The organism is Tabrizicola flagellatus (genome assembly GCF_008271465.1).
GTDB classification, from domain to species: Bacteria; Pseudomonadota; Alphaproteobacteria; order Rhodobacterales; family Rhodobacteraceae; genus Tabrizicola; species Tabrizicola flagellata.
This window is the reverse complement of the sequence record NZ_VMDU01000004.1, coordinates 165,806-220,091: the sequence shown is the minus strand read 5'-3', so window position 1 is coordinate 220,091 and position 54,286 is coordinate 165,806. Positions and strand designations below refer to the sequence as shown.

Here is a 54,286-nt window from a genome sequence, read left to right as displayed (position 1 = left end):
GCGGCGCGGAACAGAGTCTCGAGGCGGCGGGGCGAAAGGCCCACGGCGCGGGCGGTTTGCACGGCCGGTTCGGGGGCGTCGATCCGCGCTTCCATCCGGGCGAGAGCGGCGGCGACGCGCGGGTCGAGGCTCGGGTCCTGGCCGCGCGCGATCTGGGGTTCGTGGCCGCTGCGGACGGTGGCGAGGAAGCTGGCGGCGACCTGACGCGCCAGCGCCGCCCCGTGCCGCGCGCGGATCAGGTGCAGCATGAAATCCTGCGCGGGCGCGGCCCCGCTGATCGTCACGCGGTTGCGATCGATCACGAAGCGGTCGGGCACGACGTCCACATGCGGATGGGCGGCGGCGAGATCCTCGAGGTCCTCCCAGTGGACCGTGGCGCGGTAACCGTCGAGGAGACCCGCGCGGGCGAGGACCCACGGGGCGGCGTCGATGCCTCCCACAAGCTGGAAGCGCGGGGCGATGCGGCGGAGATCGCGGATGAGCGGGCTTGTCGCGACTTCGGCGAGGCGATACCCGGCGATGACGATCAGCGCCTCGGCCTCTGCTGCATGCGCCAGCGGGCCGGATGAGGGCAGTTCGATCCCGCAGGTCAGGGGCACAGGGGCTCCGTCGGGCGAGACGACGCGCCAGCGGTAGGCCTCGTGACCGAGGTGGCGGTTGGCGCTGCGCAGGGGGTCCAGCGCGCTTGCCACCTCGAGGATGGAGGCCTGCGGCAGGACCAGGATCGCGATGGTCAGGGGGGCGCGAGTGGGCCGAAAGATCGCATTTTCCGTCATCGGGATTTCGTAGAATGCAAAGCGTGCGCTGGCAAGCGGGCTATGCTGGGGCGCACATCCGGGGAGGTCCGCAATGCCGTTGAACATGAACAAGGAAGTCTTCATCACCTGTGCCGTCACGGGGGCGGGCGGGACGCAGGACCGCAGCCCGCATGTGCCGCGCAGCCCCAGGCAGATCGCCGATGCCGCGATTGCTGCGGCGAAGGCCGGTGCGGCGGTGGTGCACTGCCATGTGCGGGACCCCGAGACGGGCAAGCCCTCCCGCAAGCTGGAATACTACCGCGAGGTGACCGACCGCATCCGCGACAGTGAAACCGACGTGGTGCTGAACCTGACCGCCGGCATGGGCGGCGACATGTATTTCGACGGCACCGAGAAGATGACCGAGATGGCAGCCATCTCGGACATGTGCGGGGCCGAGGAGCGGGTGGCGCATATCGTCGAGTGTCGGCCCGAGATCTGCACGCTCGACTGCGGCACGATGAACTTTGCCGAGGCCGACTATGTGATGGTCAACACGCCGGGCATGCTGCGCGACATGGCCCGGCGGATGACGGCGGCGGGCGCGCGCATCGAGATCGAGGCCTTCGACACGGGTCACCTCTGGCTGGCAAAGCAGCTGGTGTCGGAGGGCGTGATCCCCGAGCCGGTGCTGGTGCAGTTGTGCATGGGAGTGCCGTGGGGGGCGCCGGACGACCTCAACACCTTCATGGCGATGGTGAACAACGTGCCCCAGGGCTGGCATTTCAGCGCCTTCGGCCTTGGCCGCAACGAGATGGCCTATGTCGCCGCCGCGACCCTTGCGGGCGGGAACGTCCGGGTGGGGCTGGAGGACAACCTCTGGCTGGAGAAGGGGGTGCTGGCGACCAACGCCCAGCTGGTCGAACGCGCGGCGACGATCATCGAGAACATGGGCGCGCGGGTCATCACTCCGGCCGAGGTGCGGGCGAAACTCAAGCTGGAAAAGCGGGCGCCGGTGGCGAAGTAGGGTGGCCGGCGGCGCCCGGGGGAACCTGTGCCTCGGGCGGGGATAAATGGGCCAGTATGAAAGGGAAGCCCTCGAGGCGGGGGCCGGGAGAGGACTGACATGGTGCGCAAGGCGGCAATCATCGGGGGTGGGGTCATCGGCGGCGGCTGGGCCGCGCGGTTCCTGTTGAACGGCTGGGACGTGGGCGTCTTCGACCCCGACCCCGAGGCGGAACGCAAGATCGCCGCCGTGCTGGCGAACGCGCGGGCGGCGCTGCCGGCCCTGTCGGACGTGCCCATGCCGCCCGAAGGCAAGCTCACCTTCCACGGCACCATCGGCGAGGCGGTCGAGGGCGCGGAATATGTGCAGGAGTCGGTCAGCGAGCGGATCGAGCTGAAGCACAAGGTCTATGCCCAGTTGCAACAATCGAACCCTGGCGTGCTGATCGGCTCGTCCACGAGCGGATTCAAGGCCAGCGACTTGCAGAAATCGAGCGTTGCGCCGGAAAACATCATCGTCGCGCATCCGTTCAACCCGGTCTATCTGCTTCCCCTTTCCGAAATCTCCGGCTCTGCTGCCAACCCGCCCGAGGTGGTCGAGAAGACGGTGCAGATCATGAAGGACATCGGGATGTTCCCGCTGGTGATCCGGCACGAGATCGACGCCTTCATCGGCAACCGCTTTCTGGAGGCCGTCTGGCGCGAGGCCTTGTGGATGCTGAAGGACGGCATCGCCACGACCGAGGAGATCGACGAGGCGATCCGCATGGGCTTTGGCCTGCGCTGGGGGCAGATGGGCCTCTTCGAGACCTACCGCATCGCCGGGGGCGAGGCCGGGATGCGGCATTTCATGGCCCAGTTCGGCCCGGCGCTGAAATGGCCCTGGACGAAGCTCATGGACGTGCCCGAGTTCAACGACGAACTCGTGGACCTGGTGGCCAGCCAGTCCGACGCGCAGTCCGGCATGTATGGCATCCGGGAGCTTGAACGCATCCGCGACCGGAACCTGGTGGGCTTCCTGCGCGCGCTCAAGGAGCGGAACTGGGGCGCGGGCAAGGTTCTGAAAGAGCACGACGAACGCCGCGCGGCGGCCTTCCATGCCGAGATGCAGAAGGGCCTCGACACCGGCGCGAAACCCGCGCCGCTGGTCATGTGGCATGGCCAGGTGCTGCCCGGCTGGATCGACTACAACGGCCACATGACCGAAAGCCGCTATCTCTTCGCCTGCTCCGAGACGGTCGACAACTTCCTGCGGATGATCGGCGCGGGGATGGACTACGTGGCGGCAGGGCACAGCTACTATACCGCCGAAACCCATATCCGCCATCTGGGCGAAGCGAAGCTGGGCGACCAGCTGCGCGGCGAGCTGCAGATCATTTCGGCCGACGAAAAGCGGTTCCGCAGCTTTGTCTGGATCAAGCGCGGTGAAACCTGCGTGGCGACGGTCGAACAGCTGTGCCTGCACGTCGACATTAAGGCGGGCAAGACCGTGCCGGCGGCGCCCGAAGTCTGGCGGAACCTCAAGGCCATCGCCGACGCCCATGCCGGCCTGCCACTGCCCGAGGGCGCCGGCCGCGCCGTGGGCCAGAAGAAGGAGTAGCGCGATGGATTTCGGCCTGACCGAAGAACAGCGGATGATCGTGGACACCACGCGCGCCTTCGTGGAGACCGAGCTTTACCCGCACGAGCAGATGGTCGAACGCACCGGCCACCTGCCCCTGGAGCTGATCCGCGAGATCCAGCAGAAGGCCATGGCGGCGGGGCTTTACGCGGCGAACATGCCGGTCGAGGTCGGGGGGGCGGGGCTCGATACGCTGTCCTGGCTTCTCTACGAAAAGGAGCTGGGCCGCGCGAACTATGCGCTGCACTGGACCTGCGTGGCGCGGCCCTCGAACATCCTTCTTGCCGGCAATGCCGACCAGCGCGAGCGCTACCTGATGCCCTGCATCCGGGGCGAGACCTGGGATTGTCTCGCCATGACCGAACCCGGCGCGGGGTCGGACCTGCGGGGGATGAAGGCCTCGGCGCGGCAGGAGGGCGGCGACTGGGTGCTGAACGGGACGAAGCATTTCATCAGCCATGCCGATCTGGCCGGTTTCGCCATCGTGTTCATGGCATCGGGGGAGGAACAGACCCCGCGCGGGCCGAAGAAGCTGATCACCGCCTTCTTCGTGGACAAGGGCACGCCCGGCTTCACCGTGCGCGAGGGGTATCGCAACGTCAGCCATCGCGGCTACACCAATTCGGTGCTGGAGTTCGACGATTGCCGGGTGCCGGCGGCCAACGTGCTGGGCGAGGTGCACAAGGGCTTCGAGGTCGCGAACTCCTGGCTGGGCGCGACGCGCCTGCAGGTGGCCTCGACCTGCCTGGGGCGGGCGGAACGGGCGCTGGGCCATGCGATTTCCTATGCGGCGGAACGGAAGCAGTTCGGCCAGCAGATCGGCAAGTTCCAGGGGATCAGCTTCAAGCTTGCGGACATGGCGATGGAGCTGAAGGCGGCGGAACTGCTCACGCGCGAGGCGGCCTGGAAATACGACCAGGGCACGGTGACCGAGGCGGACATGTCGATGGCCAAGCTGAAGGCGACCGAGGTCCTGGCCCATGTCGCCGACGAGGCCATCCAGATCCACGGCGGCATGGGGCTGATGGACGAGCTGCCGCTGGAACGGATCTGGCGCGACAGCCGCGTGGAGCGGATCTGGGAAGGTACGTCCGAGATCCAGCGGCACATCATCAGCCGCGAATTGCTGCGGGCGGTCGGGGGCTGATGCGTCGGACCGGGGGTTTCACACCCCCGGACCCCCGTGGGATATTTGTGGACAGATGAAAGGGTTTCTTAACCTTGGCCTGCAAGAGTGATCGGGCGGTACAGGCGGGGACGCCGATGACCGCGACAGGTGAAACCCTGCCTCGGCATGCCGGGGCAGGGCGCCTCTCTTCCCATTTCATCTGTCCAGAAATATCCCGGGGGTCCGGGGGCTGGCCCCCGGCGCTTGATGCCGCAAGGCGAGGCCGGACATGAGCCGCCTCGACCGCCTGCTCCGCCCGCGACACATCGCCGTCCTGGGTGCCGGCTGGGCGCTGAACGTCATCGAACAATGCCGCAAGATGGGGTTCCGGGGGCCGGTCTGGCCGGTGCATCCGACCAAGGCGGAAATCGGGGGTCTCAAGGCTTATCCGAGCCTTGCCGACCTGCCCGAGGCCCCCGATGCCACCTTCATCGGCGTCAACCGCTTTGCCACCCTCGACGTGGTGGCAGAGCTTGCCGCGATGGGGGCGGGGGGCGCGATCTGTTTCGCCTCGGGCTGGACCGAGGCGGGCGAGCCCGGGTTGCAGGACCGGCTGGTCGCCGCAGCGGGGGATATGCCGATCCTCGGCCCGAACTGTTATGGCGTCATCAACTACCTGGACGGCGCGCTTCTCTGGCCCGACCAGCACGGCGGCATCCGCGTGGACAAGGGCGTGGCGCTGGTCAGCCAGTCGTCGAACATCGTCATCAATATGGGCATGCAGCAGCGCGGGCTGCCGGTGGCCTATGTTGCCTGTCTGGGCAATGCCGCCGTGGTGGGCCTGGCCGAGCTGACCGGGGCGCTTCTGGACGATCCGCGCGTCACCGCCGTCGGGCTGTATATCGAGGGGATCGACGATGCCCCGGCCTTTGCCGCGCTGGCCGAGAAGGCCCGCGCGATGGGCAAGGGTGTGGTGGCGATCAAGTCGGGGAAGACCGAATTGTCGCGGACGGCTGCGGCTTCGCATACGGCTTCGCTTGCGGGCGGAGGGGCGGCGTCCTCGGCCTTCCTGCGGCAGATCGGGGTGGCGGAGGTCAATACGCCCAGCGAGCTGATCGAGACGCTGAAGATCTTCCACGTCCACGGGCCGCAGATCGGGACGCGGATCTGTTCGCTGTCCTGTTCGGGGGGCGAGGCGGGGCTGGTGGCGGACCTGGCGGCACCGTTCGGGCTCGACTTTCCCCCTGTGCCGCAGGCCACGCACGACCGGCTGTTCGCCGTGCTGGGCGAGATCCCGACGATCAGCAACCCGTTGGATTATCACACCTTCATCTGGGGAGACGGTCCGAAGACGACCGAGGTCTTCAGCGCCATGCTCGAGGCCTATGACGCGGGGCTCTACATCATCGACAGCCCGCGCGCCGACCGCTGCGATCCTTCCGGCTATGATCCGGCCTTCCGGGCGATCATCGCGGCGCAGAAGGCCACCGGCAAACCTGCCTTCCCTGTCGCCTCGATGGCCGAGAACTTCGGCGAGGGGCGCGTGCTGGCGATGATGGCGGAGGGCGTCTGCGCGCTTCTCGGGCTGGAGACGGCGCTGGCGGCGGTCAGGGCGGCGCAGACGCCGCCGGGCCTGGCGGGGTGGCGGCCGGCGGTCGCGCTGCCGCCGCGCGAGACGCGGCTTCTGAGCGAGGCCGAGGGAAAGGCGCTTCTGGCCGCCGCAGGGGTTGCGGTGCCGAAGTCGGCGACGGCCGCGCGGCTGGAGGCGCTGGACCTGTCCGGGCTGACCCCGCCCTTTGCGCTGAAGGGCCTGGGCTTCGCCCACAAGACCGAGGCCGGAGCGGTGCGGCTGGGCCTGTCCAGCCTCGCGGGGCAGGCCGCCATGCCGGGCGCGACGGGCTATCTGGTCGAGGAGATGGTGACCGGCGCGGTGGCCGAAGTCCTGCTCGGCCTGCGCCGCGATCCGGTCTATGGCGTGACGCTGACCCTTGGAATGGGCGGCGTGACGGCGGAGGTCCTGGCGGATAAGGTGACCCTCGTCCTGCCGGTGACCGAGGCGCAGGTGCTGGAGGCGGCGAAGGGGTTGCGGCTCTGGCCGCTGCTCGCCGGCTATCGCGGGAGGCCCAGGGCGGACATGGCGGCGGTTGCCGAAATGGCGGTGCGGCTGGGTGCCTTGATGCTGGCGGACGAGAGCCTTGAGGAAATCGAGATCAATCCGGTCATGGTGCGCGAACAGGGCGCCGTGGCGGTGGACGCTTTGGTCAGGAGGGTGTGATGGCCGAGATGCAGATGCGAACCGAGGGTCCGATCCTGACCCGGCGCGAGGGCGCCATCCTGGAGGTCACGCTCGACCGGCCCAAGGCCAACGCGATCGACCTCAAGACCAGCCGGATCATGGGGCTGGTGTTCCGCGACTTCCGCGACGATGACAGCTTGCGCGTCTGCATCCTGCGCGCGGCGGGCGAGAAGTTCTTCTGCCCCGGCTGGGACCTCAAGGCCGCCGCCGATGGCGATGCCGTGGACGGCGACTATGGCGTCGGCGGCTTCGGCGGGCTGCAGGAACTGCCGAACCTGAACAAACCGGTGATCGCGGCCGTTCAGGGCATCTGCTGCGGCGGGGGGCTGGAACTGGCGCTGTCGGCCGACCTGATCCTGTGTTCGACGACCGCCACCTTCGCCCTTCCCGAAATCCGGTCGGGCACCGTGGCGGACGCGGCCAGTATCAAGCTCCCGAAGCGCATCCCCTATCACGTCGCCATGGACCTTCTGCTGACGGGGCGCTGGTTCGATGCCGAGGAGGCGCATCGCTGGGGTCTCATCAAGGAAATCTGCGCGCCCGAGGATCTTCTGGCGAAAACCTGGGACCTTGCCCGCCTGCTGGAATCCGGCCCGCCGCTGGTCTATGCGGCGATCAAGGAGATCGTGCGCGAGGCCGAGGACATGCGGTTTCAGGACGCGCTGAACCGGATCACCAAGCGCCAGTTCGCCACGGTGGACCGGCTGTATTCCAGCGAGGACCAGCTGGAGGGCGCCCGCGCCTTTGCCGAAAAGCGCGATCCGGTCTGGAAGGGGCGGTAGGGGCGTCAGAACACGCCCGTCACCTCGTACATCACCGGCTCGAAGCCGCGGCAGAGCTCGTTGATCCGGCGGTTCCTCTCGCGCATCTCGGGGGTGCGCAGCATGGCCTGGTAATCCTCGCGCGAGCGCCACTGGGAATAGTTGCAGATGCGCGTCCGGGCGTCGTTCATGTGCAGGCCTGCCGCGATGAAGCCGGGCTGGCGGCTGATGCAGTCGCGGTAGGCGGCTTCCAGCGCCTCGGCCAGGTCGAAGGCCATGGCCGGGGTGGTCTCGAAGGTGGTGATGACGGTTTGTCCTTGGAAATCCTTGACAATCTGGGGCATGTCGTCCTCCCTTGACCTACTCAGGATGCCATGAACGGGGGGCCAAGGGCCATGAAATTTCTTGATCCGAACGACCCGTTCTTCCGCCACGCCTGGGTGCGCTGGCTGGTGGTGATCCTGCCGCTGGCCTGGGGCGTGGTCGAGTTCGTCTGGATGCAGGCGCCGTTCTGGGGCGTGATGTTCCTGGCCGCCGGGGCCTATGCGGGCTACATGCTGTTCTTCCAGCGCGACAAGGAGTGACGGTCAGTTCATCCAGTCCGGTTCCGGCAGCCCGAAGGCCTGCGGGTCCGACAGATAGACCGCCCCCAGCGCCAGCACTGCCACCAGCAGCACCGCGAAGGCGATCTTCCAGACCGACCAGGGGCGTTCGCCCTGCACCTCGCCGGTCTGGCCGTTGACGAGGAAGCGGTAGCTTTTCCCGTTGTACTTGTAGGCAGCCATCCAGACCGGCAGGAGGATGTGCTTGAAGGTCTCGTCCGACCAGCGGGTCTCGATCTGGTGGATGCGCTGTTCGTCGCCGCCGATGTCGCGGCGCACGTCGCTGCGGATCACGTTCTCCATCCTGCCGCGCGCCTCGCTGTGGCCCTCGGCCAGGGGCACGGTGTAGCCCTCGGCCTGGAAGCCCGCGAGATAGTCCGGCGCATAGGGCACCAGCGCGCCGAGGTCCCAGGGGGTCAGCTCGTCGCCCAGCCTCTTCGGCAGGCTGCGCGAGGCCATGACCAGCATGTCGTCGAAATCCCGCGCCACGCGGCCCGAGGCGGGATACCAGCGCGTGCGGCGGACCTGTTCTTGCCGCGTCTCCATCCGGCCGTTGACGCGCACCTGCACGGTCCGCGTCTCGTAATAGTATTCGCCGCGTTCGCCGGTGTAGCGGCTGGCGGTCGCAGCGTCGAAGGTCCAGAAGGGCACATAGATCCCGGTCAGCGCGCGGCCCTTGCGCGCATATTCCAGAAGCGTGCCGGGCGCGAACCAGAGGCTGCCCATCCAGGCGATCATCCGTTGCCGCGCCTCGGATTCGCTGAGAACGAAAGGCACCAGCGCCTGCGGCTTGATGTGGCGTTCGGTCCCGGTATCCAGCACGACCGGCGTGTCGCAGAACGGGCAGGAGGTGGCGTGGGTCGCGCCCGTGACCTCGACCTTGGCGCCGCAGCTGGGGCAGGAGGTTGTGCGCACCTCGACCATGTCGGCGCTGGACAGATCGTCCCGCAGGCCCCGGGCGAGGTCCAGTTCCTGCAACGCGCGCGCGCGACTGCGGGGCGGCTCGGCCGGGATGTCCTGTTCATGGCCGCAGTGGGCGCAGACCAGATGCGTCTGGCCCGGCGCATAGCGCAACTGGGCGCCGCACTGCGAGCAGGGCCAGCGGTATTCGTCCTGCGGCATGGGAAATCAGGGTTTCGGCGGCGGGGGCGGCACCTGGTCCAGAAGGCGGGCAAGCTCGGTCTCGGCGGCCATCTTCCAGCCGTCCTGGCCGGGGGTCCAGACCATGGTCGCGCGGCCAAGCCGACCCTCGGAAGCCATGCGCGCGAGGTCGCCTTCGCCGAAGGGGCCTGAGGTCGCGCCATCGACCGCCAGATGCCATTGCTTGCCCGCGGGCGGCGGCGGGGGCGGAGGCGGCGGTGCGGCGGCCGCGCCGGGCTGGGCGCCCCAGGGCCCCATGTTCCTGGCCATTTCGGCGCCCATGCCCATGCCCATCCCGGCGCCCATGGCCGAGCCCATGGCGCTGCCCGGCTGCGACATGCTTTCGGCCGCGTTGAACTGCATGTAGCGGTTCAGGTCGCCCACCACGCCCATCGAGGTGCGCTTGTCCAGCGCCTTTTCCACCTCTTCCGGCAGGCTGATGTTCTCGATGTAGAATTCCGGGATCGACAACCCGTATTCGCCGACCTGCGGGGCGATCGCATTGGCGATGATCTTGCCGAGGTCCTTCAGGTTCGCCGCCATGTCGAGGACCGGGATGCCGGACTTGGCCAGCACCTGCGACGCCTCCTGCACGATCACGTTGCGGATCTGGAAGCTGATCTCGTCGGCGGTGAACTCGCCGTCCGTGCCCACGATCTCGGTCATGAATTTGCCGGGGTCGGTCACGCGCATCGAATAGGTGCCGAAGGCGCGGAGCCGCACCGGGCCGAATTCGGGGTCGCGCGCCATGATCGGGTTCTTGGTGCCCCATTTCAGGTCGTAGAAGCGCGTGGTGTTGACGAAATAGATCTCGGACTTGAAGGGCGACTGGAAGCCGTGGTCCCAGTGCTGGAGCGTGGTCAGGATCGGCAGGTTGTTGGTTTCCAGCATGTAGAGGCCGGGGCCGAACACGTCGGCCAGCTGGCCTTCGTGGATGAAGACCGCCGCCTGGCCTTCGCGCACCGTGAGCTTGGCGCCATACTTGATCGCCTGGCCGCGCCGGTCGAACCGCCAGACCATCGTGTCGCGCGTGTCATCCAGCCAGGAGATGACGTCGATGAATTCGCCCTTGAGGAAATCGAAGACCATGGGACCCTCCGTTTCTGGATCAACTGTCGCCGCCGGTCAGCCGGCGCGCAAGGGAATTGACGATGGGGCGGGCCTCGGCCGCTGACATGCCGGGGCGAAGCTCGGGGCTGTAGAGGATGCGCAGGAGAAGCTCGTCGTGATCGGTCAAGAGCGCGAATTCCTCGTCGTCGTTGAAGATCGAGGGCCGCGCGCGGGGGGAATCGTTCGGCAGTCCAAGGCCTTGCGTCAGTTCCTCGTGCAGGCAGGAGAGGCGCAACAGGTCGGGATGTTCGGCGCGGATCACCGCGAAGGCGCGGGTATAGGCGCCCGTCCGGCTGTCGGCCAGCGCATAGACGAGGCAGTAGGTGGAGCGCGGCATGGCGGTGATTCCGGCGACCTCGGCCGGGCCGAGCCCCGGGAGGGCGGCGCGGATCACGGGCCCCAGCGCCTCGCGTTCGTCTTCCGAGACGAAGTGGATCAGGAAGTTCGGCGCGCGGTCGTCGATCGAGATCGGATGGCCGGTGATCCGCGACAGGCGCGCGGCGAAACTGGCGACGCGCGCCCGGTCGGTGGCCTGTCGTTCGGGCGGAACCGTAGCGCCGAAGCGCAGGCCGATCCGGATCGGGATTTCCCAGCGGCGCAGGCTGCTTTCGGTTTCCGCCCGCACGAAGCCGCCCGCGTCACGGCGGTATTCGTCGAAGAGCGCGATGCGCATGAAGTTCTCGGCCAGCAACCGGTCGGTGAAGGGGATGTCGGTGCCGGGATCGGTCCGCATCATGCCCTGGGACAGGAGCGATTGCTGCACCTGGGCGAAATAGGCGATGGCGGCGGCACTTTTCGGCGTGGGGGGAAGCGGTTGCGCCGGGGGTTCCGGCACCGGCGGCGCGGTGCCGGTGCCGGGCGCCGAGGCAATGCAGCCCGACAGGGCAAGGCACGCAGCGCCGGTCAAGAGCGATCTGGCTGTCCTTCCGCGTGCCATGCCGTCGCGCCGGGCCTCAGGCCGAAGCCTGCGGGGCGGACTGACGCGCCTTCGCCGCCGCCAGGGTGTCGCGCAGTTCCGCCTCCATCCTCACCAGTTCGGCCTCGGCCGCCGCGCGCCGCGCCTTGCCTTCGTCGGCAATGGCCAGGCTTTCGTTGATCGTGGCGATCAGCGTCGCATTGGCCTCGCGGACCGTCTCGATGTCGAAGACACCACGCTCCATCTCCTCGCGCACGACCTTGTTGGCCTGTTGCAGGTTCTCGGCGTTCGACTTCAGGAGTTCGTTGGTCAGGTCGTTGGCGTCGCGCACCGCCTCGGCTGCCTCCTTGGAGCGCTGGATCGTCACCGCCTGGGCCAGCTGGGTTTCCCACAGGGGCACCGTGTTCACCAGCGTCGAGTTGATCTTGGTGACCAGCGACTTGTCATTTTCCTGCACCAGCCGGATCGAGGGCAAGGACTGCATCGTCACCTGCCGCGTCAGCCGCAGGTCATGCACCCGCCGTTCCAGATCGTCGCGCGCGGCGCGCAGGTCGCGCAGTTCCTGCGCCTTCATCACCTTGTCGGCCTCGGGCGCGGCGGCGACCTCGGCCTCTTTCGCCGGGATCGTGACCGTGTCGGTCTCGGCCAGCTTGGCCTCGCCGGCCGCGATGTAAAGCGCAAGCTCGTTGTAGAAGCCCAGCGTCTTTTCATACAGCAAATCCAGGCTCTTGATATCCTTGAGCAGGGTATGCTCGTGGGTCAGGAGCTCGCTGGTGATCCGGTCGATCTGGCCCTGGACTTCCTCGTACTTCGCGACGAATTCGGCGAAGGGCGCGGCGCGGCCCAGCAGGCGTTCCCACCAGCTGGCCTCGCGGCGCAGGTCCAGCTCCTCGGCGGCGAAGCCGCGGATCGTGGTCACGATCTTGCGCAGGGAGTCGCCCGCAGGGCCCACATCCTTGTTCTTTACATCCTGCAACATCGCCTGGCTGATGACCTGAAGCTCGGCCTGGGCCGAGGAGCCGAAGGAGATGATCGACTGCGTGCTGGTCAGGTCCACCTCGGCCATGCGCTTGCGGATCGCTTCGGCCTGGGGCGCGGGGGCCTCTTCCAGCGGCACGACCTCGGCCATGGGTTCGGGCAGGATGACGGCGCTGACCTTCTCGACCTCGGTCAGAAGGGCCTGGGCATTGGCTTGGACGGATTCGGACATCGGATTTTTCCCTTCAGGTCAATGGTCAAGCTTGAGTCGGTCGCGCAGGACGGCGATCTCGACGTCCAGGTCGCTGCGACTGTTCGTAAGGAAGGTCTTCGACTTTTCTGCGAAGGTCGTTTCGAGATCGGACAAGAGCGTCTCGTAATCCGTGCGAGCTGCGGCATCGCGGCTGCGCGCGTAATGGTCGGCGAACTTCACCGTCGCGTCCCGCGCGCCCATCAGATAGACCGACAGGTACTTGCGTGCGGCCGTCAGGTCGCCCGGGTCGGATTCGATGGTGCGGAACAGGCCGCGTGCGGTCGCGGCGAACTGGTCCACCCGCCGCTCCAGAGCCCGGTCGCCGGCGCGCAGGATGGCGTCGCGCATGGCGGCGAGATGGGCCTCGCCCTCCTCCACCGCCTTTGCAACCCGCCCGGTCTGGAAGGCGTCGATCCCTTCCATCCCCTTGTCGGCCATCGGGTCCAGCCCGAAGGCCCCCAGATGCAGGCCGGCGCCCACAAGCGCGAAGAGCAGCGGATAGACGACCCCGTGGTCCGCGATCAGCCCGCCGACAAGCAAAGCCGCCCCGGTCAGCACCGCTCCGACCAGCTTGCGCGGCAAGGCCGGACGGCGGGCGATCCTGCGGGCGTCGTAGGCAGCCTCGGCCCTTTGCCCCTCGCGCGTGAGCCAGGCGGAAAGGATCAGGAGGCCGCCGGCGGCAAGGCCCATCAGCATCTCGCGCGGGCCGTCGCCGAAGGCGGGAAACAGGAACAGGAAGGCGGTCAGGAACAGGACGGAGGTACGCCAGCCGCCCCTGGGCCGGATGTCGGCGGGGGCAGGGGGCTGAACCGGAGGACGGTTGGACTGGGGCGAATACTTGCCGCCGTAGCGTTCGGCCATCACGCGCCCCCGGACCAGGCGACGTAGGCCACAAGCAACACCAGAAGGACCAGCGAGAGGTTCCGGAGCCCGGTTCCCGACATTGCGTGACCTCCTGCCATTGCGACCGCTTCGACATTAGCCGAGGAGTCGATGCCTTGCCAGCATTGCCGGGGGGAATTCGGCAGGATTTCTCCCCCGGCACGGAGCGTCCAGGCCGGGCCTGTGGAGCCGCCTGCTCAGCCCTTCCGAGGCCCGCCCGGGCGCTGGGCACCGGGCCGAGGGGGGCGCCCGCCTTCTGCGCGGTCGCTGTTCTTGCGGGCCGACGGTCGGGTCGCCTCGGCCCAGGCGTCGGACAACTGGCGCAAGCCCTCGCCCGGCTTGAGCCGGGGCTTGGCCGGCTTTGCCGAGACGGTCGAACCGGCGGGTTTCGCGACCGGGCGCGCGGCCGGCTTCGGAGCCGGCTTGGCCGCGGGTCCGCCCGCCGTCTTTCGCGCGGGCCTTGCCGGAGCACTGCTTTCGCCCAGCCCGAGCTGGTCGCGCAGGATGCGGGGCTTGACCTCCTCGACCTCGCCCGGCTTCAGCTCGTTCAGGCGGAAGGGGCCGTAGGAGATGCGGATCAGCCGGTTCACCGTCAGGCCGATATGGGCCATCGCGCGGCGGATCTCGCGGTTCTTGCCCTCGCGCAGGCCCACCGTCAGCCAGGCATTGGCGCCCTGGTGGCGGTCGAGCCTGACCTCCATCGGCTGGAATTTCTCGCCGTCGATGGTCACGCCCTTGCGCAGCGGTTCGAGGTCGGGGTCGGTGGGGTTGCCCTTGACCCGCACCCGGTATTTCCGCAGCCAGCCGGTCGAGGGGAGTTCGAGGCGCCGCTTGAGTTCGCCGTCGTTCGTCAGGAGCAGGAGGCCCTCGGAATTGAGGTCGAGCCGGCCGATCGACATGACGCGGGGCATGTTCTCGGGCAGGTGGTCGAAGACGGTGTCGCGGCCCTTTTCGTCGGCGGCCGAGGTCACGAGGCCCTCGGGCTTGTAATAGAGCCAGAGGCGGGGCGGTTCGGGCTGGCCGACCGGTTCCCCGCGGACGGTGATGCGGTCCTTCGCGGTGACGTTCAGGGCGGGCGAGGTGATGACCTTGCCGTTGACCTTGACCTCGCCCAGTTCGATCAGCCGCTCGGCCTCGCGGCGCGAGGCGATGCCGGCGCGGGACAGGACCTTGGCGATGCGCTCGCCCTCGGGGGAGTCCTTCGCGGGGGGCAGCTTGTCTTTCGGCGCCATCACGGTGATCCTTGGGCGCGGGGTGGCCAGCCCCGGGGGTTTTCCACCCCCGGACCCCCGAGGATATTTGAGGACAGATGAAAGAGCAACGCGAAGGGTTCCGGTCGTTCATGGACCTGGCACTGGAGGAGGCGCGGGCGGCTGCGGCCAGGGGCGAGGTGCCGGTGGGTGCGGTTGTGGTGCGGGACGGGGCGGTGGTGGCGCGGGCGGGAAACCGGACGCGGGAACTGGCCGATCCCACCGCCCATGCGGAGATGCTGGCGATCCGCGCGGCCTGCGGGGTGCTGGGCTCGGAAAGGCTGGTCGGCTGCGATCTCTATGTCTCGTTGGAACCCTGTCCGATGTGTGCCGCCGCGATCAGTGCGGCCCGGGTGGGGCGGCTGTACTACGGGGCGGCGGACCCGAAGTCTGGGGGCGTGGCGGTAGGGGCGCGGGTGTTCAGCCATCCCCAGTGCCACCACGTCCCCGAAGTCTATGACGGGATCGGGGCGGCGGAGGCCGAGGCGCTGCTGAAGGGGTTCTTTGCCGGACGGCGCGGTCAGTGACCACGCTGGACACTCCGGCAAACCGAAATGATTGCAAAGACATGGGTGCGTACGTCAGGCATCCGTAAACCATGTCGGGACCGCCGGCTCAGAATGCGATCGGGTCCAGCACATCGTGTTCGATCACCTCGATCCCCGGGGGCAGCCCCGCCCGCAGCGCAGAGGCATCCTGGGCGAGGATCGGGAAGGTCTTGTAGTGGCAGGGGATCACCCAGCGGAAGTTGAAATACTTGCGCGCGGCCCAGGCGGCGCGCTCCATGTCCATCGTGTAGTGCCCGCCGCAGGACAGGATGCCGATGTCGGGCTGGTGGTATTCGGCCATCCAGGCCATGTCGGCCATGATGTCGGTATCGCCCGAGACATAGATCGTGTGGCCTTCGCCTGCGATCATGAACCCGGCGGCCGAGCCCGCGGGCAGAAGGCCCTTGCCGGCAAAGTCGATCGAGGCGGAGTGGACGGCGTGGACCATCGTCACCTTCGCGCCGTTCAGCATCAGCGTGCCGCCTTTGCCGAAGCCCACGGTTTCGACGCCGCCCTGGGCGTTCAGCCATTCCGAGACCTCGTGGATGCAATGGACCTTGACCCCCAGCTTGCGCGCCAGCCGTGCGGCGTCGGAGGCGTGGTCGCCATGGGCGTGGGTCAAGAGGATATGGGTGGTCCCGGCGACGGCCTCGTCCTCCTTTCCGGCGGGGAAAACCGGGTTGCCGGTAAGCCAGGGGTCGATCAGCAGGACGGCCTCTTCGATCTCGATGCGGAAGCCTGAATGGCCGAGCCAGGTGATCTGCATGGGTCTCTCCTTCTGGTCTTTCGGGATGACGATCCCGACCGGCGCTACCATCTAGGGCTGACGGAGAGATGACAACCATGTTCCAGCCCATCGACGCCTACTGCGAGCGGACCTCGGCCGCCTACTGGGCCGAGCCGGTGAACGCGCTGACGAACGTGGCCTTCCTGGTCGCGGCCCTGATCATGTGGCGGCGGACGGCGGGGTTGCCGCTGGCGCGGGCGATGTGCGGGGTGCTGGGGGTGATCGGGCTGGGGTCGTGGCTGTTCCACACCCATGCCAACCGCCTGACCGCGCTGATGGACGTGCTGCCGATTCTGGGCTTCATCCTGCTTTACCTGTATGCGGCGACCCGCGACCTCTTGGGCCGGCGCGGCTGGTGGCCCTGGATCGCGGTGGCCGGGTTCCTGCCCTATGCCGCGGGCGCCGGGGCGGTGCTCGGGGCGCTGTTGCCGCTGGGATCGTCCGCCGCCTATGCGCCGATCCCGCCCCTGATCCTGGCCTATGCCTGGGCCGTGGGTCGGGTGGCGCCCGGGACGGGGAGAAGGACGGGGCGGGGGCTGGCGCTGGGGGCGGCGATCCTGGTCGCCAGCCTGACCTTCCGCACGCTGGACGGGCCGGTCTGCGCGGCCCTGCCGCTGGGCACGCATTTCCTGTGGCATCTTCTGAACGCGCTGATGCTGGGCTGGATGATCGAGGTCTATCGGCGTCACATGCTTGCGAAGGGCCAGCCCCCCGGCTAAACGGGGCCAAACCGTTGGAGGGGCCCCATGGCCATTGATATCGACACCGCGCGCAAGGTGGCCAAGCTGGCGCGCATCCGGGTGGAGGAAGGCGATCTGCCCGCGCTGGCGGAGAAGCTGTCCGGCATCCTGGGCTTCATGGAGCAGCTGAACGAGGTGGACGTGACCGGGGTCGAGCCGATGGTCAGCGTGACGCCGATGCGGCTGAAGCGGCGGCCGGACGTGGTGACGGACGGCAATATCCAGGCGCAGGTGCTGAAGAACGCGCCGGACGCGCGCGAGGGGTTCTTTGCGGTGCCGAAGGTGGTGGAATGAGCGCGAACAGCTGGACCATCGCGGCGGCGCGGGATGCGCTGCGCAAGGGCGAGATCTCGGCGGTCGATCTGACCATGGCCTGCCTGACGGCGATCGACGCGGGCGACGGGCTGAACGCCTTCGTCCACAAGACGCCCGAGATCGCGCTGGAACAGGCGCGGGCGGCGGATGCGCGGCTGAAGGCGGGAGATGCGCCCTCGATGTGCGGGATTCCGCTGGGGATCAAGGACCTGTTCTGCACGAAGGGCGTGCCGAGCCAGGCGGCGTCCAACATCCTGAAGGGGTTCCGGCCCGAGTATGAATCCACGGTCACGTCGAAGCTGTTCGAGGCCGGCGCGGTGATGCTGGGCAAGCTGAACATGGACGAATTCGCCATGGGCTCCAGCAACGAGACGAGCTGCTATGGCAATGCGGTGAACCCGTGGAAGGTGGATGATCGGCTGCTGACGCCGGGCGGATCCTCGGGCGGCTCGGCGGCGGCGGTGGCGGCGGACCTGTGTCTGGGCGCCACGGGGACCGACACGGGCGGGTCGATCCGGCAGCCTGCGGCCTTCACCGGGATCGTCGGGATCAAGCCGACCTACGGGCGGGTCAGCCGCTGGGGGATCGTGGCCTTTGCCTCGTCGCTGGATCAGGCCGGGCCGATGACGAAATCGGTGCGCGATGCGGCGATCATGTTGCAGGCGATGGCGGGGCACGACCCGAAGGATTCGACCAGCGCCGACATTCCGGTGCCGGATTTCGAGGCGGCGCTGACCGGGGACATCCGCGGCAAGGTCATCGGGATCCCGAAGGAATACCGGATGGACGGCATGCCGGCGGAGATCGAGGCGCTGTGGGCGCGCGGCATCGAGATGATGCGGGACGCGGGCGCCGAGGTGCGCGACATCAGCCTGCCGCACACGAAATACGCGCTGCCCGCTTACTATGTGATCGCGCCGGCCGAGGCGTCATCGAACCTCGCCCGCTATGACGGGGTGCGCTATGGCCACCGGGCGAAGCTGGCGGCCGGCGACGGCGTCACAGAGATGTACGAAAAGACCCGGGCCGAGGGCTTCGGCCCCGAGGTGCAGCGCCGGGTGATGGTTGGCACCTATGTGCTGTCGGCCGGGTTCTACGACGCCTATTACAACCGCGCGCGCAAGGTCCGCGCCCTCATCAAGCGCGATTTCGAGACGGTGTTTGCCGAGGGGGTGGACGCGATCCTGACCCCGGCCACGCCATCCGCGGCCTTCGGTCTGGGCGAGATGGCGGATGCCGATCCGGTGCAGATGTATCTGAACGATGTCTTTACCGTCACGGTGAACCTTGCGGGGCTTCCAGGCGTGGCGGTGCCGGTCGGTCTGGACACGCAGGGCCTGCCGCTGGGCTTGCAGCTGATCGGCCGCCCCTGGGAGGAAGCGCAGTTGCTGAATTACGCACATGTGTTGGAATCGCGGGCGGGCTTTGTGGCCAAGCCGGAAAAATGGTGGTAATGGGCGCCGAAATGCACCCGTCGAGGCAGTAATGAGCCGAACCTTTCTTTCCGCCGCTGGCGTAACTTCTGCTGCGCTGATGCTGGCCGCCTGCACCCCGACGACGACCGACAGCGGGTCGGGTGTCGGATTCCAGGACTACAACAGCTATGTTCGCGGTGCCGCCCCGGGCCCGGTCGGCGCCCCCGTCACCGTGCCGCCGCCGGGCGGAGGCTTCGACCCGGCCGCCGCCGCAGCGGCGATCGACCGCGCGCAGGGTGTCGCCCCCGTCGCATCGGCGCCGCTTGCCGCAGCGCCGGTGGCCCCGGCGGCAGCGCCCGCCGCCGCGCCCACCCTGGCGGACAGCTCGTCCCGTCCGCGCGGCGGGCCGCCGGCCGGAATCAAGGTGGAATCGGGCGAGGTCGCGAGCCACGCCGGCATCTCGGACGAACAGGATTTCAGCGCGGTCTCGGCGCGCGAGACCATCGAGAGCGACGCCGAGCGGATCGCACGGAACCGCGCCGAATACGTCGTGGTGCAGCCCAGGGACCTGCCGACGCGTCCGGGCGATACCGGTCCGAACATCGTGGAGTTCGCGCTGGCGACCAAGCATGCGCCGGGCGTGCAGATGTACAAGCGGTCCGGCCTCGGGGTCCGCGACGTGAACGCGGCCTGCGCCAAGTATCCCTCGTCCGACAAGGCGCAACAGGATTTCCTGGCCAAGGGCGGGCCGGAGCGCGACCGGTTGGGCGTTGATCCCGACGGTGACGGCTTTGCCTGCGCCTGGGATCCGCGCCCGTTCCGCACCGCCCTGCAGTGAGCCTGACGCGCCTGTCGCCGAATTTCGGGGACCGGCGGGGCAGGCGGGTCGAGCTGGTGGTGCTGCATTACACCGCCATGGCCAGCTGTGCCGAGGCGCTGGAGCGGCTGTGCGACCCTGCGGCCGAGGTCTCGGCGCATTACCTGATCGACGAGGACGGCACTCTGCACGCGCTGGTGGACGAGGCCCTTCGCGCCTGGCATGCCGGTGCGGGGGCCTGGGCGGGAGAGGGGGACGTGAACTCGCGGTCGATCGGGATCGAACTGGCCAACCCGGGCAATCGGCCCTTCGCCGAGCCGCAGATGCGGGCACTGGAGGGTCTGCTGGCCGCTGTGCTGAAGCGCCACGGACTGCCGCCGCAGGCGGTGATCGGCCACAGCGACATGGCGCCCGAGCGCAAGGGCGACCCCGGACCACGCTTCGACTGGCGGCGGCTGGCCCTGCAGGGGCTGGCGGTCTGGCCCGAGTCCCCGGCCTCGGAAGCCCCCCCACCCCATCCCCCCCCCACGGGGGGAGAGGGAGGTTCTGCGCCGGACATGGCGGGCTTTCTGGCCGATCTTCGCGCCTTCGGCTACCCGGAGGCCGCGCCGGACGTCTTGCTTGCGGCCTTCCGGCTGCGCTTTCGCCCCTGGGCGACCGGCCCGCTGGACGCAAAAGACCGCGCGCTTGCGGCGGGTCTGCGGCGGATAGCGGTTGACGGGGCGGCGGTCAGCGCCTAACTGAGCCGCGCGCGGAGGGCTGGATGGCCGCGGGTGGCGACACTCGAGGAAAGTCCGGACTCCCGTTGGCAAGGGTGCCGGGTAATGCCCGGCGGGGGCAACCCCAGGGAAAGCGCCACAGAGAACAGACTGCCCTGCATGCAGGGCGATGGTGAAACGGTGGGGCAAGAGCCCACCGCGGGACGGGCAACCGGACCGGCACGGCAAGCCCCACCCGGAGCAATGCCAAATAGGGGCCTCGCGCGGGGGCTGGTCCCGGATCTTGGTCCGGGATACCGCCCGCAGGGATGCCAACGCCCGAGAGGCCCGGGTTGGCAGCTTGACCGCCGTGGCGACACGGTCGGCAGAGGAATGGTCATCCAGGGGAACCGCCGCAAGGTGTGGCCCCGGACAGAATCCGGCTTACAGGCTCTCCGCGCAGTTCTGCCTTCCTCTCCGGTCAGGGGGCGGTCACGATGCCGTGTGCTTGACCTGCGTCAACGCGGGTGGCGCATGAGCGTTGTTGTCTGACCGCGCGGTGTCAATCCGACGCCAGAGACAGGAGAGCGCGCGATGTTCAGGACTTTTGCAGTGGTTGCCGTACTGGGACTGTCCGGCGCCGTGCCGGCGTTGGCGCAGGGCCAGCCCGGATGGGGCTGGTGGGGCAATGGTCCCGGCTGGAACATGGGTCAGGGCTGGGCCGGCGGTCCGGGATATGGGCAGGGTCCCGGATACGGGCAGATGCCGGGGCAGGGCATGGGGCCGGGCATGGGTCCCGGAATGGGGCCGGGCATGTCGCCCGGCATGGGGCAGGGCTGGGGCGGTGGTCCCGGCTATGGTCAGGCTCCGGGCTTTGGCATGGGACCGGGCGGAATGGGACCGGGCGGAATGGGGCCGGGCGGCGGCATGATGGCGGCCATCGATACCGATCAGAGCGGCGATGTCTCGGCCGAAGAGGCTTCGGCCCATGCCGAGGCGATGTTCGCCGCGATGGATGCCGACGGTGACGGCGCGCTGACGCCGGACGAGATGGGCGCGGGCCGAATGGGGATGATGAACCCCCGAGCCATGTCGCAGGCCATGCAGGAGCGCCATGCCGCGCGCTTTGCCGCGAAGGATGCGGACGGCGACGGCAAGGTCACGGCGGCGGAATTCCTGGCCGCCGAGAAGGCGCAGTACGATGCCGCCGACAGCGACGGCGACGGGAAGGTCACGCCCTGGGAACTGCGCGCCGCGATGTGGCAATAAGCGCGCCGATACCGGTTGACTCTGCCGTCCGCTTGGCTAAAAGGCGGGCTTCAAGGATTTTACCGGGGCCCATGGGGATTCCCCGATGCAGGAGATACGACCATGGCGAAGCCCGCCACCATCAAGATCCGCCTGAACTCGACCGCGGGCACGGGCCACTTCTACGTGACCAAGAAGAACGCCAAGACGATGACCGAGAAGATGGTCGTCAAGAAATACGATCCCGTGAAGCGGGAGCACGTCGAGTACAAGGAAGGCAAGATCAAGTAGGATCTGCCGTTCTGTCGTTTCAGGGGCCGTGCCTTCCGGGGCGCGGCCTTTTGAGTTTTTGGTCCTGTTAAGCCCGCGCTTGCGTTGTCCTGACCTATGTCATTGACCCGGCGGCCGTTTGCCGTCCTTTCTGGCTGAAGTCAGAGGAGAGGCGCCATGGAACGCAATCACCGGGAAGAGCATTACGTCGCACGTGTCGGCTGGCTGCGCGCGGCGGTCCTGGGCGCGAATGACGGCATCGTCTCGACCGCCGCGCTGATCGTCGGCGTCGCGGCAGCCTCGGGTCGGGCCGAGGTGCTGGTCGCGGGTGCGGCCGGGCTGGCGGCCGGGGCGCTGTCGATGGCGGCAGGGGAATATGTCAGCGTCTCGTCCCAATCGGACACTGAAGCCGCCGACATCGCGCGCGAAAGGGCCGAGATCGCAGCCGACCCGGAGGAGGAGCTGCGCGCCCTGGCCGGCATCTACGAGGCCCGCGGCGTGCCGTCCGATCTGGCGCAGCAGGTGGCCGCAGCCCTGCATGCGAAGGACCCGCTGGCCGCGCATGTGCGCGACGAGCTGGGCATCTTCGAGCATACCGAGGCGCGGCCGCTGGTGGCGGCGGGGGCCTCGGCGCTGACCTTTGCAGTGGGGGCGGCCCTGCCGCTGGCCGCTGCCGCCCTTGCCCCCGAGGCGCAGATCGCGCTGTGGGTCACCGGGCTTGCGCTGGTGTTCCTGGCGCTGCTTGGTGCCGTGGGAGCGCGGGCGGGCGGAGCGAGCATCCCGCGCGCGGTGGCGCGGGTCACCTTCTGGGGTGCGGTGGCCATGGCCGTGACCTTTGGCGTGGGGCGCCTCTTCGGCGCGGTCGTCTGACCCGGCAGCCCTTTCCTTTTGGTGCCGGCGCTCCATTTGCCGGAAGATGACACCTACACTCTCTGTCCGGCAGGCCTCTCCGGCCGACATCGCTGCCGTGGACGCCTTGCTGGCCCGCAGCTATCCGCGTCTGCTGGCGGCGGACTATCCCCCCTCGATCATGGTGCTGGCGATTCCGAGGATCGCCCGGGCCCGGCCCGAGCTTCTGGCCTCGGGGAACTATTTCCTGGCCGAGGACGGGGCAGGCAGGGTGCTGGCGGCAGGGGGGTGGACCCGGGGAAATCCGCTGGGACCAGAGGGCAGCGGTGGCAGCGGCCACGTCCGGCATGTTGCGACCGACCCCGACCTGACCCGGAGGGGGATCGGCCGGGCGCTGATGGGCAGGGTGATGCTGGATGCTCGGAAGGCGGGGGTGGAATGGCTGGATTGCCTGTCCACCCGGACGGCGGTGCCCTTCTACCAGGCGCTTGGGTTCAGGGCCTTGCATCCGGTCGACGTGCCGCTGGCGCCCGGGATCGTCTTTCCTGCGATCAGGATGATGGCCAACCTGCGCCAGACCGCAATCTGAGCGCCGGAATGGAAAAGGGCCGGTCCGAAGACCGGCCCCGCCCAAGGGTGCTTCCGCCTGCCCTATTCCCGGTTGCCCAGGAACTGGAGCAGGAACATGAACAGGTTGATGAAGTCCAGATAGAGCGTCAGCGCGCCCATGATCGCGGACTTGCCCAGCCATTCCTGGTCCATCGCCACCGAATGCTGGATGTAGTCGGTCTTGATCCGCTGGGTGTCGAAGGCGGTCAGGCCGGCGAAGATCAGCACGCCGATCACCGAGATCGCGAAGGCCAGCGCCGAGGAGGCGAGGAACAGGTTCACGATCATCGCGACGATCAGGCCGATCAGACCCATCATCAGGAAGGTGCCCATGCCGCTCAGGTCACGCTTGGTCGTGTAGCCGTAGAGCGACAGGCCTGCGAAGGAGATCGCGGTGATGAGGAAGGTCTGCGCGATGGAGACGCCGGTGAACACCTGGAAGATCCAGGCCAGCGACAGGCCCATCGCCGCCGCGAAGGCGTAGAAGAACAGCTGTGCGGCCGCGGCCGACATCCGGTTGATCAGCGCGCCGAAGGCGAAGACCATGATCAGCGGCAGGAACATCGCCACCCAGCCGAGGATGGTCATCGAGCCGGTCGCGGGGTTCCGCAGGATCGAGAACAGCTGTTCGGACGAGCCGACCGCCCAGGCAACGCCGGCGGTGACCAGCATCGCCACGGACATCAGCCCGTAAACCTTGTTCATGTGGGCGCGAAGCCCTTCGTCGATCTGCGCGCGGGCGCCGACGCCTACGCTGCGGACCGTGTCAAATTGAGCCATGTGAAGCCTCCGATGTTGTCCCTAAGGGCAACGCCGGGGGAACCGGCGCGACCTCGTGGGTCGAATATCGGTATCGCACAGGTTCATTTCAAGCGTTTCCGGCCCGGATCATGCCGAAAACTGTCAACCTTTCAGTCCTGCCAATGCGACGGCGCATCCCAGAGGGGCCGCCGCGCCTCGGCTTCGGCGTCTTCGCGGCTGAGGCCGATGTCGGCAAGGAGGTGGTCGTCGAGACGCGCAAGGGCGCGGCGGGTCCGGGCCAGCATCAGGGCATGCCAGATCCGGCGCGGCAGGGAGAGGCGGGGCGGGGCGGAACGAAGCGTGCGGGACAGGGCGAAGGAGCGCATGGCGGGGCCTTTCATCGGTTTCCGTGATGGCGGTGTCAGGGTCGATCAGGATGCTTGAACGATGCCAGACTCTGATGCATCATGGAAACGAATGATCGTGACGCCATCCATCAGGATTTGTGATATGCCGCGCAATCTCGACCTTGCCGCCCTGCGGTCCTTCGTCACCGTCGCCGATGTGGGCGGGGTGACGCGGGCGGCGGGCTATCTGAACCTGACGCAATCCGCCGTCTCCATGCAGATCAAGCGGCTGGAGGAGTCGCTGGGGATGCAGCTGTTCTTGCGCGCGGCGCGCAAGCTGGCGCTTTCGCCGGAGGGCGAGCAGCTTCTGTCCTACGGCCGCCGGATGCTGGCCCTGAACGACGAGGCGCTGTCGCGCTTCAACGCCACGGCCTGCTGTGGCACGATCCGGCTGGGGGTGCCGCATGACGTGGTCTATCCGGCGATCCCCGGCATCCTGAAGCGGATGGCGCAGACCTATCCCCGGGTGCAGGTGAACCTGGTCTCGTCCTTCACCATTGCCATGAAGCAGGAGTTCGCCCGCGGCGGGTTCGACGTGATCGTGACCACCGAGGACAGCCCCGATCCCGGCGCCGAGGTTCTGGGCGCGCGGCCGCTGGTCTGGGTCGGCGCTCCGGAAGGCACCGCCTGGCAGCGCCGGCCGCTGCGCCTGGGCTTCAAGGACGGCTGCATCTTTCGCCCGGCGGCTCAGGCGGCGCTGGACCGGGCCGGGATCTCGTGGGAGCTGGCGACTGGCGGGGAAAGCGAGCAGGCGGTCGAGGCGATGGTGGCCGCCGACCTGGCGGTCTCGGCCCGGATGCTGGGCAACATCCCGGCCGATACCGAGGTGATCGAGGCCGAGAACCAGCTGCCGGCGCTGGGCGAGATGAAGCTTGCGCTCTACCGTTCGCCGGCGGCGACGGGCGAGGCGGTGGACATGCTCATGGCCGAGCTGCGCCTGGCCTACTGCTGCTGAACCCGGATCACGACCTTTCCGGTCGCCCTGCGGTCGCGCAAGAGTGCCAGACCCTCGGGAAAGGCGTCAAAGGGCAGGACGTGGCTGACATGGGGACGGATCAGCCCCTCGGCCCGCCAGCGCAGAAGCTCGGCCAAGCTGGCGGCGACCAGGGACGGAGCGTGTGTCTCCATCCCTCCATACCAGAATCCCGAAACGGTGAGGTTCTTCACCAGAAGGAGGTTCGCCGGGATCTGCGGAACCTCGCCCGAGGCGAAACCGATCGCAAGAAGCCGCCCCTCGGGTCGGCAGGCGCGCAGCGCGGCATCGAAGGCCGGCCCGCCGACAGCGTCATAGACGACATCGACGCCGCCTTCGGCCCGCAGCGCCTCTTTCAGTCCGGGCGCCTCGCTGTCGATCAGCACGTCCGCCCCCGCGGCACGGGCGATCTCCAGCCGGTCTTTCCCGCGGGCGGAGGCGATGACCCTTGCGCCCAGCCGCTTGCCGATCTCGACCGCCGTCAGCCCCACGCCGCCGGCGGCGCCGGTCACGAACAGGGTCTCGCCCGCCCGCAGCCGCGCCGTATGCGTCAGTGCCAGATGCGAGGTTCCGTAGGCGATGGGAAAACCGGCGGCTTCGACAAAGCTCATGCAATCGGGAAGCGGGCAGACCCGGGTAGCGGGCAGGGCCACACGTTCGGCAAGGGCGCCGGAGGGACAGGTGGACAAGATCCGGGTGCCGGGAGCCGGCCCGTCGGTCTCCGGGCCCAGCGTCTCGACCACGCCCGAGAGTTCCATGCCCGGCACATAGGGAAACGGGTGTCGGACCTGGTACTTGCCCTGGATCGAGAGCATATCCGCGAAGTTGAGCCCGACTGCTTCCACGCGGACAACGATTTCGCCTTTAACGGGAACCGGGGTGTCGATCGAGCCGAGCGTCGGGGCGCCGCCGGGTTCGCTGACCTGCCAGGCCTGCATGATTGGCTCCAATTCGAAGGGTTGTTTCTACTACTTACGGTGTAAGATCTTTGGCTGCTACACCGTTTCTTGCAATGCCACGACCCGTTTATTCGCATTCTGCAAAAGACCCTGTGGGGCACGTGCAAAATGCAATGCGAAATGCGATACCACTTTGAGGAGAGTTCTGATTCGGTCTTGTGCGTTTCTTCGCCCGGTAAGGACAACCACACCGTGTGTTATACGCGCGTATAATTCGACTTGTCCAAAAGGACAGGTTTTCGGGCGGCCGAAGATTTTTTTCTGGGGCTCTGTCCATTCCGCGGAGTTGGCATGGAACTTGCTTAGAGGACTGCGAGGGGAATAGACACTCGTTGTTGGAGTATAGAATGAAGCATCCCGTAGACGCACATGTCGGCAAGCGCATCCGTCACCGCCGCTGGATGGTTGGCATGACGCAGCAGCAACTGGCCGACAAGGTCGGAATCAAGTTTCAGCAGATCCAGAAGTACGAGACCGGCATGAACCGGGTCAGCGCCTCCCGGCTTTGGGACATCGCCGATGCGTTGGGCGTGTCGATCTCGTTCTTCTTCGAAGGTCTCGCCGATGGTCAGGTCGCGACGACCTATGCCCACGGCGACATGATGTCGGACAAGGAGGCGCTGGAACTGGTGCGCTCCTACTACGCCATCCCCGAGGCGCAGCGTCGTCGGCTGTTCGACCTGGCCCGGGTTCTCTCGGAAGCCGCCTGACTGCCTTGACCTTGCCCCCGCGCGCCATTAGCGCCGGGGGCGGGGCCACGGGCCCCTTCAAGGTCGGAGAGGAATCATGCGGGTTTCAGCGGCGCTTGCGGCGGAATTGGTCGCCACGGCGCATGAACTGGCCGATGTCGCGCGCGTTGCCACCCTGTCGCATTTCAGGACTCGCGCGCTGGTGGCCGAAAACAAGGAAACCGACCGGTTCGATCCGGTGACTGCCGCGGACCGTCTGTCCGAAGAGCGGATGCGCGAGGTTCTTGCGCGCCGCCGCCCGGACGACGGGATCCTCGGCGAGGAATTCGGCACGGTCCCCGGATCGAGCGGTCTGACCTGGGTGCTGGATCCGATCGACGGGACGCGCAGCTATCTGGCCGGCACGCCGACATGGGGCGTGCTGATCTCGGTCCGCGATGCGGAAGGGGTGCTCTATGGCATCATCGACCAGCCCTATATCGGCGAACGCTTCGAGGGCGGGCTTGGCCGGGCCCGCATGAAGGGCCCGATGGGCGAGGCGGCGCTGGGCGTGCGCGCGGCGCGGCCCCTGCGCGAGGCGCTCTTGTTCAGCACCTTCCCCGAAGTCGGCACGCCCGAGGAGGGCGCGGCCTTCCGCCGCGTCGCGGCGGGGGCAAGGCTGGTGCGCTACGGGACGGACTGCTACGCCTATGCGCTGATCGCGGCGGGCCAGATCGACCTGGTGATCGAGGCGGGATTGCAGGCCTATGACGTGCAGGCCCCGATCGCGGTGATCGAGGCGGCGGGCGGTATCGTCACCGACTGGCAGGGTCGTCCGGCGCTGGACGGCGGGCAGATCCTGGCAGCGGCGAGCCGCGAGCTGCACGCCGAGGCGCTGGCGCTGCTGAACGGCTGAGGCCCGCTGGCAGCTCGCGCCTTTCGGCTGCGTTTGAAGCACCTTCCTCCGGAGCGGAAGGTTGCCGGCCTGCCCGGTCGCGGGCTATCCTGCCTGTGCCGGTCGTGTCCTTCGCCCTTCTGACGACCCGCCAGGGTTTCCCATGAAACCGAAGGGTGCGCAAAAGGTGCACCGATGCCCGACATCCTGATCCGCAATGCCGATGTGGTGGCGACGATGGACGCCCGGCGGTCCGAACTGCGTGGGGCAGACGTGCTGATCCGCGGCGGCATCATTGCCGGGGTTGGGCCGAGCCTGTCTGACGAAGGCGTCGAAGTGATCGAGGCGCGGGGCTGCGTGGTCACGCCGGGGCTGGTGAACACGCATCATCACCTTTACCAGACGCTGACACGGGCGGTGCCGGGCGGGCAGGATTCGCTGCTGTTCGGCTGGCTGAAGACGCTGTATCCGATCTGGGCGCGTTTCGGGCCGGAGGAGATGTTCGTCTCGGCCCAGGTCGGGCTTGCCGAGCTTGCGCTGTCGGGCTGCACCCTGACCTCGGACCACCTGTATCTCTTTCCCAACGGGGCAAGGCTGGACGACACCATCGCCGCGGCAGGGGAGGTCGGCCTGCGCTTCCACCCCACGCGCGGCGCGATGTCGATCGGCGAAAGCGCCGGGGGCCTGCCGCCGGACAGCCTGGTCGAGACGGAGACGGCGATCCTCGAGGACATGATCCGGGTGGTGGACCGTTTCCACGATCCCCGGCCGGGGGCGATGGTGCGGGTGGGCCTCGCGCCCTGTTCGCCCTTCTCGGTCAGCCGCGAGCTGATGCGCGATTCCGCCCTGCTAGCGCGCGACAAGCGGGTGATGCTGCATACCCATCTGGCCGAGAACGACGAGGACATCGCCTATTCGCTGGAACGCTTCGGCTGTCGTCCGGGCCAGTATGCCCAGGACCTGGGCTGGACCGGTGCCGATGTCTGGCATGCCCATTGCGTCAAGCTGGATGGTTCGGAAATTGAACTTTTCAACCGGTCACGGACCGGAATTTCCCATTGCCCATGTTCGAATTGTAGACTCGGATCCGGCATCGCGCCGATCCGGGCGATGCGGGACGCGGGGTGCCGGGTGGGGCTGGGCGTGGACGGCTCGGCGTCGAACGATGCGGGCAACCTCATTTCCGAAGCGCGGATGGCCATGCTCTTGCAGCGCGTGGCGCGGGGGGCAGACGCGATGGGAGCGCGCGAGGCGCTGGAGATCGCCACGTTGGGTGGTGCGCAGGTGCTGGGGCGGGATGACCTGGGTTCGGTCGAGCCGGGCAAGCGTGCCGATCTGGCGATCTGGGACCTTCGGGGCGTCGAGGCGGCAGGCGCCTGGGATCCGGTGGCGGCGCTGATCCTGTGCGGGCCGAGCCGGGTGCGCGACCTGATCGTCGAGGGACGGCAGATCGTGCGGGACGGTCAGCTGATCACGCTGGACCTTCCGCGTCTGCTGGAGCAGCAGCGTCGGCTGGCCGTCCGGCTTGCCGGCTAGCGCATCGGGTTTTCCGGCCTTTTCGCCAGCGGCCCGGGCCGGGCATTCTCCGGCCACCTGCAACCGGAGACCCCAATGCACAAGCTGTCCGCCCTGATCCTGTCGATGATCCTCGCCCTGCCCGCCGGTGCGCAGACCGTCCTGTCCGAGGCCAGCGGCAACTGGGCGGGGGCGTCGAACCAGGGGTTCTTCTTCCTGGCGCGCCTGACCCAGAACGAGGACAAGCTGCGGCTGACGATCTGGAACGGGGCGATGGAGGGCGTCCCTTCGCCCGACGCCGAGCCGGAGTTCGACAACCCCGCGATCGCGCTGGGTGCCTTTGCCACCCGGCAGGCGCTGGAGGTGCTGGATGGCCCGGACGGCGCGATCCTGCAGATCGTGGTCGAATACGCCGACGAAGAAGCCGAGGGCCGGTCGGTGACGCAGCTTCAGTTCATCGACAACCAGTACACGGTGGTCGGCTATGCCGGGCATTCGACCTTCCAGGCGCTCGATGGCCCGCCCGAGACCCGCGACTGCGAGGTGGATCTGTGGCGGATGACCTCGACCGAGAACGGGACGACGCGGCAACTGGAACCGGTCGGGTTCGAGGCGCTGAACGCCAGCGACTGGACCTGGGACGCGGCCTTCGAGCGGGGCTTCTGCACACGCGCCGACTAGGCTAGAACGGCCGCAGGAGGCCGCCCATGCCGCACGACTATGCCGCCCAGCGGCGCGAGACGTTCCAGACCTTCCGCATGTCGAAGGGGGTCAGCCTGCCGAAGACGGCGGTTGTGGAATATGCCTTCTTCATCGAGGAGCTGGATGCCTCGTGGCCGGCCTTCGAGCGGGCCTTGCGGCAGGCGGGTTTCCGCACCCGGCGGCTGAAGGACGGCGAGACGCTGATTGCCGCCATCGGCCCCATTCCGGTGACGCCCGAGGCGATCTGGGAGCGGGAACGCATCGCCACCGAGATCGCCCTGCGGCACGACTTCTATCCGGACGGCTGGGAACTGGCCGAGTGATCCGGCCGGATCCGGTGCGACGCACAGGACGACCCTCGGACTTGGGATGCCGGGCTGGCCTGTTGCGGCGTGGGTAGGCGCGGTGCCGTGGCCCGGATCCGATACCGCGCAGGACCGCGCAGGTTTCCTGGCCTCGGCCAGGAAAGGCAGGTTCAGTGCCGGCGTTCCTTGCGGCGGCGGTTCCAGGAACGGATCGACGCGACGGTCCCTGTCGGCAGCAGGCGTTCGATGAAGGACTTCGACCTTCGGACCGCCCGCTGCGCCGTGAGCGACACCGCCGATTGCCCCGGACCGGGCCGCCCGAAGCCGGCGGTCCCCAGACCGTCCACCACCTTGCGAAGCCGAACTGCACGCGCCGCGTAGAAGGCCTTGGAATCAACAGGAGCGGACGTCACGGGCTTTCGCATGTGGACAAAGAATTCCTGCCCCAGAGTCTCGGTGACCTCGATGATCTCCAGATCGACAAGGCCCAGAAAGCGCAGATCCCAAAGCATGTTTTCCAGTGCCGCGCCAAAGGTGACCGTGCAATGCGTGTCACGATAGGGCTGAGGCGAGGAGATCCGCTCCAGATATTCGGCATAGGCAGCGGCGAGATCATTCATGGGCTGGAAGTGACGCGGATCGTCAAGGCTGATGTCGCAGCCTACGGCAAGATTGCCGCCCCGGCCGTATTGGGCCAGGTTCGAGAGCGAATCGAAGATGGTTTCGGGCGACGGCTGGCTGCGCTGGCCATGGTAGGCCTGCAGCCAGTCGGACAGGCGGGTCGGCATCCGGAAATGATCGAAACAGGCCCGCCCGTCGGGCACCGCCATGCTGAGGACGCCACCCGGCGCCAGGGCGATCGAGCAGCCTTGCAGGAAGCGGATCGGATCCGGAAGATGCTCGAAATTGTGCGACGAGAGGACGTAGCCGAACTGTCCCTGCTTGCCCAGGCCGGTCACGGCCTGTCCCAGCGAGGAGGCATCGCACACGATGTCGACCTCCTCGATCTCGGCAATCCGGTCGTCGGGAACACCCGGATCCGCAAGCGCATTCTGCCGGAGAGTGGCGGTATCGAAGACATCGACCGTAAGAACCCGGTAGCCGTCGCGCTTTGCAAGGGTTGGATTGAAATATGGAGCAATTTCAATACCTTGTTCCGAAACATCGATATGCTTCAGCAAAAGGGATCTGCGGTCGACCATGAGTGTCAGCCATCCGGGGGCGGGTGATCGGCACCAAGGCGCGCCATGCACCAGACATTGGCGCTGGTTCGATCGACTTTCAACCGCGCCTTTGCCCACCCACCCAGACCTCGGCCACGGCGCGGTCGTCGCCCATCATGATCGTCGGGAAAAGCTGCTGCCAGAGCGTCTCGGCCCGCCGTGTCGCCTGTTCGATGGCTGGGGTCGATGCGAGGTCGATCACCACCAGATCTGCCTCCATCCCAGGGGCGATGTTGCCGATCCTGTCCTCGGCATGCAGCGCACGGGCAGAGCCTTGCGTCGCCAGCCACCAGAGCTGCGCGGGATGCAGCGACTGGCCGCGCAGCTGCGCCACCTCGTAGGCGGCGGCCATGGTGTGCAGCATGGAAAAGTTCGACCCGCCCCCGGTGTCGGTGGCCAACCCGACGCGAAGGTGCTGCGCCAGCGTCATGTCGAAGAGGCCCGAGCCGATGAAGGTGTTCGAGGTCGGGCAATGAATGAGCGAGGCCCCCGCCTCGGCCAGCCGCGCGCGTTCGCGGTCGGTCAGGTGGATGGCATGGCCATAGACCGCGCCTTCGCGCAACAGGCCCTGCGCCTCGTAGGTGTCGAGATAGTCGCGCGATTGCGGAAAGAGGTCGCGGACCCAGGCGATCTCGTCGGTCTGTTCGGAGAGGTGGGTCTGCATCAGGCAGTCGGGATATTCCCGCCAGAGCGCGCCGAGGGCCGCCAATTGTTCGGGCGTCGAGGTCGGCGAGAAGCGGGGGGTGATGACATAGGACAGGCGGTCCACCCCGTGCCATTTCTCCAGCAGGCGTTTCGAGTCGTCGTAGGCCGATTGCGCCGTGTCGCGCAGGCTCTCTGGCGCGTTGCGATCCATGCAGGTCTTGCCGGCAAAGGCCCGCAGGCCGCGCGCCCGCGCCGCGGTGAAGAAGGCATCCACGCTGGCGGGGTGGATCGTGGCGTAGGAGCAGACGGTAGTGGTCCCGCACGCCAGAACCAGGTCGAGGTAGCGGTTCGCGATCTCTTGCGCATAGGCGGGATCGGCAAAGCGCATCTCTTCGGGGAAGGTGTAGCTGTTCAGCCAGTCGATCAGCCGCTTGCCCCACGAGGCGATGATCGCCGTCTGGGGATAGTGGACATGGGCGTCGATGAACCCGGCCGAGATCAGCCGGTCGCCGTGGTCATGCCGTTGCGCCTGCGGGTAGCGGGCGCGCAGGTCATCGGCCTCGCCCACGGCGACGATGCGGCCCCCATCCACCGCGACCGCGCCCCGGCGGTGATGGCGCGCGGCCTCGATGCCGTCGCGGAACGGGTCGCCCTCGAAGCGGATGACCTGGCCGATCAGTAGATCCATGGACGTTATCCCCTTGCCACGCCAGCAGACTAAGGGCATTCCGGTCCGGGGTAAATTTGCCCGCTGCTTCGGTTTCGGCGAAACTGTTTTCGCCGGGGACGCGGCAATCGGACGGGGGAAGCATGGCGGAAGATCTGGCCGAGACCGAGGAAGAGGTGCTGGACCAGGCGCGCATCGATGCGGTGCTGGAGGCGGTCGAGGCGGGCAACCGCGAGGCCGTCGATGCGCTGCTGGAGCCGCTGCATGCCGCCGACATCGCCGACCTGCTGGAACAGATCGGACCGGCCGACCGCAAGGCTCTGCTGGCGCTGTGGTCGCACGAGATCGACGGCGAGATCCTCTCCGAGATCAGCGAGGACATCCGCGAGGAGGTGGTCGAGGCCCTGCCACGCGAAGTCCTTGTCGAGGCGGTGCGCGATCTGGAAACCGACGATGTCGTGGACCTGCTGGAGGATCTTGACCAGCCGCAGCAGGAGGTGATCCTCGACGCGCTGGAGGATGCCGACCGCGTGGCGGTCGAGCAGGCGATGTCCTATCCGGAGTATTCCGCCGGCCGTCTGATGCAGCGCGAGGTGGTGGTGGCCCCCGAACACTGGACCGTGGGCGAGACCATCGACTATCTGCGCAAGGCCGACAACCTGCCGGATCAGTTCTACCACGTGATCCTGGTCGATCCGCGGATGAAGCCGGTGGGCTACGCCACGCTGGGGCGCATCCTGTCCTCGGGCCGCGAGGCGAAGCTGGCCGAGATCACCGAGGACAGTTTCCGCACCATCGAGGCCACCGACCCGGAAGCGGACGTGGCCTACATCTTCAACCAGTATCACCTGATCTCCTGTCCGGTGGTGGATGCCTCGGGCCGGCTGGTCGGGGTCATCACCATCGACGATGCGATGAACGTGCTGGACGAAGAACACGAGGAGGACATGCTGCGCCTGGCCGGGGTGGGCGACGAGGCGAGCGTGAACGACGGGGCGTTCGAGACGGCACGGCAGCGCCTGCCCTGGCTGGTGGTGAACCTCGCTACCGCCTCGCTGTCGGCGTTGGTGATCAGCCGGTTCGAGGCGACGATCGCGGCGCTGGTGGCGCTGGCGGCGCTGATGCCCATCGTGGCGTCCACGGGCGGGATCGCGGGCACCCAGTCGCTGGCAGTGGCGGTCCGGGCGCTGGCCACGCGCGACCTGACCCAGGCCAACGCCGCGCGCGTGGTCTGGCGCGAGCTCGGGGCCGGAATCCTGAACGGCGTCGGCCTGGCGCTGATTCTGGGCGTGGCGGGGACGCTGATCTTCGGGGACTGGCATCTGGGGCTGGTGCTGGCGATGGCCATGATCGTGAATCAGATCGTCGCGGCGCTGGGCGGCGTGCTGGTGCCCCTGACGCTGACCCGGCTGGGGATGGATCCGGCTCTGGCCTCGGGGACATTCGTGACCACCCTGACGGATGTGATGGGATTCTTTGCCTTCCTGGGCCTCGCGACGGTGATGCTGTTATGAGCGATGTCAAGGCGGCGGCGCGGGCGGCGGCCTTTGCCCGCAGGGCCGAGGCCTTTGCGGCAGGGCAGGGGCAGGCGGCAGAAATCCTTGCGGATCTTCTCTCGAAGCATCGGGGCAAGGTCCTGTCGGGATACATGCCGATGCGGACCGAGATCGACCCCCTGCCGGCGATGGCGGCGCATCAGGGGCCGGTAGGCGTGCCGGTGATCGTCGCAAGGGCCGCACCGTTGCGGTTCCGGGAATGGACGCCGGGGTGTCGGCTGGTGGAAGGCGCCTTCAAGGCAATGATCCCCGAGGAGGGTGCCTGGGTTGAACCCGAGGTGCTGATCGTGCCGCTTCTGGCCTGGGACCGGCGCGGCTATCGGCTGGGCTATGGCGGGGGCTTCTATGACCGGACGCTGCAGCTCTTGCGGTCGCGGGGGCCCGTGCTGGCGGTGGGGTTCGCCTTCGCGGCGCAGGAGGTGGACGCGGTGCCGACGGACGAGTTCGACCAGCGCCTGGATGCTGTGGTGACGGAACGGGGCGTCACGGTCTTTGCGTGACCGCTCGTCGATGACTTCGTCACTCCTCGCTGGGCCGAGGAGGAGACGAAGTCGAACGACGTCGAACTACGAGGGACCGGGTCAGTGCGCGATGTCTTCCTGGCGGACGAACATGTTGGCCCAGGCGCGGTCGATCAGTTCCGGGGTCATCTGATAGGGGATGTTCTCGAATTCGCAGACCGCGATCATCTGGTCGATCAGGAAGACGGGCTGGTAGTTCGCGTAGTTGTTCTGGATCGTCGGGAACTTGACCTTCATCAGGTGCATCAGCGCGGTTTCGTCGAGGGGCATCTTCTTCTTGCGCGCCACCATGGCGAAGATCTTCAGGAAGTTCTCCTGGCTCGGCCCGTCGATCTTGATCTTGAAGAAGATCCGCCGCAGCGCCGCGCCGTCGAAGATCTGGTTGGGGTGGAAGTTGGTCGAGAAGATGACCAGCGTGTCGAAGGGCACGGTGAACTTCTCGCCCGACTGCAGCGCGAGGATATCGCGAGATTCCTCCAGCGGCACGATCCAGCGGTTGACGATCTTCTGCGGCGGCTCTGCCTGGCGGCCGAGGTCGTCGATGATGAAGATGCCGCCAGTGGCCTTGAGCTGCAGCGGCGCCTGATAGGTCCGTGCGGTGGGGTTGTAGGCGAGGTCCAGCATGTCGAGCGACAGTTCGCCGCCGGTGATGACCGAGGGGCGCTCGCAATAGACATAGCGGTTGTCGAAGCGGTTCGAGGTGCGCCGAAGCGAGTTCGGGTCGTCCACGGCCATCTCGGCGGCCGAGTGCACGATCGGGTCATAGACGCTGATGATCTGGCCGGAATATTCGATGGCACGGGGCACATAGACCTTGTCGCCAAGGGCGGCGCGGATGCCGTGCGAGATCGAGGACTTGCCGTTGCCGGGCGGGCCGTAGAGAAGGATCGAGCGGCCCGAGGTCACGGCCGGGCCCAGGTTGTCGATCAGGTCGGGCGGCAGGATGAGATGGCCCATGCCGGACAGAAGCTGTTCGCGGTTCAGCCGGATGTCGCGGACCGACTGGCGCTTGACCTGCACCGAATACTGGTCGAGCGGCACCGGCATCGCGCCGTAGTATTCCGATTGCGACAGGGCATCCAGGGCGCGCGCCTTTCCGGCGTCGGTCAGCTCGTATCCCATCTCGTTGCCGGCCGTGGCATGCAGCGTGCCCATCGCCGTCAGAAGCTTCTGCGAGCGGGCGAGGTCCACCAGTTCCTGGGTCAGCGGCACGGGCAGGCAGATGATCTTGGCCAGGGCCGTGACCTGCGACTGGTTGGTGCGGAACATCGTCTTCAACAGGATGTCGCGCATCGTGATGATCGACAGGCCGGTATCTTCCAGCGTACGAGGGGAGGGCGGCGGTTGCACGCCCGACACCGGGGCCTCAGCGTTCATAGGGCAAGCTCCGTGGACAATCTAGCGCAGGTTTGCGCATTGAGTCGTAAACGTGACTTGTGTCAGCCCTGTGGCCAGATGGCGGCAAGAAGATAGACGATGACGATCGCGGACAGTGCCAGACCGAAGGGGAAGTAGCGCCGTCTGGTCCAGCTTTCCCAGTCCGGCGTTGCGTTGCGCACCAGAGGGATGCTGCGCAACAGCCTGTGGACGACCAGCGCGCCGACCATGCAGAGGAAGATGATGAGGAGGATCTCGCCGATACTGCCGCCCACGAAGATGCCGGCCATGGCAGCGGCGAACTTGGCGTCGCCGGCCCCGAAGGTGCCGGTCAGATACATCAGGAAGCCCGCGACGAACACGATCGCCATCAGCGCGAAGCCCCAGGCCCAGACGGTCAGCGTCGGCGACACATACCAGCCGAGCAGCGGCCAGACCGCCGCCATGGCCAGGACGGAGGCATTTGGGATCTTCATCCGTTTCAGGTCCGACAGAGCCGCCCAGATCGCGATGGGCAGCACGGGAACAAGGAGGATCATCGCACCGGTCGGCTCTAGCATCAGGTTTTCACATTCGCATCAAGAGCTTGCAGGCTGCGCACCGCGGCTTCGAAATGCTGCGGGTGCGTCTCGATCGCCTGGTTCAGCAGGCTTTTCCCGACCGAGACGTCGCCCTGCTTGATGGCGGCAAGCGCCATGGAATACAGAAGCTCGGCCCGTTCGACCTGGGTCATGCGCACCACCGGCAGATCGTACTTGCGCTGGGCCGCCCGAGCGAGGACGAGGTTGTTCTTCGCGGTGAAGAGGTTCGGATCGTAGGTCAGCGCCTCGGTGAACAGCTTCTCGGCCCCGGCCGCGTCGCCGCGGGTGAGCTTGGAGAAGCCCCAGTTGTTCAGCACCCCGGCAGGCGTCGTGGTCAGGCCGGCGGCGGTCTCGTAGAAGCTGTCGGCCTTCTTCCAGTTCTTGTCGCTGTCGGCGATCATCGCCTCCAGCCGGTAGCGGTCGAAGGTTTCGTGCGTCGGCGGGATCTGGTTCAGTTCGGCCTTGGCCTCGGGCCACTGGTTCGACCGGATCAGCGCGTCGGCCAGCATGACCCGGTCCTCCGGGGTCGCATCCTTGTGCGCGACGGCCTGGCGCCAGACCTGCGCCGCCTCGGTCGGCTTCTGCGCCCGGGTCAGCGAGCGGGCCAGGCCGCGCATCAGGTCGATGCGGTCGGGGTTCTGCTGCAGGGCGCGGGTGAAATAGGCGACCGCCTCGTTCGGGTCGGCCACCGTCATCATCACGTCGTTGAGGTTGGTTTCGTCAATGACGTTCACGTCCTTGAGTGCCCGTTGGACCTGTGCGTCAGAGCTCTTCTGACAGGCTGACAAGGCGACTGCACCGCCAAGGCACAGCACTACGAAAGCCGGATGGCGCATCTTCAGCGTCCTTTTTGTTGACTGCCCGTATCGTCTTGGACGTGTCGCCGCCTAGAGATCGGAGAGAAGGACGTACTTGCCCTTTTCCTGCCGGACCAGACGGAACCCGCCGTTTTGTTCTTCTTGTTGAGGATCATACACGTTCGCCTCGCTTTGCGCGATAGCGAGCATCAGATTTTCCCGGATCGAGTCCGTTTCGCCACTATCCAGCGCAAAGGCGCGCTGGAAAAGGATCCGCGCCTCGCCGGTCTGGCCCTGCTCCATCTTCACCACGCCCAGATTGTTCACGGCGGGGACGAAATTCGGATCGAGCTCCAGCGCACGCTTCAGCATCTTCTCGGCCTGGCCGAGCCGCCCGAGCGCCAGGTTGGCCGAACCGATCGACGACAGCACATCCGCGTTGATCCCGGTCTCGGATGCGGCGCGAAGATAGGCCTTCAGCGCCAGCTCGTGCTCGCCCGCTTCCATAAGCCGGTGGCCGACGGTCATGCCGTCCACGGCTTCGCCCCGGGCATCCACGCCATAGGGATTGTTCCGGGAAACGCCGCTGGCCGGCACGCAGCCGGCCAGGAGAAGCGCAGAACACAGTGTCAGGACGACTGCCTTGCGCAAGTCACATACCGCTCGGTCCTAGAGGCCGCCCGCGAGTTGGGTCAGCATTGTCACCATCCCGTAAACGGAAGGCCCGATCAGAATGACCAGAAGCGGCGGAACTGTAAACAGCATTGTGCCGAGGGTCAGTTTCGTCGGCAACATGTTGGCCTTTTCCTCGGCCCGCATGATGCGCTTGTCGCGCATGTCGGCGGAATAGACCCGCAGCGCGTCGGCGATCGAGGTGCCGAAGGTGGCCGACTGGATGATCGTCGTCACGAAGGAGGCCACGTCGGGCACGCCCACACGTTCGGCCATGTCCTTCAGCACCGCGATGCGTTCCTTGCCGGCCTTGACCTCTTGCGCGACCATCTCGAATTCGTCTGCCAGGGCCGGGTAGCCCGCCCGGCTTTCCTTGCCGACGCGGATGATCGACTGGTCCAGCGACTGACCGGCCTCGACGCAGACCAGCATCAGGTCGAGCGCATCGGGGAAGCCCTCGATGATCTCGTTCTGGCGCTGCTTGACGCGCTTGTTCACCCAGTAGCGCGGCAGGTAGTAGCCGATGGCGCAGGGCAGGATGCTGTGCAGGATCAGGTCGACGCCAGACATCTCCTGCGACATCGACTTGACGAGCGCGACGATCAGGCCAACGACCAGGAAAAGGATGGCCAGGAGGAACTGGATCGCGTGGAACATCCGGACCGAGTTCTTGCCGGTATAGCCCGCCCGCAGCATCGTCAGCTTGGCCGCTGACAGTTCCTCTTTCTTCTGCGGTTCGAGGAAATGGGCGAACTTCTCCAGCTTGTCCACGCGCTCGGTCTTGCGCAGCGCGCGCTTCTTGTCCTTGGCGCTGGTCGGCGCCTGTTCCTTCAGCTCGCGAAAGCGGTCGCGCTGCCGTTTCATCACCACCGGCAGGGCCAGCAGCACAAGGAGGAAACCGAGCAGCCCGACGGCAAGCAGCGGGGCCATTGGCCCGAAACGCTCGGTGATGCCGGACATGAGGTTCGAGAGGAATTCCATGGTCCAGACCTACACTTTGATGTTGGTCATCACCTTCATGTAGATGATGTTGATGATGAGGAAGGTGACGACGAAAAGCGCCGCGGGGATATAGGCCGAGGTGCCCTTCACCTCGTCGTAGTAGTCGGGTTGCACCACGTTGATCATGATCAGCGCGACGATGGGGAAGCCCGACAGGAACATGCCCGACCACTTCGCCTCGGCCGTGATGGCGCGGACGCGGCGGAACAGCTTGAAGCGGGCGCGGACCACCTTGGAAAGGCCTTCGAGGATCTCGGCAAGGTTGCCGCCCGACTGCTGCTGGATCGACACGGCGACCGCAAGGAAGCGCAGGTCCTGGCTGTCCATCCGCTCGGCGAAGGCCTTGAGCGATTCGGCCACGTCGCGGCCATAGGCGGCCTCGTCCGCGATCACGCCGAACTCGGAGCCGAGCGGATCAGGGATCTCCTTGGCCACAATGCTGATGGCGGTCGAGAACGGATGGCCGACGCGCAAGCTGCGAACCATCAGTTCGATGGAATCGGGCAGCTGTTCTTCCAGAAGGCTCATCCGCTTCTTCGCCGTCCGGTTGACCCAGAAGAAAACCCCGCCCACGCCCATCGCGATGCCCAGCACCAGACGCAGGCCGAATTCGGCGGCGGTGAAGGCGGAGAGCATCAGGAAGGCAAAGACCGACAAGGCCGCCATGATCCCGATCAGCGCCTGGGGAGAGAAGGCGATGTTCGCCCGCTGCGCCTTCTTGGCCAGCATGGAGTAGAGCGGAATGTTGCGCGCGTTCAGGTGCTGGTTCATCTCCTTGCGGAGCTGTTCCAGCACCTGTTCGCGGTTCGCGTTCTTTTCCAGAAGCGCAAGCCGGCGGCTGACGCGACTGTTGAGGCTGACCGATTTTCCGAAGACAATCAGGTAGATGCCGTTGACGATCACGACGACCGCAACGAAGATCATCAGGTAGATCAGGGGTGCTGCGCTGATTTGCATGGCGGTCAGGCGATCGGTTCGTAGATGGAGGCCGGCAGGTCGAATCCCCACTGGCGGAAGCGGTCGGAGTAGGCCGAACGGATGCCGGTTGCATTGAAGCGGCCGATGATCTTGCCCGAGGGCTCGACCCCCAGACGCTCGAAGCGGAAGACTTCCTGCATCGAGATGACTTCGCCTTCCATGCCGGTGATTTCGGTCACCGAGGTCATGCGGCGCGTCCCGTCCTGCAGGCGGCTGGCCTGCACGATCAGGTTGACGGCCGAGGCGATCTGGCTGCGGACGGCCTTGAGCGGCATCTCGATCCCGGCCATGGCGACCATGTTTTCCAGACGCGAGATCGCGTCGCGCGGGTTGTTGGCGTGGATCGTGGTCATGGATCCGTCGTGGCCGGTGTTCATGGCCTGAAGCATGTCGATGACTTCCTCGCCCCGGGTTTCCCCCACGATGATGCGGTCGGGACGCATACGAAGGGCGTTGCGCAGACAGTCGCGCTGGGTCACCGCGCCCTTGCCCTCGACGTTGGCCGGACGGCTTTCCATCCGGCCCACATGGACCTGTTGCAGCTGAAGTTCGGCCGTGTCCTCGATGGTCAGCACGCGCTCGTGGTTGTCGATGAAGGACGACAGCGCGTTGAGCGTGGTCGTCTTGCCCGAACCCGTGCCGCCCGAGACGATGATGTTCAGCCGGCAGGACACTGCGGCCTGGAGGTAGGCGGCCATTTCCTCGGTGAAGGCGCCGAAGCGGACCAGGTCCTCGATCTTCAGCTTGTCCTTCTTGAATTTCCGGATCGAGACGAGCGAGCCGTCCACGGCGATCGGCGGGATCATGCAGTTGAAGCGGCTGCCGTCGGCAAGACGGGCGTCGCAGTAGGGGTTCGATTCGTCGACGCGGCGACCCACGGCGGACACGATCTTGTCGATGATCCGCAGAAGGTGGCGCTCGTCGCGGAAGGTGACATCCGACAGTTGCAGCTTGCCGGCGCGTTCGACGAAGATGCGCTTCGGACCGTTGACCAGGATATCGCTGATCGTCTCGTCCTTGAGCAGCGGCTCCAGCGGACCGAGACCCATGACCTCGTCGTAGAGCTCTTGCGTCAGGGCGAGGCGGTCTTCCTTGTTCAACGCGACGGACATGTCGTCCAGCGCCTCGTTGGTCAGAGCCGCGATTTCGCCCCTGAGCGACTGCTCGGTCGCCGATTCGATGGCCGAGAGGTTCAGGTCCTCGAGCAGGCGCTTGTGGATTTCGACCTTCAGTTCGGTCAGGCGCTCCTTGCGCTTCTTCTCCTTGTCGGCGGCCATGGCCTCGGCCGCGGCACGCTGCTGGACCACGGGCTGCTGTGCGGTGCGGGCCGCAGCTGCAAAGGGAGCCTTGTCGGCAACCTGGCTGACGGGCGCCAGCCCCCCGGTGGAAGGGGTGGAACCGGCGGGAGTATCTTTCTTGAACCGACTGAACACGGACTGTTCCCCCTAGATCAGGCTTTTGCGGTTTCGGCAGATTTGTTCAGGTCGTACAAGGACTTGGCGAGCTTTTGCAGTTCCTTGCGCAGGATGTTCTTGTTCGCGCTTTCGGCGATGGGCAGGCCGTGGTCGTTGGCTTGCGTCACCTGTTCGCCGCCATCGGGCAGCTGCACTTCGATGTCGATGTCAAGGCTTTCGGCCATCCGCTTGACCCGCGCCTTGGCCGAGAGGTCGGTGAATTTCGGCGCCCGGTTCAGGACGTAGCGCACCTTGTCATGCGGCAGCGCCTCGGCCTTGAGCGCCCGGATGAAGCGGAGGATGTTCTGGGCCGAGCGCAGGTCGAGTTCGAGAAGCGCGAAATAGACATGCGCGCGCGTCAGCACCGCCTCGGTCCAGGCGACGACGGTCGTCGGCATGTCGACGATGACGAAGTCGAAGTTGGCCTGGGCGGTGTCGAGGATGCGGCCGATGTCTTCCGGGGTTATCATCTCGAGCGGCAGCATGTCGGCCGGCGCGGTGAAGACGTGCAGCTTCTCGTTGAAGGTCAGCATCGACTTCATCAGCGCGTCGGCATCGATGGCCGCGGTGTCGGTCAGGATCTCGAGCACGGCCTCCTTGCGGGGGAGGTCGAGATAGGTGGCGACCGAGCCGAATTGCAGGTCGAGGTCGATCACGCAGACCCGCATGCCTTCGGCTTCGGGGATCAGGCAGAGCTCCCAGGCCAGGTTGGCCGCGAATGTCGTGGCGCCCACGCCGCCTGCCATGCCGTGCACGGGAAGGATCACGCCGTTGCGGTCGCCGCGGGCCTTGAACACCGGGTTGAAGGTGCCGGTCACCGGATCGTACCCGTCGGGCAACACCGGATCCGGTTTGCGCAGACGTTCGATGGCGTCGTGCAACGCCCCTTCGGGCAGCGGGTAGGGCACGAAGTCGTCGGCCCCGAGCTTGAGCATCTGGTGCAGGACCGAAGGGCTGACCTGGTTGGCGATCAGGAGAACCTTGATCTTCTTGGCCTTGGCCGCCTTGATGACGTCGTTCATCTTTGACAGTTCGGATTCGTCCTCGCTGTCGACGGCAATGGCGACGAACTGCATCCCGGTGCTGTCGGGCTGCTTGAGAAAGACCAGAGCGTCCTCGAAATTGAGGTCTCCCCAGGCCTCGCCCAGTTCGGCTTCCATGTCGTCGATCAGCAGATCGAATCGCTGCACATCGCGCGAAATCGTGCAGGCGAGGATCGGTGCAGGATCGCTCTGAACTGTGGCTTTGCTCGTCATCTCGCGTCTGGTCCTTTTGGTGCGGGGCTTTTGAACAAAAATTTCAGGTAGTTAGCTTGGCGGCAGAGAGGCTTTCGACCTGTGGAACAACGGACCCCGGAACTCATCCTATCTGGGTGACCTTGTTCAAGAATGGTGGCGATATTTGGGCTAAAAGGGCCTGTTTCTGGGATTATCACGATTATGGAAACGAAGAGGCCGGGCACATGGCCCGGCCTCCTGTCAGGTGATCCTGCGGCGGATTTGTCAGCCGCCACCCTGGCCCGTTGCGTCGGCAGTTGTGGTTGTATGCGGGCGCGTGGCGCTGGTCACATATTCGCGCCAGATGACCTCGGCATACTTGCCGTTCAGCACCAGGGGATGCGAACTCACGAAGCCCGAGACCTCGGTCACGGTGCGGCGGTTGCGCACCTCGGCCTGGTTCGTCGCGATCAGCGGCCGGGTCTCGCCGTAGGAGACGACGGCCTCGAGGCGCGAGCGGCTGATGCCTTGCGAGACCAGGTAGGCCACCGCGGCCTGCGCCCGGCGCAGGCCGAGGCGCTGGTTGTAGGCATTGGAGCCGACCTTGTCGGTGTGACCGAAGACACGGAAGCGGACCTCCGGGAACTGGCGGATGAAGTTCGCCTGCTTGCGCAGGATATCCATCGCCTCGGGGGTCAGCTGCGCACTGTCGAAGGCGAAGGTGATCGTGTCCGGAACCTCGGCGGCAAAGCGTTCGGCGAGGGCGACGGTGTAGGTAAGCTCTCCGGTCTGGAGGAGCGTGTTGTTCATCGTCGCGTTGCCGAACTGGCCCTTGTCGACCTCCGAGCCAAGCTCGCGGTCCCAGGAAACCGAGGACTCGCCGCAGGCGGTGAGGGCAAGAAGTGCCGAGGTGGCGAGGAGTTTGGGAAGCATGCCGGTCATCGCCTTACTCCATCACATAGCCGTAGGACGAGCTGAAATCCTGCCGAGCCACTTCGGCAGCGGCACCGCGCTTCGGCCCCTTCGCCACATCACCGAACAGGAACAGTTCGCGTTCGGTCGGGATGCGGACCCGGTCGGTCGGCAGCGCCAGGGCGGCACCGGCCACCGGGCTGACGAGATGCGGCGTGACGATGATGACCAGTTCGGTCTGCGCCCGCTGGTATTCCGACGAGCGGAACAGCGCGCCAAGGATCGGAACGTCGCCGATCCACGGCAACTGGGTGTTCAGGTCGCGGAAGTCGTCCTGCAGCAGGCCTGCGATTGCAAAGCTTTCGCCGTCGCGCATTTCCACCGTGGTGGAGGTTTCGCGCCGCTTGAAGGCGTCGATGTTGAAACCGGACACCGTGATACCGTTGGCCGGGTCGATCGAGGATACCGCGGCGCTGATCGAGAGGTTGATGATGTCCTGATCAACGACCACCGGGGTGAAGTTCAGTTCCACACCGAAGGGCTTGAACTCGACCGTTACCGCGTTGTTGTCCTGCGCCACCGGAACCGGGTATTCGCCGCCGGCGAGGAACTTGGCTTCCTGGCCGGACAGCGCGGTGAGGTTGGGTTCCGCCAGTGTGCGGACCATGCCCTTGGATTCCAGCGCCTCGAGCAGGACCTCGAATTCTAGGCCGCCGATCCCGCCACCGAAGGCGATACCGCCCGCGACGTTCTCGCGCAGGCTCAGCGCGCCGCCGATGCTGTTGCCGGTTCCGAGATAGGTGCCGGTTTCGCCGCGCAGGCTTCCGCCGTCGCGAATGGCAAGCGACGAGGACAGGTTCTTCGAGACGGTCCGGTTCACTTCGGCGAAGCGGACCTTCAGCATGACCTGTTGCGTGCCGCCGACCACCATCAGGTTCGACACCCGGTCAGGCGCGTAGCGGTTGGCAAGATCGAGCGCCCGGTCGAGCTTGGCGGTCGAGGAGACCTGGCCCGACAGCACGATGCCGTCATTGGCGGTGCGGACCTCGATGTTCTCGCCCGGGAGGATCTGTTGCAGCCGCTCCTTGAATTCGGCGATGTCGGGGGTGACGTGGACATCGACGTTGGAGATCAGTTGCCCATCCGGCGACAAAAGCGTGAGCGTGGTGCGCCCGGGGGCCTTGCCGAGGACGTAGATCGACTTGTCGGACAGCGTCGAGATGTCGGCGATGCCGGGGTTTGCGATCGACAGTTCCGCGAAGGGAACGTCGCTTTCGACGACAACGGCCCGGTTCATCGGAACGTTGAGTGCGTTGGAAGCCTGACCCTGCATCACGCGCAGGACTTCGGCCGAGACCGGCGTCAGCGCCGTCGATGCGAGACACGCACCAAGATAGCCTGCAACCAGGAGTCGTTTCATGTTCATGTGATCTGCCCTTTCGACCACGCCTCGTTTGGGTCTTGAACGCCCTTGTGTGCAGGCAGCATGCCACAAGCCGGCTTTTTTGCAAGAATCAATGATTTGAGCGATGTTCTTGATGTGGGCAAACTGCAACAGGTCGCAACGGATTGAAAAATGGAAAGGGCGCGGCCCCAGATCATGTGGCCGCGCCCCTGCTTTCCGATCGGTCCCCGCGCTAGTTCGAGCAGGGGATCTCGATATCGGTTTCGATCACCTGGCCGCCGCTGCGCTGCTTGGCGTAGCACTTCTTGACTTCAGGCTCGACAACCTCGGGGGCAACAACTTCCTCGACGATCCCGAGCATGGCCTTGGTGTTGGTTTCCACAGTTCCCTCAACGGTTTCGCTGGCATCTCGCGCAAGCGACAGGGTCAGTCGTCCGGTCGCCTGGGCCTGAGCAAGACGCGCAACCTGTTCCGGGGTCGCGGCGACTGTGACCGTCTGGGCAACAGTGTCCGAGGTCACCTGCCCCTCGTTGATGGCATTGTCCACCGCGATCACCAGGACCGCGCTTTCGATCTGGCGGGTGATGCCGCCTTCGACACCCGGGACGTTGCCGGTCCACAGGATGTCGATGTAGTCGTCAGGCTTCACGAAGTTCGAGATCCCCGAATTGGTCCCGACCTTGATCGCGAAGGCGCGCTTGCCCTTCTCCAGCTTGGAGGTCAGGTTCGCCAGCTCTCCCGGCTCGGTGACGCGGCTTGCGAGGACCGGCTCGAAGGCCTCGGTCGAGCGCATGATGTAGCGAGGGCCCTTGGCGTTCTCGGGGAAAAGCACGGCCTTGTCGCGGAAGATCGTCTCAGGCAGGCTCTTCTCCGGCCAGTAGATGGCGACGACATCGTCCTCGGCCAGCGGGTCGCCGTATTTCTTGGGCTTGGCGAAGACAAAGACCTCGACCAGCTTGCCGGCTTTGGCGTTGAAGGCCTGCTCCTTCCGCAGGGCGGCTTCAAGATCGGCCATATAGCCCTGGATCATGTAGACCGCCACGCCGGCCAGAGCCATGCCGACGACAAGGACCAACGCGAATACTGCTCTCATTTCTACCTCTGGTGTTCTGGGCGCGACCGCAGGTCATCTGCGGCGGCACACAAGGCTGTTACGGTGGCGGGCCCAACCCGGCAAGACACGGGTCCGGCACCCGCGACCCGAATGGAGGCGGCGCGGTCATGCCATGCCTTGCTGACAGTGCTCGGCGGTGTGCCGCATTGCCGATCGGCCGTCATCTGCCTGATTCCATTTCCCTGGCCAAGAAGTCTCCTGTGTGACCTTGACCGTTGAATGCGGCGAAAATTTAGCATTGTTCGGGCATCAATACCGCGATGGGTGTCCTACTGTTTCCAGCGGCTCCGGATGCTGCGGCCTGACAACAGAAAGGCCGCGCCTGGACGAGGCGCGGCCCGAGCGATGTGCGGAAAGACTTACTGGGTGCAGCCGAGAGCGTTGTCTGCGGTCATGCACGCCTCGGCGTTGCCGAGTTCGGTGCTGATGGCTTCGGCCAGGTTCGACACGGCCGGGCGGACCCAGGAGAAGATCAGGAGGCCGAGGCCCACGACGGCGGCGGTCAGAACAACCCAGTCAACGGTCACGGCACCGGATTCGTCTTTCAGGAAGGCGGAAAACTTGGTCATCGTCTTGTCCCTTTCTAAGGCATGCATCTGTGTCTCAACCGTTCCGTTCGTGGCTTTCGCTGTTGCCTCCGCCGTTCGGTATGAAGCCATTTGGCGGGTCAATCATGGCAAGAGTTTGGACTGCATGTGCTATTTCTGGGCCGACGCGAAAAGTTCGCGGGGTTTCAGGCAGGCGTCGGCATGGCCCGGCAAATCCCGCATCAGTGTCGCCCGGATCTGCGCGGACGCAGCTTCACCGTGCGCATGCTGGCCTCGGGCGAGTTGCAAAGCAGCCGCGTTGACAGTCCTGCGCATGTTCAACCCGCAACTCGGGCAGGGCGCGGTGGGTGAGGACGGACCCGGCTTGTGCGGCGTGCCTGAACGGCGACTGCCCTTGCATCCGGCGAAAAAAGGAAAAGGCCGCGCTTCTTCCGAAGCGCGGCCAGCATTCCAGCGGAATTCAGCGATCAGGGGGTGCCGCTGCCAGCGCCAGCGCCGCTGCTGGTCATGGTTTCCTGAGCGTTGCCGAGCTCGGTGTTGATCGCTTCGGCCAGGTTCGACACGGCCGGGCGGACCCACGAGAAGATCAGGAGGCCGAGGCCCACGACGGCGGCGGTCAGAACCACCCAGTCAACGGTCACGGCGCCGGCTTCGTCTTTCAGGAAAGCGGAGAACTTGGTCATTTGTCTGGTCCTTTGCTAAGGTGTCTACTGTTACGTCAACCGCTTCGAGTTTGCTGCATCCTGCGGCGTCGTCGTTCGGTATGACCTGATATAGCCCCCCAAAAATGGCAGCAGTTTGGACGAGATCAGCAGAATTTCGGTCATGTGAAGATTTCTGCCGGTTTCTGCGCAAGATCCTGAAATTAAACAAAAAAATTCTTAGCAGTCTGTTCACCTTTGCATGCTAGGGCGTGGTTTTTCGGTCAAATCGGGCAGAATTGCCATGATTGGTCGGGAAAAGTTCTGGCCAGACCCGCCCGATGCTGCGATTCTGCCGGCAAAACAACGAGGCGAGCAGGCCCCGACCATGCCGATGACAAGACCGGGAATCGCCGCGATTCTCTGCACGGCCCTGAGCTGCGCGGCGCAGGCGGACGACTACACGTTCAAGCGGGTGAAGGTGAGCGATGCCGTGCCGGGCAAGCGCATCACCGTGCAGATCGATCCGGAGGAGCAGGCCCGATATCTTGCGGCCCTGCCGAAGGTGGAACCTAACCCCGTGCGCCGCGTGGAGGAAGATCCGCCCGTCGAGCGATCAGATATCGAACCCGGCCCGGCGCCGGCTTCGTCCTATGCCTGGTACTGGGACAAGGTTCCCGCCGGAATCAACGACAGGGCAGACCGATTCGAGCTGGCCCTGGCGTCGCTGTCGCAGGGGCCAGGCGGCGAGACGGTCCGTGCGCCGCGGCTGCAGCACTTGCAGGAGGTGTCCAAGGAATACGGCAAGGACATCCTGCGCGCGACGCTGGACACGAAGGTTTCGCCGGCCCTGGTGCTGGCGGTGATCGGCATCGAAAGCGCAGGCAATGCCGACGCGGTCAGCCATGCGGGGGCGGTCGGCCTGATGCAGTTGATCCCCGCCACGGCCGAACGCTTCGGCGTGAAGGACTCCACCGATCCAGTGCAGAACATCAGGGGCGGGGTGGCCTATCTGGACTGGCTGCTGAAGGAGTTCGACTACGATCCGGTCCTTGCCTTGGCGGCCTACAATGCCGGCGAAGGGGCGGTGCGCGCCAACGGCGGTGTCCCGCCCTATGCCGAGACGCGGGACTATGTGCCCAAGGTGCTCGCGGCCTGGCAGGTGGCGCAGGGGCTGTGCGTCAGCCCGCCGATGCTGGTCACCGACCCCTGCATCTTCCGCACCGACATGGCCGGGCTGTAGGGTCGGGGCGCGCACGAGCCGCGCCCCGGTCCTGCAACTGCCAGAGCGATCAGCCGACGATGGTCGCCTCGGTGGCGGCGCGGAGTTCCTCTTCCGTGACGCCCGGGGCAAGCTCGACGATGTGCAGCCCCTTGTGCCCCACATCCAGCACGCCCAGGTTGGTGATGATGCGGTCCACCACGCCCTTGCCCGTCAGGGGAAGCGTGCAGGATTTCAAGACCTTGGACTCGCCGTGCTTGGAGGTGTGGTCCATGACGACGACCACGCGGCCGACGCCCGCGACCAGGTCCATCGCCCCGCCCATGCCCTTGACGAGCTTCCCCGGAATCATCCAGTTCGCCAGGTCGCCGTTTTCGGCCACTTCCATCGCGCCGAGGATCGCCATGGCGATCTTGCCGCCGCGGATCATGGCGAAAGAGGTCGCCGAATCGAAATAGGCGGTCTGCGGCAGTTCGGTGATCGTCTGCTTTCCGGCGTTGATGAGGTCTGGGTCTTCCTCGCCCTCGTAGGGGAAGGGGCCCATGCCAAGCATCCCGTTTTCGGACTGCAGGGTCACGTTCACGCCTTCGGGGATGTAGTTCGCCACCAGGGTCGGGATCCCGATCCCGAGGTTCACATACATGCCGTCACGCAGTTCCTGCGCCGCGCGTGCGGCCATGCCATTGCGGTCCCAGCCTTTGGTTGCCTCGGCCATCACACGGCCTCCTTCTTGCGAACGGTGCGGTTCTCGATCCGCTTTTCATGCGGGCCGGAGATGATCCGGTGAACGTAGATCCCCGGCAGGTGGATGTGATCGGGATCGAGGCTGCCGAGCGGCACGATCTCCTCGACCTCGGCGACACAGACACGGCCGCAGGTGGCGGCGGGGACGTTGAAGTTGCGCGCCGTCTTGCGGAACACGAGGTTGCCCGAGGGGTCTGCCTTCCACGCCTTCACGATCGACAGATCGGCCACGATTCCGCGTTCGAGGATGTAGGTCTTGCCGTCGAATTCGTGGTGCTCCTTGCCCTCGGCGATGACCGTGCCGACGCCGGTCGCGGTGTAGAAGCCGGGAATTCCCGCGCCGCCCGCCCGCATCCGCTCGGCCAGGGTGCCTTGCGGGTTGAATTCCAGCTCAAGTTCGCCCGAGAGATACTGGCGCATGAATTCGGCGTTCTCGCCCACATAGGACGAGATCATCTTCTTGATCTGCCGGGTTTCCAGCAGGACGCCGAGGCCGAAGCCATCGACGCCTGCGTTGTTCGAGGCGACGGTCAGGCCCTTCACGCCGCTGTCGCGGATCGCGGCGATCAGCAGTTCGGGGATGCCGCAGAGGCCGAAGCCACCGCTGGCGATCAGCATGCCATCGTGCAGAAGCCCGTCGAGGGCGGCGGCGGCGCTCGGATAGACCTTGTTCATTCTGGTTCCTCCCGTGTCCGCAAGGGGAGATCGGACTGCCGCGATCCTGAAAGATTGCGAAGGGGGCCACCATCCGTAAGAATACGTAGGAATCTACGTAGAGGGCGGCGATGCGTGACTATGAGCGTCTGGCCTTTCAACAGGGCCCGGACGCAACTCTGATCCTGGCGGATCGGGTGATCCTGCGGGCCTCCCTCCGGGTGGAGGCCGTGTTCGGCTGGACGCCGCGCGATCTGGAAGGGCAGTCGATCCGGCTGCTGTATCCTACCGAGACCGACTATGAGGTGATCGGCGAACGCGCGCGGAGGGCGATGCTGGAAAGCCGGGTCTATCGCGACGAACGCTTCATGCGGCGCAAGGATGGGCAGGTGGTCTGGATGGAGGGACACGGCGCGGCGCTGGATCCCGAGGATCCGCAGCGGCTGGCTGTCTGGACCTATAGGCCGCTGGAGGCGGCGGTCGGGGGCGCGGGCCAACTGACGCAGACGGAAAGGCGGATTGCCCGGTATCTTGTGAACGGCTTCACCTCGAAAGAGATCGCCCAGGCCCTGGGATCCTCGCACCGCACGGTCGAGGTGCACCGGGCGAACATGATCCGCAAGGCCGGGGTCAGGAACAGCTTCGAGCTGGTGGGCTGGCTGCTGTCGGCGACAAGTCCGACCGGCAAGTGAGGCCGGCAGGCCAGAAGGCGATTCCCCTTTGTGCGGTATGGGGTTAAGGTCGCCCGCGCCGCCCGCGTGGTGGAATGGTAGACACCGGGGACTTAAAATCCCCTGGCTGCAAGGCCGTGCCGGTTCGAGTCCGGCCGCGGGCACCAGCAAAAGCGAACGGCCCGGCAATCCGCCGGGCCGTTGCCGTTTCGGGATTCCGGATCACGCGCGCAGGTCGAAGCGGTCGGCTTCCATGACCTTGGTCCAGGCGGCCACGAAATCGCGCACGAACTTTTCGGCATTGTCGTCCTGGGCATAGACCTCGGCATAGGCGCGCAGGATCGAGTTCGAGCCGAACACCAGGTCCGCCCGCGTCGCCGTCCACTTCACGGCGCCGGTCTTGCGGTCCTGCAGCTCGTAGAGGTTCGTCCCCTTCGGCACCCATTTCCAGGCCATGTCGGTCAGGTTGACGAAGAAGTCGTTCGTCAGCGCACCGACGCGGTCGGTGAAGACACCATGCGCCGTGCCGCCATGGTTGGTGCCCATTGCCCGCATGCCGCCGACGAGGCAGGTCATTTCGACCGCGGTCAGGCCCATCAGCTGCGCCCGGTCGAGCATCAGCTCTTCGGCGGTGACGACATAGTCCTTCTTCATCCAGTTGCGGAAGCCGTCGGCGACGGGTTCCAGGACCGAGAAGCTGTCGGCATCGGTCTGCTCTGCGGTCGCGTCGCCGCGGCCGGGGTGGAAGGGCACGGTCACGTCGAAGCCCGCGGCCTTGGCCGCCTGTTCGACACCGACGTTGCCCGCCAGCACGATCACGTCGGCCACCGAAGCGCCGGCCTCTTTCGCGATGGGTTCCAGCACCGACAGGACGCGGGCCAGCCGCGCGGGCTCGTTGCCTTCCCAGTCCTTCTGCGGAGCAAGCCGGATGCGGGCGCCGTTCGCGCCGCCCCGGTTGTCAGAGCCGCGGAAGGTGCGCGCCGAATCCCAGGCGGTGGCGACCATGTCCGAGATGGAGAGGCCGGAGGCCGCGATCTTCGCCTTGACCGCCGCCACGTCCCAGCCGGTCGGGCCCTGCGGCACCGGATCCTGCCAGATCAGGTCTTCCTGCGGCACCCAGGGGCCGAGGTAACGGACCTTCGGCCCCATGTCGCGATGGGTCAGCTTGAACCAGGCGCGGGCGAAGGCGTCGCTGAACGCCGCCTGATCCTTGGCGAAGCGTTCGGAGATCTCGCGATAGACCGGGTCCATCTTCATCGCCATGTCGGCGTCGGTCATCATCGGCATGCGGCGGATCGTGGGGTCTTCCACATCGACCGGCATGTCCTCTTCCTTGATGCCGATGGGCTGCCACTGCCAGGCGCCGGCGGGCGATTTCACCAGTTCCCAGTCGTAGTTCAGGAGCAGGTGGAAATAGCCGCCGTCCCACTTGGTCGGGTGGGTGGTCCAGGCGCCCTCGATGCCCGAGGTCACGGTGTCGCGGCCGATCGAACGGGTCTTGTGGTTCATCCAGCCCAGGCCCTGTTCGGAGATGTCGGCGCCTTCAGGCTCCGGGCCGAGATTGGCCGCGCTGCCGTTGCCGTGCGCCTTGCCGACCGTATGGCCGCCGGCGGTCAGCGCGACGGTTTCCTCGTCGTTCATCGCCATCCGCGCGAAGGTCTCGCGCACGTCCTGGGCCGTCTTCAGCGGGTCGGGCTGGCCATTCACGCCTTCGGGGTTCACGTAGATCAGGCCCATGACCACGGCCGCCAGCGGGTTTTCCAGGCTGGTGCGGTCTTCCTTGGTCGGGTAGCGCTCGTCCTTCAGCCATTCCTTTTCCGACCCCCACCAGGTGTCCTTTTCTGGGTGCCAGATGTCCTCGCGCCCGAAGCCGAAGCCGAAGGTCTTCAGACCCATGGATTCGTAGGCCACGGTCCCGGCCAGAACCATCAGGTCGGCCCAGGACAGGCGGTTGCCGTATTTCTTCTTGATCGGCCACAGAAGGCGGCGGGCCTTGTCGAGGTTGGCGTTGTCGGGCCAGGAGTTGAGCGGAGCGAAGCGGTGGTTGCCGGTGCCCGCACCGCCGCGGCCGTCGGCCATGCGGTAGGTGCCGGCAGCGTGCCAGGACATGCGGATGAAGAGCCCGCCGTAATGGCCCCAGTCGGCCGGCCACCAGTCCTTGCTGTCGGTCATCAGGGCGATCAGGTCCCGCTTCAGCGCCTCGAAGTCCAGCTTCTTGACCTCTTCCCGATAGTTGAAGCCGGTCAAGGGGTTAACCTTGGTGTCATGCTGGTGCAGGATGTCGAGGTTCAGCGACTTCGGCCACCAGTCCATCACCGACATGCCGGTTTCGGTGATCGCGCCATGCATGACCGGGCACTTGCCCGAGCGTCCAATGTCATTGCCGTCCATCTTGCTCTCCTCGTCTTGCTGGAATCAGGCTTAAAACGCTGCGACCGACCCGATCGGACCCGACCGGGCAACGACTCGCCGCGCTTCGTTCATGTCTCATCGGTAGCACTCATGACTGATAATAGGAATTTTCATTTTCCTATCGAGGCGATATGCAAAACATATGACAAAGATCACCATGAAGCATTTGCGCTATTTCGACGCGCTGGCCCGGCATCGGCATTTCGGGCGGGCGGCGGAGGCCTCGGCGATCTCGCAGCCCGCGTTGTCGCTGCAGGTCAAGGAGCTGGAGGAAATCCTTGGCGCGCCGCTGGTGGAGCGGGGGGCGCGGCAGATCACGCTGACCCGGCTGGGCGAGGATTTCGCGCTGCGGGCGCGGGACGTGCTGCGCTCGGTGGACGAACTGGCGTCGCTGGCCCGGGCCGCGACGGGGCCGCTGTCGGGGCGGCTGCGGCTGGGGGTGATTCCCACGGTGGCGCCCTATCTCCTGCCCCGGCTGATGCGCGAGCTGGCCGGCCGCTTTCCCGACATCGACCTGCGCCCGCGCGAGGCGGTGACGCCCAAGCTGGTGCGCGACCTGCACGAGGGCCGGCTGGACCTGGCGATGCTGGCGCTGCCGGTGTCGGAGCCGTCGCTGGTGGAACATGCGCTGTTCGACGAGGAATTCCTGCTGGTGCGCCATGCCGCGGCGGCGGGTCTGCCGGTCCCGCCCCTGACCGAACTGCCGCAGGCGCCGCTCCTGCTGCTGGAGGAGGGGCATTGCTTCCGGGACCAGGCGATCGCGGTCTGCAAGCTGGCGCCGGGCGGGCCGGGCGAGAGGGCGGGCGAGATCATGGAGGGATCCTCGCTGTCCACGCTGGTGCAGATGGTGGGGGCGGGTATCGGGGTGACACTGATCCCGGAAATGGCGGCCGAGGTCGAGGGCCGCTCGGCGCCGGTGGTGCTGCACCGCCTTCCCGAGCCGCGTCCCGGGCGGCGGATCGGGCTGGTCTGGCGGCGGTCGAACCCTTTGTCCGACCGCTATGTGGACCTTGCCGAGGGCCTCGCGGCGGGATTGCGGTCGGAAGCCATGCCGCATCAAACGGTCGCAGCCGAAGCGCGCGGGACCGATTGACGACGTCCGCTCGCTGAGTCATGACGGGGCCATGCTGGCGCAGACGCTGATCCGCGCGCA

At 66.5% G+C, this 54,286-nt stretch carries 58 protein-coding genes, 1 tRNA gene and 1 other RNA gene (2 of these 60 cut by a window edge); 30 read left to right on the top strand and 30 right to left on the bottom strand.

The genetic code is table 11. The features are described from left to right. Positions 1 to 776 carry the 5' portion of a GlxA family transcriptional regulator gene (locus FL625_RS08750; protein WP_149588273.1) on the bottom strand. 184 nt of this gene lie to the left of the window's left edge, so 776 of the gene's 960 nt are visible here — the first part of the coding sequence; it begins with the start codon at positions 774 to 776; its stop codon lies beyond the left edge, outside the window. A gap of 73 nt (positions 777 to 849) precedes the next feature. Here FL625_RS08750 and bcoG point away from each other — a divergent pair, with 73 nt between their 5' ends. The 5 genes from bcoG to FL625_RS08725 all read left to right on the top strand — a co-directional run bounded on the left by bcoG (position 850) and on the right by FL625_RS08725 (position 7,549). After that, positions 850 to 1,764, top strand: coding sequence for a 3-dehydrocarnitine:acetyl-CoA trimethylamine transferase BcoG (gene bcoG / locus FL625_RS08745; protein WP_149588272.1), 915 nt, complete (start codon positions 850 to 852; stop codon positions 1,762 to 1,764). A gap of 99 nt (positions 1,765 to 1,863) precedes the next feature. After that, positions 1,864 to 3,342 (top strand): carnitine 3-dehydrogenase, encoded by a 1,479-nt coding sequence (locus FL625_RS08740; RefSeq protein ID WP_149588271.1) that lies wholly within the window; start codon positions 1,864 to 1,866, stop codon positions 3,340 to 3,342. A 4-nt stretch (positions 3,343 to 3,346) separates the two neighbouring features. Then, positions 3,347 to 4,510: an acyl-CoA dehydrogenase family protein gene (locus FL625_RS08735; protein ID WP_149588270.1), complete on the top strand. Its 1,164-nt coding sequence runs from the start codon at positions 3,347 to 3,349 to the stop codon at positions 4,508 to 4,510. A 250-nt stretch (positions 4,511 to 4,760) separates the two neighbouring features. Next, the gene (locus tag FL625_RS08730; protein ID WP_149588269.1) at positions 4,761 to 6,746 is read left to right on the top strand and encodes an acetate--CoA ligase family protein; all 1,986 of its coding nucleotides are present in this window, start codon (positions 4,761 to 4,763) and stop codon (positions 6,744 to 6,746) included. Then, complete coding sequence (locus tag FL625_RS08725; protein WP_235019363.1) at positions 6,746 to 7,549, top strand: carnitinyl-CoA dehydratase; 804 nt, start codon at positions 6,746 to 6,748, stop codon at positions 7,547 to 7,549. Before FL625_RS08730 ends, FL625_RS08725 begins: the two co-directional genes overlap by 1 nt. A 5-nt stretch (positions 7,550 to 7,554) precedes the next feature. Here the strand turns inward: FL625_RS08725 and FL625_RS08720 are convergent, their stop codons facing one another. Continuing rightward, entirely contained in the window at positions 7,555 to 7,872 is a 318-nt protein-coding gene (locus FL625_RS08720; RefSeq protein WP_149588268.1) for an antibiotic biosynthesis monooxygenase family protein, read from the bottom strand. Positions 7,873 to 7,923: 51 nt separating this feature from the next. On the opposite strand from FL625_RS08720, the gene FL625_RS08715 reads away from it, so the two are divergent. Next, positions 7,924 to 8,112 carry a hypothetical protein gene (locus tag FL625_RS08715; protein ID WP_149588267.1) on the top strand — a complete coding sequence of 63 codons (189 nt, stop codon included), beginning with the start codon at positions 7,924 to 7,926 and terminating at the stop codon, positions 8,110 to 8,112. Positions 8,113 to 8,115: 3 nt separating this feature from the next. On the opposite strand, the gene FL625_RS08710 is transcribed toward FL625_RS08715, so the two are convergent. The 6 genes from FL625_RS08710 to FL625_RS08685 form a co-directional block, all read right to left on the bottom strand. After that, a complete protein-coding gene (locus FL625_RS08710; protein WP_149588266.1) occupies positions 8,116 to 9,252 on the bottom strand; it encodes a TFIIB-type zinc ribbon-containing protein in 1,137 nt (378 codons plus the stop codon). 6 nt (positions 9,253 to 9,258) lie between these two features. After that, entirely contained in the window at positions 9,259 to 10,359 is a 1,101-nt protein-coding gene (locus tag FL625_RS08705; RefSeq protein ID WP_149588265.1) for an SPFH domain-containing protein, read from the bottom strand. A 19-nt stretch (positions 10,360 to 10,378) separates the two neighbouring features. Next, positions 10,379 to 11,317, bottom strand: a complete 939-nt coding sequence (locus tag FL625_RS08700; protein ID WP_149588264.1) for a DUF2927 domain-containing protein — start codon at positions 11,315 to 11,317, stop codon at positions 10,379 to 10,381. Between the two features lie 16 nt (positions 11,318 to 11,333). Further along, positions 11,334 to 12,506, bottom strand: a complete 1,173-nt coding sequence (locus tag FL625_RS08695; protein ID WP_149588263.1) for a toxic anion resistance protein — start codon at positions 12,504 to 12,506, stop codon at positions 11,334 to 11,336. Positions 12,507 to 12,524: 18 nt separating this feature from the next. Further along, complete coding sequence (locus FL625_RS08690) at positions 12,525 to 13,388, bottom strand: 5-bromo-4-chloroindolyl phosphate hydrolysis family protein (protein ID WP_149588262.1); 864 nt, start codon at positions 13,386 to 13,388, stop codon at positions 12,525 to 12,527. 218 nt (positions 13,389 to 13,606) lie between these two features. After that, entirely contained in the window at positions 13,607 to 14,641 is a 1,035-nt protein-coding gene (locus FL625_RS08685; RefSeq protein WP_149588261.1) for a pseudouridine synthase, read from the bottom strand. A gap of 77 nt (positions 14,642 to 14,718) precedes the next feature. Between FL625_RS08685 and FL625_RS08680 the strand changes: the two genes are divergently transcribed. Then, positions 14,719 to 15,186, top strand: a complete 468-nt coding sequence (locus FL625_RS08680) for a nucleoside deaminase (RefSeq protein ID WP_149588260.1) — start codon at positions 14,719 to 14,721, stop codon at positions 15,184 to 15,186. Positions 15,187 to 15,274: 88 nt separating this feature from the next. On the opposite strand, the gene FL625_RS08675 is transcribed toward FL625_RS08680, so the two are convergent. Beyond that, positions 15,275 to 15,973 (bottom strand): metal-dependent hydrolase, encoded by a 699-nt coding sequence (locus FL625_RS08675; RefSeq protein WP_149588259.1) that lies wholly within the window; start codon positions 15,971 to 15,973, stop codon positions 15,275 to 15,277. Positions 15,974 to 16,050: 77 nt separating this feature from the next. Here FL625_RS08675 and FL625_RS08670 point away from each other — a divergent pair, with 77 nt between their 5' ends. The 10 genes from FL625_RS08670 to FL625_RS08625 all read left to right on the top strand — a co-directional run bounded on the left by FL625_RS08670 (position 16,051) and on the right by FL625_RS08625 (position 22,935). After that, positions 16,051 to 16,713, top strand: coding sequence for a ceramidase domain-containing protein (locus FL625_RS08670; RefSeq protein WP_235019361.1), 663 nt, complete (start codon positions 16,051 to 16,053; stop codon positions 16,711 to 16,713). 27 nt (positions 16,714 to 16,740) lie between these two features. After that, positions 16,741 to 17,028 carry an Asp-tRNA(Asn)/Glu-tRNA(Gln) amidotransferase subunit GatC gene (gene gatC, locus FL625_RS08665; RefSeq protein ID WP_149588257.1) on the top strand — a complete coding sequence of 96 codons (288 nt, stop codon included), beginning with the start codon at positions 16,741 to 16,743 and terminating at the stop codon, positions 17,026 to 17,028. Next, positions 17,025 to 18,503, top strand: coding sequence for an Asp-tRNA(Asn)/Glu-tRNA(Gln) amidotransferase subunit GatA (gene gatA, locus FL625_RS08660; RefSeq protein ID WP_149588256.1), 1,479 nt, complete (start codon positions 17,025 to 17,027; stop codon positions 18,501 to 18,503). Before gatC ends, gatA begins: the two co-directional genes overlap by 4 nt. 31 nt (positions 18,504 to 18,534) lie before the next feature. Next, complete coding sequence (locus tag FL625_RS08655; RefSeq protein ID WP_149588255.1) at positions 18,535 to 19,302, top strand: hypothetical protein; 768 nt, start codon at positions 18,535 to 18,537, stop codon at positions 19,300 to 19,302. Continuing rightward, positions 19,299 to 20,021, top strand: coding sequence for an N-acetylmuramoyl-L-alanine amidase (locus tag FL625_RS08650; RefSeq protein ID WP_235019360.1), 723 nt, complete (start codon positions 19,299 to 19,301; stop codon positions 20,019 to 20,021). Before FL625_RS08655 ends, FL625_RS08650 begins: the two co-directional genes overlap by 4 nt. 11 nt (positions 20,022 to 20,032) lie before the next feature. After that, positions 20,033 to 20,442, top strand: an RNA gene (rnpB, locus tag FL625_RS08645) — RNase P RNA component class A. A 131-nt stretch (positions 20,443 to 20,573) separates the two neighbouring features. Then, positions 20,574 to 21,248, top strand: a complete 675-nt coding sequence (locus FL625_RS08640; RefSeq protein WP_149588254.1) for an EF-hand domain-containing protein — start codon at positions 20,574 to 20,576, stop codon at positions 21,246 to 21,248. A 102-nt stretch (positions 21,249 to 21,350) separates the two neighbouring features. Further along, a complete protein-coding gene (rpmG, locus tag FL625_RS08635; RefSeq protein ID WP_149588253.1) occupies positions 21,351 to 21,518 on the top strand; it encodes a 50S ribosomal protein L33 in 168 nt (55 codons plus the stop codon). Between the two features lie 156 nt (positions 21,519 to 21,674). Next, on the top strand, positions 21,675 to 22,367 hold the full coding sequence (locus FL625_RS08630; protein ID WP_149588252.1) for a VIT1/CCC1 transporter family protein: 693 nt from the start codon (positions 21,675 to 21,677) through the stop codon (positions 22,365 to 22,367). Between the two features lie 46 nt (positions 22,368 to 22,413). Further along, complete coding sequence (locus tag FL625_RS08625) at positions 22,414 to 22,935, top strand: GNAT family N-acetyltransferase (RefSeq protein ID WP_149588251.1); 522 nt, start codon at positions 22,414 to 22,416, stop codon at positions 22,933 to 22,935. A 62-nt stretch (positions 22,936 to 22,997) separates the two neighbouring features. Here FL625_RS08625 and FL625_RS08620 read toward each other — a convergent pair whose 3' ends face one another. Next, positions 22,998 to 23,735 carry a Bax inhibitor-1/YccA family protein gene (locus FL625_RS08620; RefSeq protein ID WP_149588250.1) on the bottom strand — a complete coding sequence of 246 codons (738 nt, stop codon included), beginning with the start codon at positions 23,733 to 23,735 and terminating at the stop codon, positions 22,998 to 23,000. 131 nt (positions 23,736 to 23,866) lie between these two features. After that, positions 23,867 to 24,082, bottom strand: a complete 216-nt coding sequence (locus tag FL625_RS08615) for a DUF1127 domain-containing protein (protein ID WP_200833914.1) — start codon at positions 24,080 to 24,082, stop codon at positions 23,867 to 23,869. A 124-nt stretch (positions 24,083 to 24,206) separates the two neighbouring features. Here FL625_RS08615 and FL625_RS08610 point away from each other — a divergent pair, with 124 nt between their 5' ends. Beyond that, positions 24,207 to 25,058 carry a LysR family transcriptional regulator gene (locus tag FL625_RS08610; RefSeq protein WP_149588248.1) on the top strand — a complete coding sequence of 284 codons (852 nt, stop codon included), beginning with the start codon at positions 24,207 to 24,209 and terminating at the stop codon, positions 25,056 to 25,058. On the opposite strand, the gene FL625_RS08605 is transcribed toward FL625_RS08610, so the two are convergent. Further along, entirely contained in the window at positions 25,046 to 26,014 is a 969-nt protein-coding gene (locus tag FL625_RS08605; RefSeq protein ID WP_149588247.1) for an NADPH:quinone oxidoreductase family protein, read from the bottom strand. The two genes, FL625_RS08610 and FL625_RS08605, sit on opposite strands and share 13 nt — an antisense overlap. A gap of 368 nt (positions 26,015 to 26,382) precedes the next feature. Here FL625_RS08605 and FL625_RS08600 point away from each other — a divergent pair, with 368 nt between their 5' ends. The 5 genes from FL625_RS08600 (at position 26,383) to FL625_RS08580 (ending at position 30,138) form a co-directional block, all read left to right on the top strand. Further along, positions 26,383 to 26,745 carry a helix-turn-helix domain-containing protein gene (locus tag FL625_RS08600; RefSeq protein ID WP_149588246.1) on the top strand — a complete coding sequence of 121 codons (363 nt, stop codon included), beginning with the start codon at positions 26,383 to 26,385 and terminating at the stop codon, positions 26,743 to 26,745. A 76-nt stretch (positions 26,746 to 26,821) separates the two neighbouring features. Beyond that, entirely contained in the window at positions 26,822 to 27,619 is a 798-nt protein-coding gene (locus FL625_RS08595; protein ID WP_149588245.1) for an inositol monophosphatase family protein, read from the top strand. 174 nt (positions 27,620 to 27,793) lie between these two features. After that, positions 27,794 to 29,134 carry an 8-oxoguanine deaminase gene (locus FL625_RS08590; RefSeq protein ID WP_149588244.1) on the top strand — a complete coding sequence of 447 codons (1,341 nt, stop codon included), beginning with the start codon at positions 27,794 to 27,796 and terminating at the stop codon, positions 29,132 to 29,134. Positions 29,135 to 29,209: 75 nt separating this feature from the next. Beyond that, positions 29,210 to 29,794 (top strand): hypothetical protein, encoded by a 585-nt coding sequence (locus FL625_RS08585; RefSeq protein ID WP_149588243.1) that lies wholly within the window; start codon positions 29,210 to 29,212, stop codon positions 29,792 to 29,794. 26 nt (positions 29,795 to 29,820) lie between these two features. Then, entirely contained in the window at positions 29,821 to 30,138 is a 318-nt protein-coding gene (locus FL625_RS08580) for a ribonuclease E inhibitor RraB (RefSeq protein ID WP_149588242.1), read from the top strand. A gap of 152 nt (positions 30,139 to 30,290) precedes the next feature. Here FL625_RS08580 and FL625_RS08575 read toward each other — a convergent pair whose 3' ends face one another. Together FL625_RS08575 and guaD are read right to left on the bottom strand one after the other, a co-directional pair. Beyond that, positions 30,291 to 31,322: a class I SAM-dependent methyltransferase gene (locus FL625_RS08575; RefSeq protein WP_149588241.1), complete on the bottom strand. Its 1,032-nt coding sequence runs from the start codon at positions 31,320 to 31,322 to the stop codon at positions 30,291 to 30,293. Positions 31,323 to 31,401: 79 nt separating this feature from the next. After that, positions 31,402 to 32,676, bottom strand: a complete 1,275-nt coding sequence (guaD, locus tag FL625_RS08570; RefSeq protein ID WP_149588240.1) for a guanine deaminase — start codon at positions 32,674 to 32,676, stop codon at positions 31,402 to 31,404. Positions 32,677 to 32,798: 122 nt separating this feature from the next. On the opposite strand from guaD, the gene mgtE reads away from it, so the two are divergent. Both mgtE and FL625_RS08560 read left to right on the top strand, forming a co-directional pair. Then, entirely contained in the window at positions 32,799 to 34,169 is a 1,371-nt protein-coding gene (gene mgtE / locus FL625_RS08565; RefSeq protein WP_149588239.1) for a magnesium transporter, read from the top strand. Continuing rightward, complete coding sequence (locus tag FL625_RS08560) at positions 34,166 to 34,711, top strand: 5-formyltetrahydrofolate cyclo-ligase (protein WP_149588238.1); 546 nt, start codon at positions 34,166 to 34,168, stop codon at positions 34,709 to 34,711. The genes mgtE and FL625_RS08560 overlap by 4 nt, the downstream gene beginning before the upstream one ends. Positions 34,712 to 34,792: 81 nt before the next feature. On the opposite strand, the gene FL625_RS08555 is transcribed toward FL625_RS08560, so the two are convergent. The 13 genes from FL625_RS08555 to FL625_RS08495 form a co-directional block, all read right to left on the bottom strand. Beyond that, positions 34,793 to 36,109, bottom strand: a complete 1,317-nt coding sequence (locus FL625_RS08555; protein ID WP_149588237.1) for a DUF8689 domain-containing protein — start codon at positions 36,107 to 36,109, stop codon at positions 34,793 to 34,795. Between the two features lie 62 nt (positions 36,110 to 36,171). Continuing rightward, positions 36,172 to 36,669: an A24 family peptidase gene (locus FL625_RS08550; protein ID WP_149588236.1), complete on the bottom strand. Its 498-nt coding sequence runs from the start codon at positions 36,667 to 36,669 to the stop codon at positions 36,172 to 36,174. After that, complete coding sequence (locus tag FL625_RS08545) at positions 36,669 to 37,526, bottom strand: tetratricopeptide repeat protein (protein WP_149588235.1); 858 nt, start codon at positions 37,524 to 37,526, stop codon at positions 36,669 to 36,671. Before FL625_RS08545 ends, FL625_RS08550 begins: the two co-directional genes overlap by 1 nt. A 51-nt stretch (positions 37,527 to 37,577) precedes the next feature. Next, positions 37,578 to 38,138 (bottom strand): tetratricopeptide repeat protein, encoded by a 561-nt coding sequence (locus tag FL625_RS08540; RefSeq protein ID WP_435532703.1) that lies wholly within the window; start codon positions 38,136 to 38,138, stop codon positions 37,578 to 37,580. A gap of 18 nt (positions 38,139 to 38,156) precedes the next feature. Then, positions 38,157 to 39,140, bottom strand: coding sequence for a type II secretion system F family protein (locus tag FL625_RS08535; protein WP_149588234.1), 984 nt, complete (start codon positions 39,138 to 39,140; stop codon positions 38,157 to 38,159). Between the two features lie 9 nt (positions 39,141 to 39,149). After that, positions 39,150 to 40,118, bottom strand: coding sequence for a type II secretion system F family protein (locus tag FL625_RS08530; RefSeq protein ID WP_149588233.1), 969 nt, complete (start codon positions 40,116 to 40,118; stop codon positions 39,150 to 39,152). Positions 40,119 to 40,123: 5 nt separating this feature from the next. Beyond that, entirely contained in the window at positions 40,124 to 41,572 is a 1,449-nt protein-coding gene (locus FL625_RS08525) for a TadA family conjugal transfer-associated ATPase (RefSeq protein WP_200833913.1), read from the bottom strand. 17 nt (positions 41,573 to 41,589) lie between these two features. Then, a complete protein-coding gene (locus tag FL625_RS08520) occupies positions 41,590 to 42,849 on the bottom strand; it encodes a CpaE/TadZ family protein (RefSeq protein WP_149588232.1) in 1,260 nt (419 codons plus the stop codon). A gap of 246 nt (positions 42,850 to 43,095) precedes the next feature. Next, positions 43,096 to 43,752, bottom strand: coding sequence for an OmpA family protein (locus FL625_RS08515; protein ID WP_149588231.1), 657 nt, complete (start codon positions 43,750 to 43,752; stop codon positions 43,096 to 43,098). Positions 43,753 to 43,756: 4 nt separating this feature from the next. Beyond that, positions 43,757 to 45,148, bottom strand: a complete 1,392-nt coding sequence (locus FL625_RS08510) for a type II and III secretion system protein family protein (RefSeq protein ID WP_149588230.1) — start codon at positions 45,146 to 45,148, stop codon at positions 43,757 to 43,759. Between the two features lie 211 nt (positions 45,149 to 45,359). Further along, a complete protein-coding gene (gene cpaB / locus FL625_RS08505; RefSeq protein ID WP_149588229.1) occupies positions 45,360 to 46,220 on the bottom strand; it encodes a Flp pilus assembly protein CpaB in 861 nt (286 codons plus the stop codon). Between the two features lie 380 nt (positions 46,221 to 46,600). Further along, the gene (locus FL625_RS08500) at positions 46,601 to 46,810 is read right to left on the bottom strand and encodes a Flp family type IVb pilin (RefSeq protein WP_149588228.1); all 210 of its coding nucleotides are present in this window, start codon (positions 46,808 to 46,810) and stop codon (positions 46,601 to 46,603) included. 446 nt (positions 46,811 to 47,256) lie between these two features. Continuing rightward, complete coding sequence (locus FL625_RS08495) at positions 47,257 to 47,472, bottom strand: hypothetical protein (protein WP_149588227.1); 216 nt, start codon at positions 47,470 to 47,472, stop codon at positions 47,257 to 47,259. 352 nt (positions 47,473 to 47,824) lie between these two features. On the opposite strand from FL625_RS08495, the gene FL625_RS08490 reads away from it, so the two are divergent. After that, the gene (locus FL625_RS08490; RefSeq protein WP_149588226.1) at positions 47,825 to 48,673 is read left to right on the top strand and encodes a lytic transglycosylase domain-containing protein; all 849 of its coding nucleotides are present in this window, start codon (positions 47,825 to 47,827) and stop codon (positions 48,671 to 48,673) included. A 49-nt stretch (positions 48,674 to 48,722) separates the two neighbouring features. Here the strand turns inward: FL625_RS08490 and FL625_RS08485 are convergent, their stop codons facing one another. Then, positions 48,723 to 49,367, bottom strand: a complete 645-nt coding sequence (locus FL625_RS08485) for a 3-oxoacid CoA-transferase subunit B (protein WP_149588225.1) — start codon at positions 49,365 to 49,367, stop codon at positions 48,723 to 48,725. Then, positions 49,367 to 50,071, bottom strand: a complete 705-nt coding sequence (locus tag FL625_RS08480; protein ID WP_149588224.1) for a CoA transferase subunit A — start codon at positions 50,069 to 50,071, stop codon at positions 49,367 to 49,369. The genes FL625_RS08485 and FL625_RS08480 overlap by 1 nt, the downstream gene beginning before the upstream one ends. A gap of 110 nt (positions 50,072 to 50,181) precedes the next feature. Here FL625_RS08480 and FL625_RS08475 point away from each other — a divergent pair, with 110 nt between their 5' ends. Together FL625_RS08475 and FL625_RS08470 are read left to right on the top strand one after the other, a co-directional pair. Continuing rightward, positions 50,182 to 50,742, top strand: a complete 561-nt coding sequence (locus FL625_RS08475) for a LuxR C-terminal-related transcriptional regulator (protein WP_149588223.1) — start codon at positions 50,182 to 50,184, stop codon at positions 50,740 to 50,742. A gap of 60 nt (positions 50,743 to 50,802) precedes the next feature. Continuing rightward, positions 50,803 to 50,888, top strand: a tRNA-Leu gene (locus FL625_RS08470). A 55-nt stretch (positions 50,889 to 50,943) separates the two neighbouring features. Here FL625_RS08470 and katG read toward each other — a convergent pair. Next, positions 50,944 to 53,112 carry a catalase/peroxidase HPI gene (katG, locus tag FL625_RS08465; RefSeq protein WP_149588222.1) on the bottom strand — a complete coding sequence of 723 codons (2,169 nt, stop codon included), beginning with the start codon at positions 53,110 to 53,112 and terminating at the stop codon, positions 50,944 to 50,946. Positions 53,113 to 53,275: 163 nt separating this feature from the next. Here katG and FL625_RS08460 point away from each other — a divergent pair, with 163 nt between their 5' ends. Both FL625_RS08460 and FL625_RS08455 read left to right on the top strand, forming a co-directional pair. After that, positions 53,276 to 54,226 (top strand): hydrogen peroxide-inducible genes activator, encoded by a 951-nt coding sequence (locus tag FL625_RS08460; protein ID WP_149588221.1) that lies wholly within the window; start codon positions 53,276 to 53,278, stop codon positions 54,224 to 54,226. 31 nt (positions 54,227 to 54,257) lie between these two features. Next, on the top strand, positions 54,258 to 54,286 hold the 5' end (the start) of the coding sequence (locus FL625_RS08455) for a hypothetical protein (protein WP_149588220.1). Its footprint extends 337 nt past the window's final position; 29 of the gene's 366 nt are visible here — the first part of the coding sequence; it begins with the start codon at positions 54,258 to 54,260; its stop codon lies off the right edge, out of view.

Bases quoted from the DNA above. Each gene is read 5' to 3' on its own strand.
- FL625_RS08515 (WP_149588231.1), bottom strand. From the start codon at position 43,752: ATGACCGGCATGCTTCCCAAACTCCTCGCCACCTCGGCACTTCTTGCC.
- FL625_RS08475 (WP_149588223.1), top strand. From the start codon at position 50,182: ATGCGTGACTATGAGCGTCTGGCCTTTCAACAGGGCCCGGACGCAACT.
- FL625_RS08600 (WP_149588246.1), top strand. From the start codon at position 26,383: ATGAAGCATCCCGTAGACGCACATGTCGGCAAGCGCATCCGTCACCGC.
- FL625_RS08670 (WP_235019361.1), top strand. From the start codon at position 16,051: ATGTTCCAGCCCATCGACGCCTACTGCGAGCGGACCTCGGCCGCCTAC.
- FL625_RS08735 (WP_149588270.1), top strand. From the start codon at position 3,347: ATGGATTTCGGCCTGACCGAAGAACAGCGGATGATCGTGGACACCACG.
- FL625_RS08530 (WP_149588233.1), bottom strand. From the start codon at position 40,118: ATGCAAATCAGCGCAGCACCCCTGATCTACCTGATGATCTTCGTTGCG.
- FL625_RS08510 (WP_149588230.1), bottom strand. From the start codon at position 45,148: ATGAACATGAAACGACTCCTGGTTGCAGGCTATCTTGGTGCGTGTCTC.
- FL625_RS08725 (WP_235019363.1), top strand. From the start codon at position 6,746: ATGGCCGAGATGCAGATGCGAACCGAGGGTCCGATCCTGACCCGGCGC.
- FL625_RS08615 (WP_200833914.1), bottom strand. From the start codon at position 24,082: ATGCGCTCCTTCGCCCTGTCCCGCACGCTTCGTTCCGCCCCGCCCCGC.
- FL625_RS08605 (WP_149588247.1), bottom strand. From the start codon at position 26,014: ATGCAGGCCTGGCAGGTCAGCGAACCCGGCGGCGCCCCGACGCTCGGC.
- FL625_RS08555 (WP_149588237.1), bottom strand. From the start codon at position 36,109: ATGAACGCTGAGGCCCCGGTGTCGGGCGTGCAACCGCCGCCCTCCCCT.
- FL625_RS08740 (WP_149588271.1), top strand. From the start codon at position 1,864: ATGGTGCGCAAGGCGGCAATCATCGGGGGTGGGGTCATCGGCGGCGGC.
- FL625_RS08620 (WP_149588250.1), bottom strand. From the start codon at position 23,735: ATGGCTCAATTTGACACGGTCCGCAGCGTAGGCGTCGGCGCCCGCGCG.
- FL625_RS08500 (WP_149588228.1), bottom strand. From the start codon at position 46,810: ATGACCAAGTTTTCCGCCTTCCTGAAAGACGAATCCGGTGCCGTGACC.
- FL625_RS08580 (WP_149588242.1), top strand. From the start codon at position 29,821: ATGCCGCACGACTATGCCGCCCAGCGGCGCGAGACGTTCCAGACCTTC.
- FL625_RS08560 (WP_149588238.1), top strand. From the start codon at position 34,166: ATGAGCGATGTCAAGGCGGCGGCGCGGGCGGCGGCCTTTGCCCGCAGG.
- bcoG (WP_149588272.1), top strand. From the start codon at position 850: ATGCCGTTGAACATGAACAAGGAAGTCTTCATCACCTGTGCCGTCACG.
- gatC (WP_149588257.1), top strand. From the start codon at position 16,741: ATGGCCATTGATATCGACACCGCGCGCAAGGTGGCCAAGCTGGCGCGC.
- FL625_RS08545 (WP_149588235.1), bottom strand. From the start codon at position 37,526: ATGCGCCATCCGGCTTTCGTAGTGCTGTGCCTTGGCGGTGCAGTCGCC.
- FL625_RS08730 (WP_149588269.1), top strand. From the start codon at position 4,761: ATGAGCCGCCTCGACCGCCTGCTCCGCCCGCGACACATCGCCGTCCTG.
- FL625_RS08640 (WP_149588254.1), top strand. From the start codon at position 20,574: ATGTTCAGGACTTTTGCAGTGGTTGCCGTACTGGGACTGTCCGGCGCC.
- FL625_RS08590 (WP_149588244.1), top strand. From the start codon at position 27,794: ATGCCCGACATCCTGATCCGCAATGCCGATGTGGTGGCGACGATGGAC.
- FL625_RS08715 (WP_149588267.1), top strand. From the start codon at position 7,924: ATGAAATTTCTTGATCCGAACGACCCGTTCTTCCGCCACGCCTGGGTG.
- FL625_RS08485 (WP_149588225.1), bottom strand. From the start codon at position 49,367: ATGGCCGAGGCAACCAAAGGCTGGGACCGCAATGGCATGGCCGCACGC.
- FL625_RS08675 (WP_149588259.1), bottom strand. From the start codon at position 15,973: ATGCAGATCACCTGGCTCGGCCATTCAGGCTTCCGCATCGAGATCGAA.
- FL625_RS08695 (WP_149588263.1), bottom strand. From the start codon at position 12,506: ATGTCCGAATCCGTCCAAGCCAATGCCCAGGCCCTTCTGACCGAGGTC.
- FL625_RS08710 (WP_149588266.1), bottom strand. From the start codon at position 9,252: ATGCCGCAGGACGAATACCGCTGGCCCTGCTCGCAGTGCGGCGCCCAG.
- FL625_RS08550 (WP_149588236.1), bottom strand. From the start codon at position 36,669: ATGCTAGAGCCGACCGGTGCGATGATCCTCCTTGTTCCCGTGCTGCCC.
- FL625_RS08595 (WP_149588245.1), top strand. From the start codon at position 26,822: ATGCGGGTTTCAGCGGCGCTTGCGGCGGAATTGGTCGCCACGGCGCAT.
- FL625_RS08700 (WP_149588264.1), bottom strand. From the start codon at position 11,317: ATGGCACGCGGAAGGACAGCCAGATCGCTCTTGACCGGCGCTGCGTGC.
- FL625_RS08490 (WP_149588226.1), top strand. From the start codon at position 47,825: ATGACAAGACCGGGAATCGCCGCGATTCTCTGCACGGCCCTGAGCTGC.
- FL625_RS08655 (WP_149588255.1), top strand. From the start codon at position 18,535: ATGAGCCGAACCTTTCTTTCCGCCGCTGGCGTAACTTCTGCTGCGCTG.
- FL625_RS08460 (WP_149588221.1), top strand. From the start codon at position 53,276: ATGACAAAGATCACCATGAAGCATTTGCGCTATTTCGACGCGCTGGCC.
- rpmG (WP_149588253.1), top strand. From the start codon at position 21,351: ATGGCGAAGCCCGCCACCATCAAGATCCGCCTGAACTCGACCGCGGGC.
- FL625_RS08480 (WP_149588224.1), bottom strand. From the start codon at position 50,071: ATGAACAAGGTCTATCCGAGCGCCGCCGCCGCCCTCGACGGGCTTCTG.
- FL625_RS08630 (WP_149588252.1), top strand. From the start codon at position 21,675: ATGGAACGCAATCACCGGGAAGAGCATTACGTCGCACGTGTCGGCTGG.
- guaD (WP_149588240.1), bottom strand. From the start codon at position 32,676: ATGGATCTACTGATCGGCCAGGTCATCCGCTTCGAGGGCGACCCGTTC.
- FL625_RS08495 (WP_149588227.1), bottom strand. From the start codon at position 47,472: ATGACCAAGTTCTCCGCTTTCCTGAAAGACGAAGCCGGCGCCGTGACC.
- FL625_RS08705 (WP_149588265.1), bottom strand. From the start codon at position 10,359: ATGGTCTTCGATTTCCTCAAGGGCGAATTCATCGACGTCATCTCCTGG.
- FL625_RS08690 (WP_149588262.1), bottom strand. From the start codon at position 13,388: ATGGCCGAACGCTACGGCGGCAAGTATTCGCCCCAGTCCAACCGTCCT.
- FL625_RS08585 (WP_149588243.1), top strand. From the start codon at position 29,210: ATGCACAAGCTGTCCGCCCTGATCCTGTCGATGATCCTCGCCCTGCCC.
- mgtE (WP_149588239.1), top strand. From the start codon at position 32,799: ATGGCGGAAGATCTGGCCGAGACCGAGGAAGAGGTGCTGGACCAGGCG.
- gatA (WP_149588256.1), top strand. From the start codon at position 17,025: ATGAGCGCGAACAGCTGGACCATCGCGGCGGCGCGGGATGCGCTGCGC.
- FL625_RS08610 (WP_149588248.1), top strand. From the start codon at position 24,207: ATGCCGCGCAATCTCGACCTTGCCGCCCTGCGGTCCTTCGTCACCGTC.
- FL625_RS08685 (WP_149588261.1), bottom strand. From the start codon at position 14,641: ATGGCGCCGAAAGACAAGCTGCCCCCCGCGAAGGACTCCCCCGAGGGC.
- FL625_RS08680 (WP_149588260.1), top strand. From the start codon at position 14,719: ATGAAAGAGCAACGCGAAGGGTTCCGGTCGTTCATGGACCTGGCACTG.
- cpaB (WP_149588229.1), bottom strand. From the start codon at position 46,220: ATGAGAGCAGTATTCGCGTTGGTCCTTGTCGTCGGCATGGCTCTGGCC.
- FL625_RS08520 (WP_149588232.1), bottom strand. From the start codon at position 42,849: ATGACGAGCAAAGCCACAGTTCAGAGCGATCCTGCACCGATCCTCGCC.
- katG (WP_149588222.1), bottom strand. From the start codon at position 53,112: ATGGACGGCAATGACATTGGACGCTCGGGCAAGTGCCCGGTCATGCAT.
- FL625_RS08535 (WP_149588234.1), bottom strand. From the start codon at position 39,140: ATGGAATTCCTCTCGAACCTCATGTCCGGCATCACCGAGCGTTTCGGG.
- FL625_RS08720 (WP_149588268.1), bottom strand. From the start codon at position 7,872: ATGCCCCAGATTGTCAAGGATTTCCAAGGACAAACCGTCATCACCACC.
- FL625_RS08575 (WP_149588241.1), bottom strand. From the start codon at position 31,322: ATGGTCGACCGCAGATCCCTTTTGCTGAAGCATATCGATGTTTCGGAA.
- FL625_RS08625 (WP_149588251.1), top strand. From the start codon at position 22,414: ATGACACCTACACTCTCTGTCCGGCAGGCCTCTCCGGCCGACATCGCT.